Genomic DNA, 56321 nt, shown 5'->3' with positions numbered 1-56321 from the left:
AGCGAGTGCGACAACCAACCCAATAGCATTGCGTTTTCATTAATGGATTACCTTCAATTGGTGGATGATACCGGCCGAATTATTCGCAATGATAAACGTGGATACATCAGTGAAAGTAGTGCCAAGATACTGAACAGATTAAATATCCCCCATGACAATTGGCTCAAGTTGACAACCGAATTTGGCAAGTTATTTCATGGCCCTGTAGGCACATTGCAAAAGCTGACCGATTACTGCGAACACTTAGAAAAGCGACGACGGCACTTTGCCGCAAGCTGTCAGCACTTTCACTGCAATTGACAACGACTGACATCACTTCAAAAGCCTACATTCAGAACACATCCCAAGCACTAAGGGACGATATCCCTCGTCTGAAAAGCACCCATTTTTGAAAGAATTAGCGCAATTTATTGCCTCAGATGCTGCCCCTGCGTCTTTTGATGGCTCTTTTTTAAACAATGTTAACTTTTACAAGTTGTAGGCAAACTGAAAGTCCGTTATGTTGTTGATTTAAATTGGGTGGCCAAGTTTAGTCGCAAACATAGAGCCTTTATTCAACGAAGCTAAAGAAAAAATGGATGAATTAGAAAAAAGAGTCCATGAGGCTACTGACAGGAATAGCTTCTCTAGAGAGACGATCAATATAAGCAATCAAGTACAGCCTTTAAAAGAATCGTGGGCAGAAATTTCATCATCTCTAAAAGCTATCAAAGAAACTCTGGGTTCAGACCAAATACCTGAGTCACTTGGAACTTTCGAACGACGTTTTAAATTTTTTCTTGTCAGTCAGAACCTAAGATGGATTTTAATTGAATATACTGCTCCAATAATTTTAGCTTTAGTGTCACTGTATTTTGTTTGCGAAAGGTTGGTGTCAAATGGGTAAAGCTATAACAAGGCCAAGTACATCGTCCCCAGAAAATCAGAGGCTGGACTCTGCCTGTGTAGGCGTCCCTTCATAGAACTTTTGATGCGAAATTCACTTGTTATAGCTGATGATCTAACACGCTACTATCCCAAAGTGTGCTGCGTATTTATTTAAAACTTAAAGACTACGCTAATACTAAAAAGGTGAGTGATGGCGATTAGAGAGACGACCGTCCGCACAACATCCGTGTTTAACGGCCAGTTCGCCTTCCATGGCTCTCGTTCATAAGCTTAGAAACCCAAGGTTTCTATTTCTATTCACCGCGTCGTCGAGCAAATGCCATGATTCGCCTATAAGTCAGCGCTTTCAGAGCCAACTCGACTATCTCACTGACTCAAGATTACAAACCTCTGATTGCCAGTAAATTTATTTTTGTTACTGACCAATCAATCCTTACCCAATTGCCAATTTGGTTTCTGCATAGCGCAGCTTTTTTACCCTTGGGTTGGCAAGGAAGTAGGCCAGCATCAGTGGGCCTAGGCGCCCCATAAACATCATAAAGATGATAATGCCTTGGCCTGCACTGGATAAATTGCCTGTTAATCCACGGGATAGTCCGACGGTGCCGAGGGCGGATACGGCTTCGAAGGCGATATCCATAATCGGGGCGTTTTCGGTGATCACTAGGGCGAATATTGCCAGCCAAGTGACGCCGATGGAGATCATCGTCAGGGCGAGCGCCTTGCTAATGGTGTCTTTGGGGATTTCGCGCTTAAACACATACACGGCTTCATCGCGGCGTAAATAGCCGTAGGTGGCGAGGATTAACACCATAAAGGTCACCACCTTAATGCCGCTGGCGGTACTGAGGGAGCCGCCGCCGATAAACATCAGCACTAAAATCAATAGGGTGGAACCATCCTCGAGTTGGTCTATGGGCAAGGTGTTAAAGCCTGCGGTGCGCGGGGTTACGGCCTGAAACCAAGAGGCCAACCATTTGCCGAGCTCGCTTAAGGGCGCGAGGGTGTTGGGGTTGTTGTACTCAATTAGGTAAATGGCTATCACAGCCACGGCATTGATCAGTATGGTGCCAGTAATCATCATGCGGCTGTAGACGGTGAGTTTCGACCAACGTTTATTGCGCTTGAGGTCAATCCACACCGAAAACCCAAGGCCGCCCACAATAAATAAACCTGTAATAGTGAGGTTAACGACTGGGTCGGCCACATAGGGGATTAAGCTATCTGGGCTTAGGGCAAAACCCGCGTTATTAAAGGCGCTAATGGTATAAAAGAAGCCGTGAAACAGGCTAGTTTGCCAACCCAATTCGCCGCTCCAGTAGACAGATAAAATCAGCATACCCACGGCTTCAACCAATAGTGAAAACACCAGCACGGCCTTAGCGGTCGAGACTAAAGTTGAGGTATCGGTTTGATTAAACGCTTCTTTCGCCACCGTTTGCTGCAAGAAACCTATCTTACCGCCCAGCGCTATTAGCGTGACTATTGCAAAGGTCATCAAGCCTAGCCCGCCGCATTGAATGAGCAGCGCGATAATCACTTGGCCAAAGGGCGTGAACACACTGCCAGTATCGACGACCACAAGCCCTGTGACCGTTACCGCCGAAGTCACGGTAAAGAGGCTTTGCAGCCAAGTAATGGGCGACTCGGTGGCGATGGGTAGTTTTAGCAAGCAAGTGCCAACGAGGATCAGCAGAGCAAAGCTTGCACTTAAGATAAAGGGCGGCGCGCCAAAGAGTTTTTTACTGGTTTTCGGTGTGTGCTCTAGGGTGAGCGAAGGATGCCATTGAACCACCTTACACCAACCTTGGTGCGAGCTGTTTTAACTCGGCACGGCTACCGCAGAGGAATAGGGCATCGTCAGTGTGTAGGATAAAGTCACTATCAATCTTGCTAAATACGCTCTGCCCGCGCTTAATCATCAGCGGCGCGACTTTGCCCTTAGGGCTGCGTTGCACATTGGTTTGCTCATCGGTGTTTTTCTCTTGTAGGCTCCCTAGTAGTTGGCCAACTGTGACTTGATGTAAATGGGCTTTAATATGGATTTCAACAATATAGAGCCCATCGCCGATGGCGAGAAAGTTATTCACCATAGGGTAGTTTAGCGACTGGGCGACGCGGATCCCCATATCTTCCTCGGGGTGAATAATTCGCGCGACATCGAGTTTAGACAATATGGTGTGGTGCGCTTTATTGCTGGCTTTAACCCAAATATTTTGCACGCCGAGATTTTTCAGTGCCAGGGTACAAAGTAAGCTCGATTGCATATCAAAACCGATAGCGACAATCACGACTTCACTACTGGTAAGATCGAGTTCCCGCAGCGACGCCTCATCAGCGCAGTCGCAAATCACCGCTTCGGTAAGACTTTCTACATATTTTTCAACAGCTTTGTGGTCATTGTCGACACCCGTAACCGTATGACCTAAGTGGATCAGTTCTCTGCTTACAGCAACGCCGAAGCGGCCTAATCCGATGACAGTAAAATGTGCCATTTCATATCCTTGTGTGGTTGAACTAAAGAGAGAGGCCAGCTGGCCTAGGGCGGGCCGAGGTCGGTGAGTCGATACCCTAAACCGGGCTCGGTTTTGATCAGTTGTTGTTCGTCACTATCGTTAAGCTTTTTACGCAGTTGGCTGACTAAAATCCGCAGATAATGGCTATCTTCTTGGTGAGTTTCGCCCCAGATATTGCGCAGCAGTTCGCTCTGTTTCAGCAATTGCCCAGGGTGGGACATTAACTGAACCAGTAGGGCAAACTCTTTTTTGGTGAGGGCGATTTCCTGCTGGTTAAGCCAGCATTGATGGCTGCTCTTTTGCAGGGTGAGCGGGCCAAATTGCAGCATATCGATAGTGCTTGAGGTATCCACAAGGTCACGGACTAATACCTTGATACGCACGATTAATTCCCTGATACCAAAGGGTTTACTTAGATAATCGTTAGCACCGGCCTCGAGCAGGCGGATTTTTTCTTCCTCCTGATCGCGGGCGGTTAAAACCAACACTGGGGTCTTATCTTGCTGGCGCAGTGCATGGAGTAGTTCGATGCCATCGCCATCGGGCAGGCCAGGTCGAGCACGATAAGGTGCGGCTGGTGGCTTTGGTATTGTTTGAGCGCCGTGGCTATGCTGGTGGCGCTTATGTATTCAAAGCCTTCCGCCTCAAGTGAGATCCGCATAAAGGTATGGATTTGTGGCTCATCATCCACCACTAACACCTTGTAAGCCATTTATGCACTTTCCTTCGTTATCGGTAACGCGATGCGGATCAGGCTGCCTTGAGCAACACTTTCGGCGCTGATACGCCCGTTATGGGCAGTAATAATCCCTTTGGCGACAGGTAGACCCAATCCTGCGCCGCCATCGGTAGAGGGATGTTGGCGGTAAAACAGTTCGAAAATCGCCTCCTTTTGAGATGGGGCTATGCCTTGTCCTAAGTCTTGAATATCGATACGCAGCATATCTTGGTGGCGATAGAGGCTTACGCTCACAGGCTGGTTGGTGGGGGAATAATGCAGGGCATTATCGAGCACATTAAAAATCGCCTGTTCAATCAAAGAGCTGCAAATCATTAATGGTGGTAGCTCTGGCTCAGTGTGAATTTTGATCCGCGGTTGCTCGGTTTGAAAGCGGGCGATAGTGCGCTGTAGTACTTCGCGTAGATTGGCTTCGTCTAGGCTAAATTTGAGCGCGCCATGTTGTAACTTAGTGGCCTGCAAAAGATTTTCGATATATTGGTGCAGGCGATGACTCTCGGCGGCGGCCGAGTCGATAAGCTCCTCGGTTTGCTCTGGGTTGAGCTTGGCTTGGTATTCCTTCAGCGTGGTTAAGGTGCCGATAATGGTCGCAAGGGGCGTGCGTAAATCGTGGGAGACCGAGAGCAAAATGCTGTTTCTGAGCTGCGCCTGTTCGAGTGCATGCTGCTGGCGGCGGTAATGTTCGGCCAATTTGCTGCTAGTCAGGGCGACCAGCAAAAATACGCTTAGATTGACTATGTCTTCGACGTTGAACATCTGTAACGAATAGCGCGGTGTGGTGAATAAAAAATTGAAACTGACGGCGCCAAACACGGCCACAAAGTAGGCATAGTTGGCGCTGCATTGCAGGGCCACGGCGACCACGGCTAATTGCAGGATAAGCAGCACAGCAATGGCTGATCCTGAAAATACATCAATAAAATAGCTAGTTATTAACGTTACCACTAACAACATGGCGGTAAATATCGCGGGATGCGTGCGCCAGTATTGGTTGATGGATACAGTATTTGCAAAAGTCATAACGGCTAAGGCGTTGCGGAAATTAAGGCTACTCTAGCAAAGGCCTGTGGGGATAGCGCGTAAAAAATCCGTAAAATTTACTAGGGCTTGGCGTGTGGGTGTTATCTGGCATTTGTATCAGGCAGGCGGTTTTGCTCGCCAACTTACATTAGATAGTGGCTGCAAACGCCGCCTTAAGCGAGATAGTCTAGCTCGATTACCTCGCGATAACGTATTACTGCTCTGATTACCAAGGGATGGGCGGCGGCATTAAGCGTTTGCCACTATAACCCGGCACAGTGGCAAAACGTGGGGACTTGGCCTCCCAATCGGCTTGGGCACTGGCGATATCTTCCTTACTGTGGCCGACAAAATTCCACCAAATACTGACAGAGTCGGCGAGGGGCGCGCCGCCAATCAGCAGTAAACGTGCGCCTTGGTGAAGGTCGAGCGTTATACCCTCGCGCAGCATGCCAAGGTAAGCGAGGTTATTGTTATCAAAGGATTCGTCGTCGATATCGAATCGGCCCTCAAGTGGCATTAGGCCATATTCAAATCGCGGATCGAGCCTGAGTGTTAGTTGAGTGGCCTCTGTGGCGAAGATATCGAGCGCGACGATCGGTGAAAAGTGCAGTGTGGGCGCTTGTTTATCCTTCCACGAGCCAATCAATAGGGTAAATTCGACGCCCGCCTCCTGCCAAGTGGGCAGCTGGGGATAATGGTCGAACCTCGGGGCTGTGTCTTTATGTTCCAGTGGCAGCGCAATCCATAGTTGCACCGCATGCATAGTGCGATGACCTTCGACGGACTCTTCGGTGTGGGCGATACCATGGCCTGCGGTCATCAAATTGACTTGCTTAGGGCGGATCACTTGGGTGCTGCCTAGGCTGTCCCTGTGCATGATTTCCCCCTCCAGCATCCAAGTGAAGGTTTGAAGGCCAATATGGGGATGCTCGCCCACATTCATTAAGGGGCCGTCGGTGACTGGGCCAATATGATCCAGAAAGCACCAAGGGCCTATGAGTCGACGCGGTTTTTGCGGAATCTCCCGTGCTACGGGTATCCCGCCTACATCACCGATTTTGGAGGCTATATGTTGGATTTGGATCCGCCCATCTTCGACGGGGCATTCCCTTGGGCCGCCGTAAAACGGCGACGTTTGCATTTGACTCATATCGACTCCTTATCTTCATTTAGACACGGATAGATTTAACATTTATGCTGGTGCAGCGAGGCGATATTATCGCCCTCAAGGTCTGTTACTCGATGCTCGACCTTAATGACTTTAACGCAATATTGGGAATAAGGGATGTTAACAGACCCTGTTTTTTGGCTGGTGGCGATTCCTGCGGTGTTGATCACTGGGATCTCTAAATCGGGTTTTGCCGGCGGCGTCGGTGGCTTGACCGTGCCCCTGTTAGCGCTAGCCATAAGCCCAGCAACTGCGGCGGCAATCATGTTACCACTGCTGATTTATATGGATTTTTTAAGTGTTCGTTCGTGGTGGGGTCAACATAATCCACGCCAATTATGGATCCTCTTACCCGCGGCGATTGTGGGCATAGGTATAGCCTATTGGTTGTTCGACCGATTAAACGAAGATTACTTACGGGCGATTTTAGGCTGTGTGTCCTTAGGGTTTGGTCTTTATGGCTTGGTTTTAGGGGATAAAACCCAAGCGACCCCTTCACCTTTGGTGGGACGACTCTGCGGCTTAACCGCAGGTTTTACCAGCTTTGTGGCCCATGCAGGCGGGCCGCCACTCAATGCCTATTTGCTGCCGTTACGCTTGGCCAAACCAGAGTTTTTAGCCACGGCAGTGGTATTTTTTGCGGTGGTGAATCTGGTTAAGTTAGTGCCCTACAGTCTGCTCGGGCAAATTAACCAAGGTAACATTCTGATTTCTCTGTTACTTGCGCCTTTGGCTTGGTTAGGGGTAAAACTGGGGTTGTCGATCCAAGATAAGATCAGCGATAGGTTGTTTAAACGCATCATCTTGATTTTAATGGTGCTGGTGGGTATTCGCTTATTGTGGACGGCGTTATAGTTTTAAGCTTGAGATTAGCTTAGGCTGTTACCATCGATTTTTTCACGGTATGTTAGTTATCGCTTTGATAGCACCCGATATTACGCAAGAATTGCCCGCGATGAGTTTTACGCTAATGAAACGATTACTGATAGTTATCTTAGCCTTAGGTCTTGGTGCCTGTGCGAGCGCGCCAGAACCTAAGCCTGTGGTCAAGCAAGTTGAACCCGTCTCGGTATGGAACGATAGCAATATCGCCGAATTGCATTCCGAATGGCGCGGCGTACCTTATCGTTTGGGGGGCGCGACCAAGAAAGGCATCGATTGCTCGGCCTTTGTGTCGGTCGCTTATCAAAAGATGTTGGGCATGACTCTGCCGCGCACAGTGGAGGAGCAGCAAGCACTTGGTAAACCCGTGGCGCGGGATCAACTGCGTAAGGGGGACTTAGTGTTCTTTAAAACTGGCTGGAGCACGCACCATGTGGGTATTTATGTGGGCGGGAATAATTTCCTCCATGTCTCGACGAGCCAAGGGGTAAAAATTTCGAGTCTACTTAATAGCTATTGGGCATCAAAATATTGGAATGCAAGGCGAATTTAAGCCTTGATTACAGGTGGAGACTCTATGACTACAGCGTCTGCTTCGTCCCAACATGAGCCTCTACCCACTTCGGTTTTTCTGGCGATTTTCTCCGCCGTGTTCTTACCCATGTTTTTGGCGGCGGTCGATCAAACCCTACTCGCCACCGCAACTCCTGCCATCGTTGAAGATTTGGGTGGCCTCAGGCAAGCCTCGTGGATCACTATCGGCTATATGTTGGCAATGGCGGCCAGTGTGCCTATTTATGGCTGGCTGGGGGATAACTTTGGCCGCGCCAAAATCTTGATGATTGCCTTAGCGGTGTTCGCGTTAGGCTCGATTGTCTCCGCCAGTGCAGGGACGATGGACCATATGATTGCCGGAAGGATTCTCCAAGGCCTCGGTGGTGGCGGGCTGATGAGTCTGTCCCAATCCCTTGTGGGGGAATTGGTGCCGATACGGCAACGGGCGCGTTTTCAGGGCTATTTTGCCGCTATGTTTACCCTCGCCAGTGTTGGCGGTCCCGTGATTGGTGGTTTTGTGGTGCATGCCTATTCTTGGCACTGGTTATTTTGGGCGAATATTCCCTTGGCTATGCTGGCGGTTTGGCGGCTTAATCGCTTGCATAAACAGAGTGTTAAACCTGTACGACTGGGTCGGTTTGACTTGCTTGGCGTGCTGTTATTTCCTTCTATCATTACGGCGCTGCTGTATTGGTTGTCTGTGGCAGGGCAAGACTTTGCTTGGCTATCGGCCACAAGCTTAGGCTTTATGGGATTTATCTTTGTGGGCGCCGCCCTGCTGTTGTGGTGGGAGCGTCAGCGTGAGAGTCCTTTCTTACCGCTGGATTTACTCGCCAACAAAGCCATTTATATGCCGCTATTAACCGCAGCGCTGTTTGCCGCCTGTCTGTTTGCGATGATCTTCTTTTTACCCATTTACTTGCAGGTCGGTCTGCAAACCAATCCGGCCAAAACTGGCTTGCTGCTGATACCAATGACCTTTGGTATAGTGACAGGTTCTACTATTGCGGGCCGGTTGTTGAGCCGAGATGTGGCACCTAAATGGTTGCCGACCTTCGGGATGGGGCTGGCTTCTATCGGTTTACTCTCTATCGGTTTAGTCCCGCCCAATGCGGATCTTATTGGCGGATTAGGTGTGCTGGTGGGCATAGGGTTAGGAACCGTGATGCCCAGCGTGCAGTTAGTTGTGCAGAGTGTGTCGGGCAAGGCGCGTTTAAGCCAAATTACCGCTATGGTGTCCTTGTGTCGCTCCATGGGCGCGGCAATTGGTACGGCCTTATTCAGCCTGTTGCTATATAGCTTGTTACCGCTCGAAGGGGCGCAGGTGGGGATTGCGGCGATAAAAAAGCTACCCATTGAGGTTGTGCATCACGCCTTCCAATGGGGTTTTATCGCGGCGGCCTTGGTGGCGCTCAGCTCTGCGATTGTAGGGTATCTCTCGCCCGCCACAGCGCTTAGGGATCATGAGTAGATTTGTTGGTGCATGACGGATTTAAGCTGTGTAGTATTTGCGATAGGTTAGCTTCCGCTGTGACCCCATTCTTTGCCAGGAATTCTGCATGACAACTAAAAACTGGACCTTAAAGAGCATAGCTAACGAGCTAGGTGTCTCTAACGCCACTGTTTCTAATGCTTTTAATCGTCCCGATCAACTATCGGAAAAACGCCGCAACGAAATTTTGGCCGCTTGCTCTAAATTGGGTTACTTTGGCCCAAACAAGGCGGCGCAATCCTTACGTAGAGGCAAATTTGATACCGTCGCGCTGGTATTGTCCGATAGTGTTGAATATATGGTGTCCGATCCTGTCGCCAGTAAGTTTATGAAGGGTGTGGCTTCGGTATTGGAGCGGGAAAAACTCAACTTATTGCTGTTTTCGGGCAGCTCTGACAGTGTGAATGCGGTGGCAGATTTTGTGGATGGGTTTATTTGTTATGGTTGCCCCCGTAATGCCTTGCTTGCTGAGCAATTGAAACAGGTTAAGAAGAAGGTGGTTACAGTGGATTTTGATATCCACCGCAACGCCGCTGTCAGCATTGACAATAAGTTAGCCGCCTATGAGGTGGCAAAATTGGCATTAAAATCACCTACCGATCAGGTTGCAATATTAGGCCTAAGACTGCTCGATACCCATTTAACCTGCCGAGTTTACGATTTGAATTTGCTCGAAATCGATATGTCGATTGCACACCAGAGGTTGCAGGGATATTTACAGGCAATTGAGGAAACCGGTATTACCCTTGGCAATGATCGGATTTGGAATATTCCTGAAAGTAATGCGGAATATGCGCGGATTGCAGCCAAGGAGGCGCTAAATTCAACGCCAAGACCCAATGTATTTTTATGCATGAGTGACTTAATTGCTCTTAGTGTGCTGGGTGAGGCGCAGGCGATGGGATTAGCGATCCCTGAGGATATTCGTGTAGTGGGGTTTGATGGTATTGATGAGGCGACTCGCTCGAATCCTCCGCTGACTACGGTTTATCAATACTCTGAACAAAAAGGCCAAATGGCGGCGCAGATGTTTATCGACGATGCTGTACATGCTCAGGTATTAGGGTATGAATTACGTTTAGGTAAAAGCTGTTAATATATTGATTTTTAACTGCAAAAGGCGCTGTTAAAGCGCCTTTTGTTTTATGTTTGGTATTTATCCCTGCGCTGGGGTGAGCAGGTCGGCTAAGTTGATTTGGGTTTCGATGCTTTGCTCATCAAGCAGGGTGATCAGCCCTTGTTTATTGGCAAAGTCGAGATTAAGACTCGCCTGCGCATTTACCGCAGACCATGTGAGTGTTAGTGATTTTCCACTGGCTGCCATCGTAAAACGGCCATTAAATGCGGCGCTGCTATTACGCAGTTTAATCAATTGAATAAGAGCGTTAACCACTGGTTTCTGCAGGGCTTGTTGCACTTTTTCTCGGTTTAAATAGGGGCGATTAATATCTCGGCCAACATGGGTTTGATTTAGCAATACCATGTCGTTGGGTATGGTAAGTAGGCCTGCGTAGTACACCTGCGGAATACCCGGTGCGAAAAACTGAATCGCCCGAGCCATCAAGTAATCTAGGTCATTTTGCCCGAGGGCATCGTAATAGGTGCAGTTGATTTGATACAAATCGACATTGCTGGCGGCTGCCCCTGTGGCTTGTAAACTCTCGCCTTGACTGTTGCTGTGTATGGTTTCAACTAGATTATCGATTTGTTTTTCGTCCAATAATCCTTGTAAGCCATCCATTGGGCCCACATCGATAATGCCGATACCATCGTGGGTATCGAGTACGGTAATGCAGTTGCGAGGCGCCATTTCAAGCCAGTGGCTCAGGGCACGACAATCTTGGCTGAAGAGCGTGTGTAAAATCAGCGGTGGTAATGCAAAGTCGTAAACCATATCGACCCGTTTAGCGATATCGATTTGCGTCATGTGATGGGAGTGAATTTCGGCTAGGGTTGTCATGCCTAACTGATTGGCTTGCTTCGCTAATTTATCTACAAACTCGAAGGATTCCTCAATCATAAAGCAGCTAGTGCCGGGCTTTTTGATCGCATAACCTGCGGCATCTAAGCGGATTAAATTGACTTTGCTGTGGTTAAATCGCGCCAATACACGGTTTAAGTAATCTTTACCTGCTGCGGAGTGTACGTCGATATCGATTTGGTTACGGGTAAAGGTGGTCCAAAACTCTTCCGTTGAACCATCCGCTAAGGTGTAAGTGCTAAAGCAGCTCCCTGGGCGAGGGCGGTAGATAGCTTCTTGATCTTGCTTGCTTAATCCCTCAGGGAATACCTTGTCCTTGGTTAGGAATAAATCCCAGTAAGCCGATTGTTTGCCATGCTTGAGCACATCTTTAAACTCGGGAGACTCCGCGGACATATGGTTAACGATCAAGTCGGCCATGATGTCGAACTCTTCACCTATGCTTTTGACATCGTCCCAATCACCTAAGCGTGAATCCACTTGCACATGGTCTATGGGATCAAAACCCGCATCGCTGCCATCGATAGGATAGTAAAAGGGCAGTAGGTGAACGCCCCCAAATAACCCCTGTAACTCGTTATTGAGTAAGGCTTTGAGTTCTTTGAGTCCGGCACCGGTTATCCGATCGACATAGGTGATCAATTGCACTTGATTTTTCATACTTTGCCCACGTTTGAGTAGCCTTCCCAGAGTAAAGTTTGCCCGCGTTTATTTATAAATTGCGCAAACAAACTTAATCGATTAAGTTGTATATTTAACCAATGTGAAACATTATTCAAGTGGTTTGTTTTATTTTTGAGTTAGTCTTGGGTTTTGGGGGGATTAGCTCACTGCTGTACATAAATAATGCCTAAAGCTGTTTGGGGCTTAGCCAGCTTCAGAGGGAGTTAGGCGCGATAACGATAAGGTGAAACAGTATGGTAAGTGATTCAAATTCTGTAGAAAATCGCCATCACACTCGTATTCGAGTGCTGACGTATTTAATGTTTTTTATGTTTGCTATGACCTCCGATGCCGTGGGCGTGATCATCCCGCAGCTGATTGCTGAATTTGGCCTCTCTTTGTCTCAGGCGAGCGCCTTCCATTATATGCCGATGATTTTTATCGCAATAAGTGGCCTGTTTCTGGGTTTTTTGGCGGATAAAATAGGGCGTAAACTAACCATTTTATTAGGGTTGTTGTTGTTCGCTATTGCCTGTTTTTTATTTGCGCTTGGGGAGTCGTTTTATTATTTCCTGATGCTATTGGCCTTGGTGGGCTTGGCAATTGGGGTATTTAAAACTGGGGCTTTAGCCCTGATCGGTGATATCTCTCGGTCACCAAAACAACATTCCAGCACCATGAACACGGTCGAAGGATTCTTTGGGGTTGGCGCGATGGTGGGGCCAGCCATCGTCAGCTATCTGCTTATCAGTGGTGTGTCATGGAAGTATTTGTATTTTGGGGCGGGTGTATTTTGTCTGCTGCTCTGTTGGTTAGCGTTTAGGGCCGATTATCCGCAGGTTAAGCAATCCTCGACGGAAACAATTAATCTGGCGAACACCTTCAGTATGATGAAAAACCCTTATGCATTAGGGTTTTCCCTTGCGATTGGTTTGTATGTGGCCACCGAAGTGGCGATTTATGTATGGATGCCTAGCCTGCTGCAAGAGTATCAGGGCGATTACACTGTACTGGCGGCTTATGCCTTGACCCTCTTTTTTACCCTGCGAGCAGGTGGGCGGTTTTTGGGCGGATGGATACTAAATCACTTTTCGTGGCAACAGGTTATGTTTTGGTTTAGCTTAGCGATTAGCCTTTGCTATCTCGGTTCTATGCTCTATGGGGTTGAGGCCGCTGTGATTCTCTTGCCTCTCTCTGGGCTGTTTATGTCAATGATATATCCCACCTTAAACTCCAAGGGGATCAGTTGTTTCCCCGTGGCGCAGCACGGTTCTGTGGCAGGGGTAATCCTGTTTTTTACCGCGGTTTCTGCGGCGCTGGCTCCCCTTTGTATGGGGTTAGTTGGAGATATTTTCGGCCATGTGAAGTATGGCTTTTACCTCGCTACTGGGTTTGCGGTTTTACTGTGCCTGTTAGCGGGCGTTAACCTGATTAAAGATCCTACTCAATCATTGTTGGGCCGTGAAACCGCTTAAATTGGAATGTGAAAGAAAAATTTTTTCTGTCACATTTCTCCGATTAATCAATTAACTATCTATTTTTCTCACTTTAAGTTTGTGGGTCTGTACAAAAAACACACTTGATTTTTGTTATTTAGTTGCTAACTTGTTAACTTAATCGATTAAGATGTTTTTTAGTAAAGTGAAATAACAGGCTAATCGATTAACAACAATTTCAGTAGAAGTCGCCGTGGGGAGAGGGGCGGCTTCTCAAATATGGGTGGGGACATAAAAATGATAAATCGCACATCACAACAATTCTTGTTAAGCACAATCGCCGTCTTGGTGAGTTCTCAGCTTTGGGCTGCCGATGCACCTGCACAGGAAGAAACCAAGAAAGATGCGTTAGGCCTTGAGCGCATTACTGTTACGGGCGTGGCCCGTGGCACCCGCGTCATGGACTCGAGCGTGTCAGTCAGCAGCGTATCACTCGCCGAGTTGGAGGTTAGTACTCCACGTTCATCCGCCGAAGCATTTCGGATCATTCCAGGGATGAAGGTGGAATCAACGGGCGGCGAAGGTAATGCTAACATTGCTGTACGTGGCTTACCTGTGGCATCGGGTGGTGCTAAGTTTCTTCAAATTCAAGAAGATGGTTTACCAATTCTACAGTTTGGCGATATTGCCTTTGGTAATGCGGATATCTTTTTACGTTTAGACTCTACAGTACAAACCATTGAATCTATTCGTGGTGGTTCGGCATCCACTGCGGCGAGTAATGCTCCCGGTGGCATTATTAACGTGATCAGTAAAACCGGAAGTTCAGATGCTGGCAGCGTGTCGACCACCTTTGGCTTGGACTACGATACCTTCCGTACCGACTTTGAATATGGCACCAGCATCAATGACAGCCTGCGTTTCCATGTGGGTGGTTTTGTGCGTACTGGTGAAGGCCCTCGCCAAGCAGGTTATGACGCCAACAAGGGCGGTCAGGTAAAAGCTAACATAACCAAAGAGTTCGATAGTGGCTATGTTCGTCTTTATTTCAAACACTTAGATGATAAAAGTATTGGCTACTTACCCATGCCAATGTATTCGGACGGTAGCTCTGTCCCAGGTTTTAATGCGAAATCCGATGCCATTCAGTCAGCATATTTCCTCTCGACCCTGAGTTTGGGCGCCGATGGTGAGCGTCGTCGTGGTGATATGCGCGATGGTATGAACCCTGAGGTTAACTCTGTGGGTTTAGAGGCGTCTTTTGATTTAGGCAACGATTGGCAGGTCGAAAACCGCTTCCGTTTCTCGGATGTGAGTGGCAATTTTATGGCGCCATTCCCAGCCGAAGTGGCTAATGGCGCCGACATTGCGGCCAGTATCGCCGGCACTGGCGCTAAGTTAATTTATGCCAATGGCCCTGATGCGGGCAATCCTATGGATGGACTCGCCATGCGGATCCATACCTTCGACGTTAAGATGAATGACTTTGGCTCAATCGTAAACGACTTAAAATTAACGAAAACCTTTGACGATACCAGCGTTACTCTGGGTTATTACAATGCCACCCAAAATATCAATATGACCTGGATGTGGAACTCCTATTTGATGGAAGTCAAAGGGGATAACGCCGCATTGCTTGATGTTGTGGCCGCCGATGGTACCGCCTATTCCGATGCTGGGCTCTACGGCTATGGTGTGCCTTATTGGGGTAATTGTTGCCAACGTAATTACGATACCGAATACAACATTAAGGCGCCTTATCTTGCGGTCGCGTCAAGCTTTGGGGATTTATCGCTGGATGCCAGTGTGCGTTACGACAGCGGCGATGCCAGTGGTTACTACGCCGGCAATGTGCAATCGCAAGTCGATATGAACTTGGATGGCGTAATCTCTATTCCTGAGCAAAGTGTCTCTTCTATTGATAATGCTAATCCGCAACCCGTGAATTATGACTGGAGCTACACTTCCTATTCACTCGGCGCAAACTATCAGTTTGACAGCGATTTAGCTGCTTTTGGTCGCTTGAGTCATGGCGGCCGTGCCAACGCGGATCGCCTGTTATTTGGTAAGGTTCGTGCCGATGGTTCAGTGGCAAAAGAAGATGCAGTCGATAATGTGGATCAATATGAGTTAGGCGTTAAGTACCGCTACGATGACTTATCGGTGTTCGCGACCGCTTTCTACTCCGAGACCGAAGAGCAAAACTTTGAGGCGACGAGTCAGCGTTTCTTCGACCGTAAGTACAAAGCCAAAGGGATTGAAATTGAATCGGCCTATTTTATCGGTGACTTCGATTTTAGGGGTAATGTCACTTGGACCGACGCTGAAATTGCTAAGGACGCTCTAACACCAGACGTTGTCGGGAATACTCCAAGAAGACAGGCCGACTTTATCTACTCGCTGATGGGACGTTATAACTTTGACCAAGGTTCAGTGGGCATCAACCTGATTGGCACTACTGACTCCTATGCACAAGATAATAATGATCTGAAGTTTGATGGTTACAATCAGGTCAATGCCTTTGCAACCTACAACTTAACTCAGGCCTTAAGTGTCTCCTTAAACGTCAACAACCTGTTTGACGCCACGGGTATCACAGAGGCTGAGGAAGGTTCGATTCCTGATAACAATATTATCCGCGCTCGCACCATTAATGGCAGAACCACGAGTGCAACCTTGAAATACGAGTTTTAACTCCGGCGGGTTTGAGGTTTAAAACCGACAATTTAAAAGGCCCATCCAGCATGGGCTTTTTGCTTAACTAATAGAAATATAAAGGGATCCATATGACGGTATTACTCAGTTTTGGAGAGGTGTTAGTGGATTTATTACCCACAGAGGCTAACGACAAATCCCATCAAGCCATTGCGGGCGGCGCGCCTGCAAACGTGGCTGTAGGTTATGCCAAACTGGGCGGTAAGAGTTATTTTGCTGGCGGCATTAGCAGCGATGATTATGGCGTAATGTTAAAACAAGCCCTCGAGAACGAAGGCGTTGCTACAGATTATTTGGCCGAAGTGCCAGGTGCGCCAACGGCGACAGTGGTGGTAAATTTGGATGAAAATGGTGAACGAACCTTCGAGTTTAACCGCCAAGGGACTGCCGACCTTTGCTATAGTCAGCGCCATTTCGATGCCATTCCATGGCCACAGATGGATGTTTTTCATCTCTGTTCCAACACCTTTACCGAAGCGAGCATTTTTAACGCGAGCATCTATGGTGCCCGTTGCGCTAATTCATTCAATAAGATAGTGAGTTTTGATGTTAACTTGCGCTTATCACTCTGGCCCGATACCGCGTTGCTTGCAGAGCGAGTAGAGCAGTGTTTTCGTTACACACAAGTGCTGAAAATGAGCCGTGAAGAAGCCGACTATTTAGCCTTAACGCGGAATAAGAGTTTCGAAGATTATTTGCAGTTTTGTTTGGCGCAAGGTGTTGAAGTGATTTTGATTACTGACGGCGCCAATCCAGTGCAGTGCATCACAGTAGATGAGCGATTTAGCGTGCCAGTCCCCCAAATTAAAGCCGTAGATACCACGGCGGCGGGCGACAGCTTTATGGCGGGATTTTTGTTTGCACTGGGTTCTGAGTTGGAGTTTGATCTCGAGCATTTAACCTTAAAACATCGACTTGCATGTCAGGCACAGTTGCGCAAGGCGGTTGAGTTTGCGGTGCGTTGCGGCGCCGTAACCTGTTGTCAGAAGGGCGCTTTCCCTGCTTTACCCACATTGTCGCAGGTGAGTTAACACTTCACTCCAAACTATTAAGCTAAGGTGAGCTATGGCTTGTCTTAGCTTTTTTCGAGCATATTGCGCGAACTTCATCACGTTTTACTTGCCCCATTGGTCGAGCATTTGTGCTATTTTAGCTGCGGCTTATAGTCGAAGGAGCATAGGTTTCTCCTCTGCTTTCGGTCGATATGGTTTTATTTCAACATGATTGGGGATTTCCTATGAGCAAAGCAAAAATCGGGATTGTAACGGTGAGCGATCGTGCCAGCGCGGGGATTTATGAGGATATCTCGGGCAAGGCGATTATCGACACCCTCAATGATTACCTCACCAGCGAGTGGGAGCCGATTTATCAAGTGATCCCCGATGAGCAGGATGTGATTGAAGCGACCCTGATCAAGATGGCCGATGAGCTGGATTGCTGCTTGATTGTGACCACGGGCGGTACTGGCCCAGCAAAACGCGATGTGACGCCCGAGGCGACTGAGGCCGTGTGCGATCGTATGATGCCGGGCTTTGGCGAGTTGATGCGCGCTGAGTCATTAAAGTTTGTGCCTACGGCGATTCTCTCGCGCCAAACTGCGGGCTTACGGGGGGATTCATTAATTGTGAACCTGCCGGGCAAGCCTAAATCAATCCGTGAATGTTTAGATGCGGTATTCCCAGCGATTCCTTACTGTATCGACCTGATGGAAGGGCCGTACCTCGAGTGTAACGAGGCCGTGATGAAACCTTTTAGACCTAAGGCAAAATAATCCGCGCTGCAAGATTGCATAAACCCAAGCCTAGCTTGGGTTTTTTATTGGCATTTGTTGTGGACTGTTGTGGTCGCGCTAAGTCGCAAGTACGCAGCTTGACTTAGCGCCTATAGACACAGCTTTAATACTCTGTAATACGAGTTTAACTGCGGTGCATTAATGACTATTTTAATGCCTCAATTTGCTGTGCCAGTGTGGTCTTAGCGGCGTTGTCCTCTGCATCTGTCACTATGCGCTCCAGCACTTGCACACGCTCGATAAGCACCTGATTCTGTAAGCTCAACTGGGTGAGTTTATCCTCAAGCTGCCGATCGTTTCCGCCACCCAATTGGCGCATTTTTAGGTAATGCTTGAACATCTCTGTGGCGCTTACACCGATAATAAAGGTCACCATAATGACCATGATAATAAATTCTTTTTCCATGATTGGCTCCTTAACTCAATGTTAGGGCGCGGCGCGCCCTCTGCGGGTTGATAGTGTTATAAACCGAAGATCACTTTTTCGCTCTTTAACGATTTTTCCATGCCGAATGCCAGTATTACCGCAATGGCGAGTGTGCCCAAGGTCGATACCAGCAATTGCAGCATGTTCATATCTTTACCTTTAATAAAGTCCATCAGTGCCTGTTGCTGACCCGAAACGGGCAACCATTGCAGGACGTCGGGCGCGATGTTGTAGCTGGCGGCCATCGACAGTGCCAAGGGCACAAACAGCACCATGGTTAGATAGGACTGGGCTTCTTTAAAGGTTTTGGCCATAAAGGACACAAACAATTGCAAACAGGCAGCCATCAGGGCAACTGGGATACCGACCAGCAGCATCAACGCCATAAATTCGCTGGTAATGCTGACGCTAAAGCCGAGCTCCTGCCAAGGCACGAAGGTATAGGCGACCTTAGATACTAACAAAATCAACACTAAGCCGAGCAGGGCAAACAGACCGACAGCAATGATTTTAGAGAGCACTAATTGGCGCGTGGTCAGCGGATGGCTGAGTAACAATGCCAAGGAGTTACGCTCACGCTCACCGGCGCTGGTGTCGATGGCCAAGTTCATCCCCGAGATAAACACTGAGTAAATCATAGTGAAAATGGCGATGCCTAAGATCATCCCGCCCTTAGAGTCGGTGGTGGCTTGGTCGTGCACATTCACTTTCAGGGGCTGCACCACGCGAGGGTCGATACCGCGGGCGATTAAGCGCAGGCTGCCCATTTCGGCGCTGTAGGCCTGCAACTGTTTCTCTAAGCGGCGAATCGAGTTTTGCAGTTTTTCCTCTGAGTTATCGGCAACGATAGTGATTTCTGCGCCTTTGCCTTGGTTCATCTGCTTGGCATAGTCGGGGCTGATAATCAGCTCGATGGCTTTCAAATCCTTCGCGCCAGCTTCGCCTTGGGTAATGCCCTTGTTAGACAAAAATCGCACTAAATCCGGCGCTTTGTCGGGATTAGTGATGCTGATTTTAAGATCGTCCGGGCTGGTCAGCTGGCCGATAAGCACCATAAACAGGCCGCACATGATCAGCGGCGTACCGATGGCGTAGTAGAGTCCCGCCATCACAGAGCGTTTATCGCGGGCGGCGTCTATCAGTTCCTTGCGAACCATTGCGATGATTTTGTTCATGATTATTCCTTATCCCAAGTTTATCTGTTCGCTATTAAGTCGAAGCAGGTGTTATCGCAATTTGTGTGAGCGTTAATGCTGTGAGTCATCATGCGGCAATGCCCTCATCGGTACCGATCAGCTGGATAAAGGCATCTTCGAGTGAGGCCTTACCCGTTTGCGCGCAGAGTTGCTCTGGGCTGCCGATGGCGACCACTCGACCCTGCGCCATCACGATCACTTGGTCGCACAAGGCCGCGACTTCTTGCATCACATGGCTGGAAAACAGCACGCAATGCCCTTGATTCTTAAGGTCGATAAGAATATCCCGCAGCAAGCGAGTGCTCATTACATCCAGCCCACGGGTCGGCTCGTCGAGGATAATATTGCTCGGGCTGTGGACTATGGCTTGGGCGAGGGCGGTTTTCATTCGTTGCCCTTGGGAGAAGCCTTTACAGCGGCGATCGCTGATATCTTCGAGGCGCAGTTTAGCGATGACATTGTCGGTGGCCGCCTTGGCATCGCTTGCGGATAAACCGCTGAGTTCGGCAAAGTAACGGATATATTCCCGCGGCGTTAAGCGCTCATACAGACCGAACGGGTCGGGGAATAAGCCTAACTGCTGCTTAGCACCAATCGGGTCGATGGCAACGTCGATACCTTCAATTTCAGCCGTGCCAGTATCGGGTTTTAACAGACCGAAAATCGTGCGTAAACAGGTGGTTTTACCCGCGCCATTAGGGCCGAGCAGGCCGGTGATCTGGCCATTTTCGGCAACAAAACTCAAATCGTTTAGGGCCTGCACTTCGCCGATGCGCTTAGAAAGATGGGATACTTTGATCATGACTTACTCCTTGGCTCCAGTGCTGGGCTTATCTTTGGAAGAGTGGGTTGCATCTTCGGTCGCGAGTGGCTCAACCGAGCTGGCATTTAAATAGAAGCTACGGCGCACATCCTTCTTCAAACATTCACCATCGAGATCTTTGACCGAACCAGTACGCACTAACTCGGCGACTAGGTTATTGGCGCAGGACTGATAGGCCACACCATGGGTAGCATAAGGTGCGACAAAGTGTTTGGCGTTGGTGAGTTTTTCCATCGCCAGTTCTCCCCAGCTCGGTGGGGTTGCAGGGTCAATTTCGCCCGATAGCAACAGCGTGGGGATTGCACTCTTAATAGGCTCGCTAAAGCTGGCATCGACGGGCGGCACCTTCCACACAGAACACGATGCTTCGAGGCTTTCGAGCATGGTTTTGCCTACATAGGAGGTTTTGGCCTGTTCGCGCATCGCTGGGGTGATGCGATGTATGTCTTCACCGCAGACGACTGAGGCGTGCATGCCCATCGCCATGCCTGCACCATCGGTAGTTAAGGCATACAATCCGAGTAACGGTTGATAGTTTTCTTTGGCGGCCTGATGAATCGCATGGGGCACTAAGGCGCGCACATTGGTTTGATATAACGCCATTCTGATCGCGCCGTAAAACTTCGCGCGAGTGAGCGTGAGTAAGGACTTTTCACCCGTGACTGGGTCGTGCACTTGCTCTGTGATTGGCCCTTCGGTCAGTCTTGCAACCACTTGGTCAAACTCGGCCCTGAGCCCAGGAAACTCGGCATGGCAGGCCGCGGTTTCTTGGCAATCTTTAAACAGCAAGTCAAAGCCGCGCTCAATTGCCGAGCCGATTTCTAATACGCTTTGCTGCATCGGCACTACGCCGTCTAAGGTGACTGTGGCTAGATGCTCGGGATACAAACGCATATAGAGCTGCGCCATGCGTGTGCCGTAAGAAATGCCGTATAAGTGCAGCTTTTTGTAGCCTAAATGGGCGCGCACGGCTTCGAAGTCTGCCACTGCATTGAGACTGCCGTATTGGGTTACATCGCTACCCGTTAATTGATCTCGGCATTTTTGCGCCTCGGCTAAGCTATCAATATTGTCATCGTTGAGGGCGAGTAAGGATTGTTCACCTGCATCGCAATTCAATAGATTTGAGCGACCTGTACCGCGTTGATCAATCAGCAAAATATCCCGCTGCTGTCGCACTTTATTCAGCATGCTATCAAAGCTTGCCGCATTATCTATGGCCGATTGACCTGGGCCGCCTGCTATCGCCAGCAGTGCTTCTTCATGATTGACGTTTTTCACCGCAGGCAAGACCACATAATGCACTTGGATCTGTTTGCCATCGGGCTTGTTGGGATTCTCAGGCACAGTCACAAAGCCGCAGTTTAAACGGTCCGAAACACCGTCCACATAACAGGTATTTGTGGGGGTTGTTGAAGGAGCTGATTTTTCACTTGCCCAAACCGTTGCGCTAGCCATAGCGAGCATAAGCGTACTAAACCCTATGATTTTGCGAGTTGAAATATGTTTATGCCAGCCTGTGTTTGAACGCTTAATCGCAACGCAAGCGCCGGCATTATGGGACTTCCTGTGGATCATGCTATCTATCATGAGCGCTTTCCTTTTTGCATTTCAGGATGAGTGTGATACTTTAAATACAGTGTATCGGTGTATCAATGTATTAATACAGTGTGTAAAGCCTAATGTTAGAACTTTTAAATGTCAACCCCAGCAGTGGTGAGCCAATTTACAAGCAATTACACGAGCAAATCGTGCGCTTGATTGTGGGCGGCCAACTGCAAGAGGAAGACGTATTACCCTCAGTGCGCCAGATTGCGGAATACCTTGCGGTGAACCCGATGACAGTATCTCGCGCGATTCAGCAATTGGTGGATCAGGGCTGGTTAGAACGCCGCCGTGGGCAGGCGACTCGAGTTGCTGCCCGTACCGAGGCGATGGAGTCGGGCGTGAGTCTGCTTGAGCCGCAATTAGATGGCTTATTGGCACAAGCCAAGCAGCTGGGCGTGAGCCTGCCCGAGTTGCTGCAATTGATTAACGAGCGCTGGCAAGCCTAGTCGGCCCAAGCGAAAACGAGAATAAAAAGGACGCAATTCGATGGATCAAGAGTTTCCCCCAATACTTGAGTTTTCTAAGGTAAACAAAGTTTTTCGTGGAAAAAATGGCGTTGAAAAACAGGCGTTAAAGGATCTGTCCTTGTGCTTGTCTGCCGGGATGGTGGTTGGCTTATTGGGACAAAATGGTGCGGGTAAATCGACTTTAATGCGCTGCGCTTTGGGGATTCTTTCGCCCGATTCGGGTGACATCCGCACCTTAGGTGAGACGCCGGAACAACTCTCGTCTGCCGCAAAGGAGCGCCTTGGCTATGTGCCACAACAGCCCTTTGGTTATGAAGGTTTTACCGTTGAGCGCGCTCTTGATTTACACCGCAGCTTTTATCCCCATTGGGACATGCAATTAGAGCAAGATTGGCTTGCCCGCTTCGAATTAGATGTGACTCAACAGGTACAACGCTTGTCCGTTGGGCAGCGTCAATCCTTGGCCTTGATCATGGCGATGGCCTATCGTCCCGAGTTGCTGATCCTCGACGAACCCGTGGCCAGTCTCGACCCGATAGTCAGACGCAAGTTTATGGTCGATTTGTTCGACTTGGCCCTCGAATCCGGCTCGGCGGTGCTGTTTTCATCCCATATCACCTCAGATTTAGAGCGGGTCGCGAGTCATGTGGCACTGATTAAACAGGGCGAATTAGTGCTGTTTAAGGAAATCGATGCTCTACGGGAAGAGGTGCGTCTACTCAAACTGGCTGTGGGTACGGAGTTGCCTGAGCAGGTGCGTATTTTGAGCCGTGATGGTAATTCTGTGCTGGTGGATAGTGGCGCAATCGATCTCAATCTTCCCGGCGTGCAGCGAAGTGAAGCGCTTAATTTGGAGCAACTCTTTGTGGAGTTACACAAATGAGTTCAGCTAAACCGCTTGTGCAACCTACTGATAAGCCTGCAACACAGCATTCAATCAATCCCTTTAACGGCATGCTGCGCCTGTGGTTATTTGACGTGGGCAGTGTGAGTTTTTTGGGTACCGGATTATTTGGCTTAGCCCTGAGCGTTTTGGCGGGATGGGCTGGGCAGAAGGAGAGTTTTGATATTTTTGTCGGCATGGGGATTGTCTCTACCTCAGCTGCGGTCGCATGGCAGTTGATTCGCTTGATGGCGAGTGAATGCTCAATCTTAATCCCCCGTTATCGGCAGAATATTTTTATCCAGTGCGAGGTGATGCTCATTGGCGTGTTTAGCCTTGCGGTGCTCTTATGCGTATTGTTTGATTTTACCTCTAGCCTGTCGCTACTGGTGTTTGCCCAAGGGATAAGCTTAGGTTTTATTTTGCTGTGTCTGCGGCACACCCAATGGTTTTACTCCTCATTTTTACTGTTTATCTTAGTGCCGTTTTCTAGCGCTTTGGCTGAGCAAGTACCATTGTGGCTGAGCATCATAGTGTTGTTTGTGTTTGTCGTTCTGATTTGGCGCCTCTGCCTAGTGTTACCTTGGCGGGTGGAAGCACGCAGTGTGTACCTCAACGGGTTAGAAATGGGCTGGTTTTGGTTGCCTAATCTGCAATCCATGCGGTTTTTGAGCCGTTTCGAGCGTTATTTGCATCCGGTTAACTTTTTTATCGGGCCGATGTTAACCGTATTGCTGTTGTTGCTGCCCGTGCTGACATTGGTGCTGGGGGTATTATCCCATCAGTTTAATTGGGATTTTCCGGTGTTACTGCTACTGGCGCAGTTTTGTGTGATCAGCTGTTCGCTGGTGCATTGGAGTCGGGTGCAACGAGCGCGTGCAACAGAGTTACTGTTGTTGATGCCGGGTTTTGATGGCAGAACCGGTTTGGTTAATGCTTTTGCCCGAGGGCAGCAACGATTGCTGTATCTCATCAGTGTCGGCATGTTGCTCTGTAGTGTGTTTATTACTTGGCTCAATGGCGGGATAAGTGCGCCATTGCTGGCGCATTTAGTGATGAGCACCTATTGGGCTTGTGCCTTGGTGTTAGGGCTAGGTTGCCTGTGCCGCCGAGTGTTACAGGTTAGCTTGACTATGCTGGTGGTGCTGGGGCATTCACTATGGGTGTCTATCAGTTTAGCGGCATTGCAGCATGATGGTCATCTATATTATTGGTTAATAGGCGATCTTTTACTGGTTGTGTTGGGGCAAATTGCCCTGTTTGGCGGCCGTAAAAAGTTATGGCGGGGCGATATCGTTGGGCTGTAATCGGCCTTAAATGACGTGATTTGGGCGACATTTGCACAAGATTAGAGCAAAAACTCTTAGTTTTTAGCTTGCCTTCAGGTAGAATGCTGCAAAAGCGGAACACTTGTAAGCTAAAAGGTGAGTCACTCATGTCGCTCGAACAATATCACGTAATTCGACTATTACAGCAGCAAAGCCAGTCGTTAAAGGAGGCTATTGCGCTGGAAGGTTTTGAAATGGCAGCCCCTTGGCATCAAGTCAGTTGGCAGGCATTTGATGAGATCAGCCATAAAATTGCACAAGTGTTGATTCAACTCGGCGTACAAGTGCAAGACCGCTGTGTGATCCTGTCACAAAACTGCCCACAATGGACCTGTGCCGATATCGGCATTCTGAAAAGCCGTGCCATTGTCGTGCCCATTTACCCAACCAGTACCTTAGAGCAAGCCAGCTTTATCATTAATGATGCGGCGGCTAAGGTGATTTTTGTCGACGACGCTAAGCAATATGCGCTGGCCTGCGAGCTACAAAAACAGTGTCCGACTCTAGAGCATGTGATTGTGTTCGATGCCGCAGTTCAGTTGGCTCAGGATAAACCTCAGCATAGACATTTAGATAACGTGCTAGCGCAGGCATACGACCAAAGTGCCGAGCTGGAGCAACGCTTAAAAGACGCGAATCTTGATGATCTGTTAACCCTGATTTATACCTCCGGCACGACGGGTGATCCTAAAGGCGTCATGCTGGATTACCGCAATATGGCTTCGACTGTGCGTCAGCACGATCAGATTTTGCCTTTTAATGCTGGCGATGTGTCTTTAGCTTTCCTACCGCTCAGCCATGTGTTTGAGCGTAGCTGGAGTTTCTACGTTTTATGCCGTGGTGGCCATAATGTGTATCTGCAAAATACCCAAAGAGTAAAAGAAGCGATAAGTGCTGTGCGTCCGCATACCTTGTGTGTGGTGCCGCGTTTCCTCGAGAAGGTTTACAGCGCAGTACAGGATAAGGTAGCGAAATCCGCAGAGGGTCGTAAAAAATTATTTGCTTGGGCGATGGGGGTTGGCGAGCGTCAGTTTGAAGTGAGCCAAGGCCGCGCTAAGGGCGGTTTGTGGTTATCCTTGCAATGGCGTTTGGCGAATAAATTGGTTTACAGCAAGTTGCAGGCAGTGCTCGGTGGACGGTTAAAGTTTATGCCCTGTGGCGGTGCTGCACTTGATTTAAATGTGGCGTCTTTTTTCCATGCTATTGGTATTCCTGTGCTTTGTGGCTATGGCATGACCGAAACAAACGCTACTGTGACCTGTAACACTTTGGATAACCGTGTCGCGGGGTCAAACGGTAAAGTCTTGCCCGAAATCGAAATTAAACTGGGTAAAGACGATGAAATCTTAGTCCGTGGCGATACCGTAATGCGCGGTTATTACAATCGCCCTGAAGATACTGCCGCCGCCTTTGAAGACGGCTGGTTAAAAACCGGTGATGCGGGACGACTCGATGCCCACGGCAATTTGTTTATTACCGATCGTATTAAAGAATTGATGAAGACCTCTAACGGTAAATATATTGCACCGCAAAGGGTTGAGGGTGCTGTTGGGTGTTGTCCTTTTATCGAACAAGTGGCGGTGATTGCCGATGCGCGTAACTATGTGACGGCGCTAATTGTGCCAGCCTTTGAATCCCTCGAAGCATGGGCAAAGGAAAAAGGCTTAAAGTATGAGTCGCCTATTGAGCTGCTGCGCCATAGCCATGTGGTTGAGCATTTCGAGCAGCGTCTCAAACAGCTCCAGCAGGAGTTGGCTAGTTTTGAGCAAATCAAAAAGTTTACCCTGCTGCCGGAAGCTTTTTCGATGGAGGCAGGATTAATCACGCCGACGCTTAAGTTGCGTCGCAAAATGATTTATCACAAGTACGCCCATGAAATTAATGCTATGTATAATAATTGATTGTTAAATATTTGATCTTAAAAGGCCGCTTAGCGGCCTTTTTTGTCTCAACTACTTCCTGACGCATAGTTCTTAGCTTAAAATTCGCCCCGTTTACTGGTGCGCACGAGGCGCAAGGTGTCGGTGTAAAGGATAGTTAAATGGAACTTTCGATTCGTCGTTTATGCGCCGCTGTCGGTGCGGTGTGGTTATCTTCTTTTGTGGTCATTCCTGCTGCGGTTGCGGCGGAATATGACAAAATGGTTCACGGTCCCGTGGATCTTCCCAATGGCCAATGGCTTAATTTTTATCAAAAAGATCAACAGGTATGGGGCGAAATGCTCTATGGCGATGCGCCCGGTGTGCGTATTGACGATTACGGCCGCGCTGAAATCGTGGCGGTGTTTTACCATGACTTTGACAAGGGCGGTACTAAAGAAGTTATCGTCATGCTCAAGGATGCCGATGGTCAGCATCTACGGGGTTATGGCTTTGAGGGTGAAGAGCTAACTAAATTGCCACGCTTGCAAGCCGTGCTCGATGAAGTTGTACCAACCATTAGCACCTTTACCGTGGGTGGGGTTCGCAAGGTGTTAAGCCAGCTGCCGCCGCAGCAGTATCGTATGACCTATGAGGCGGAAGGGGTAAAAGATCCTGATATTAAAGCGATTTTGGATGGGACCTCTAAGCTCAAACCAACATTAATTGGTTATCGCAATTCTGAAGGCACAGCGGCGGATGTAAAAACCGCAGTGGAATACAAGCTGCGCTATCCCGTGACTCGCACCGATAAGGATGCCGAGGGGCGTGAACGAAAATACAGTCTAGTCGCCACGTTTGATCGCAGTGCCTACGTCGAAGAAGATGGCAGTTTTATGTTAGTCGCCATTGGTTATGAGGCCGACGATGTCGATTGGCTTAAAAATGGCAGCGAAAAAATCCCGCGAACAGGGCCTTTTTACGAATTCATGAGCATGGGCAGTACTTGGGCTGGTGTTGCCAGTGAAGCCAATTATGTTCAAGGCGAACTTGATGGTCACTTTGCCGCCTACGATGCCCGCAATGGCAGTGTGATGTATGCCGGTGACTATAAGCTGGGTAAGCAAGTGGGTAAATGGATAGAAGCCGACAGCCGTGAAACCTATTGGGAGGGCGAGTACCTCGACGGCCAAAAGCAGGGTAAATGGGTATTGCAGTCCATGATGGATGACGCCGATAACTACGGCTTTATTCACTACAACAAGGGCGTGCCCGATGGCCCGAGTGAAATCTATACCCCAGATTACGATTCCGGCACCGAAGGCGCGAAGAAATTATCCGAAAAGGGCATTTATCTCAATGGCGTAAAAGACGGTGAGTGGCTTGAGTCCGATGGTAGCAAAGGCCAATACCAAAAGGGTGTGAAGCAAGGCGCTTGGGTAGAAAAGGTCACCCAAGGGGATTATCGCTTTCAAAGCGGTGAAGGCAGCTACCTCGATGGTAAACGTTCAGGCCTCTGGGTATATATTCGAATCCCAGATGCTAACGATGCATTTACCACTAGGCAATCGGTGACTTACCTCTACAAGACCGAAGTCAACTATGAGAACGGCCTACGCCAAGGTGAGGCTAAGTTATTCAATAAAGATAATTTTATGTTTGCCCTTAAACATTATGATAAGGGCAGACTCCACGGTGAGAGTCTATGGTATTCAGCCCCGAATACTGTCAGCAATGTAGCTAACTATCGTCAAGGCGAGTTAGATGGCCCACAAATGTGGCTCGAACCTAACGGCGATCTGAATGAGTTGAGTCAGTATAAGTTCAATGACGCCGTAAAACTTAAACCCTCGCAGGATGAATGCATGATGCGAAAAGAGCCTTATGCAGGCGATTGTGAGGGTGTAATAAACACAAACAATGCCGAGACTAGCTCGATTAAAGATGGTGATCAGCGAGTGTATCGCGGCGGCCGACTATCCGAATTAAGCTATTACACTAATGGGTCAGTCGATAAAGAATATCGATTCGATTCTAACGGCCGCTTAATGTCTTTGCAGACTTATAAAGCGGGTAAGGAATATGGCCCAAGCATTCGCTATTCCACCGACGGCGGCTATTCGCTCGTGCAATATGGTCATCTTATCAATAACCGTCTCTCTGGCCCCCATTACACTTTCTATCCTAACGGCCAGTTAAAGAGTTTGTGGAACTATTGCCAGCAAGAAGGCGAAACCTGGAACGGTGAACCTTATTTCTGGGATAACGCCATTGCACGTTGCGGTATCCAGCGGGAGTATTTTGATAATGGTGCCGTGAGTTGTATCGAGGATCTCGACAGCAATTATGCCGTGGATAAAGTCTGTTATGACCAGAATGGTAAGTTAGCCAGCGAAATGCTGCGGATTGATGAGCAACATGTGGTGCATAAGCGCTATATCAACGGAGTGATCTATCAGGAGGAACCCGGGTTCTCGGATTTTTCCCATGTGACCAAGGGACGCAAAATCTATCACCTAGAAAACCCAAAAAGCCATGGTGTGTTTAAGTCCTACGACAGCAGTGGCAAGCTCAAATACGAAAAAATTTATGATATGGGTAAGGCTGGCTGTATGAAAAAGTACGATGCTAACGGCAAGCAAACCCCAGATACCGCGAGCTGCCAGTTCTAGCATCGCGCTTCTTATTTCTGTTAGGCTTGGTAGGGATAAACGGGGTAAGCGCCTCGTTTATCCCATTTACAGCATAAAAGTATAAGAACAACAAAAGGGAAGTTTGCATGTCAGTCACCGAATACAGCCTAGACATCCAGCCAAGATTTACCGAAACCGATGGCCTAGGCCATATCAATAACACAGTGATCCCCGTGTGGTGCGAGGCGGCGCGCACGCCAATCTTCGAGATTTTTAATCCCGAGTTGGATTTACATCAATGGAATCTGATTGTGGCAGGCTTTTCCGTGGCCTTTATCGCGCCGACTTATTATGGCAAGAGCGTGACGGTGAAAACCTATGTCAGCCGTATCGGTAATAGCAGTTTCGAGCTGACCCAAAGCTGTTGGCAAGCTGGCAGTAAAACTGCGGAAGTGAAAACCACCTTAGTCCATTACGACTACAGCTGCGAAAAGAGTCGCCCTATCCCCGAAGATATTCGTGAAATGCTAGCCAGCCTCAATGGTGAAGCGGCTTAAATTCGCGTTCACTTTCACCACGTAATTGCAATTACGTGGTGAAAACGCTACCTTGTCGGCCGCAAACGTGATGCGGATCACTTATCTGCACCTTTATTCCTCTTGGCCGGATTTAGCATGAGATTTTACTTCACCCGAATGCGTTCTAAGGACATCTGTCCGCCACGACAACCCCTGAAAAAGATCGTTTGGTCATGGGTCGGGGCCTTTTGTGGCATTTACTTAGTCGCCAGTCTTGCCACTTATATGGGAGAACATCTACTTGGCACTATGTTTGTGATTGGCTCATTTGGGGCGTCGGCGGTATTAGTGTATGGCGCGCCACTGGCTGAGTTTTCTCAGCCACGTAACTTGATTGGCGGCAGTGTATTATCGGCACTGATTGGTGTGGCTGTGTACCAAGTGTTTGCCGATTATATGGTGCTTGCGAGCGCGTTAGCGGTATCACTCGCCATCGCATTGATGTACCTAACTCGCACACTGCACCCACCGGGCGGTGCAACGGCATTAATTGCTGTGATAGGCGGTGAGAACGTGCATCAACTCGGGTTTCTCTATGCGTTGATGCCAGTATTCCTCGGCTCACTGCTGCTATTGCTGGTGGCGCTGGTCGTGAATAATCTCTCCACCGATCCCAAGCGCCATTACCCTGTGTATTGGATTTAGCTATTAGTATTTCAGGAGCTAGATACTACTTGTTACGGCTATATTTCTAAATGCAATATTTCTTTTCCCTTCTGAATATTCTAGGTTAAAGCTTAACTTTTTTATTAATGTAGGGTTAGATTCGGATGGGTACTTAAAAAATAGCTTTAAGTTTGTTGATGACTTTTTGGTCAAAGAAATCTTTTGATTAGACCTTATAAAGTCATTTGCGATGTGTACACGTTCCAGCTCAGCTTTCGTATTCTCTTGATCGAAAATTTCTGTCCACCCTATACCACGAATTTCTAAATCTTCATTTGATACGTTACGGATAACAAGATTACAGATCACTTGAGAACCAGATTTCGAACAGAACTCTAGTTCTATTTCTACTCCCGACTCTACTTGAACGAGAGCGTAGTTTATACGCTGTTCTTTCTCTAAAAAGTAATTACTAAATGAGGATGAAGGCGCGTAAAACTCCCTTAAACTCAGGGATAATGTGCCAAGCATTATGAAGACAAAAGTATAATATCCATATCTACTCCAAGCACTCCTAGTCTTAACGTTGCTAACTAATCGATTAACTATAAACAAAATAGAAAATGCTGAGAGTAGTGCAAAAAATGCAAAAATAGCTTGATAAAGTAGCAACCCGTCAATATTTAGCTGAATTACTTGTTTAAGGAATTCAGAGCCTCTAAATGTTGGTACTAGTATTGCGAATAGTGTTAGTAAAAAACTTAAGAGAGTATTCGAGTCAGACATATACTCCCTGAGATTTTTTTTCTCAGTTTTTTGGTTGTCTATATCGTTGCCCATCGATGAATAGCCTGTAAAGACAGTTTTAATTGTCGTTATTTTAATGTTGGGTCATTAAATGTAAAAATATTTATGTAACAGTTGATTAGTGTGTCAAAAACTTCTGCACATACCAGCAGCTGGCTTCTATCTCGTAATCTTGGGCTTTGGCCCATTTTAGGCCATGGCGAACTAAACGTTCGGCAAGACCTTTGCCACGCAGCTCGTCGGGCACAAAGGTACGGTTAAAGTCGATGTGCTGACCATTGAGTCGGTATTCCAGCACGGCTTCATGTCCGTCAACGGGGATCACAAAGCGTTGTTTATCCTGTTGATGCTCAACGGTGATTTCAATTGGTGCTTTTTCTGACATACAGCCTCCCTCTGATATGGCCTAAAGTGTTATGGCAATGTAGCCATCGACTCGGTAGCTTAAGCTTGCTCGTGTTGTTTAAGAATGGCGAGTAATTCCGCGGGAAGCTCGGCTTTTTGGCCGGTTTTAAAGTTAAACATCACTGCGACCGAAGTGCCTAGGGTCGTTACCGCCTGCTGCTGTTTACTAAACGCCTGATAATGCATGGTGAATCTGTCGCTTTGAATATCGCTGATACTCACGCTGACCAATAGCGTATCGGGGAAGGTCACTGGACGTTTATAGCGGGCCTGATTTTCGCTAATCACTGGGCCAACACCGGATTTATACAGGGCATCGAGTGGAAAAAGGCGGTTGAAAAAGTCGATACGTGCGGTTTCAAAATAGCGGAAATAGACCACGTTGTTGACGTGTTGTAGTGCATCCATTTCGCCCCAAGCCACGGGGATTTCGGTCACTATAGGGTGCAGCGCGAGAAACTTTTCCATTGGACTTAGTGTTGGACTTTCCATTGCATTACTCATAGTCAAAAGCTCTAGTTAAAACGCTCGTTTAAGGCTGCCAGACTAGCAGTATAAAGTGCGAGCGACAAGCCTTAGACAATAGTGACAACATTAAGTGAAGCAAGGAGTTGGCGATGATAAAACAGATTGGGGATACGGTTATTCAGGCAACACATTTTGCGTCTTGCCATTGTGGTGCCGTGGTGTTGGAGTTGTCATTGCCCAATGGCATTGAAAAGCCAAGGCGTTGTGATTGCTCAATCTGTCGGCGCAAGGGCGCTATCGTCTGTTCAGTGCCGCTGGCGGGATTGAAGATTATCAAAGGCGAGGCCGTATTAAAGTGCTACGAATTTAATACCAAAACGGCCAAACATTACTTCTGCTCTGTGTGCGGCATTTATACCCATCATCAAAGGCGCTCCAACCCCAATGAATATGGCTATAACCTTGGTTGCCTCGAAGGCGTTAATCCCTATGAATTAGGCGATGTGCCCGTTTGCGATGGCGTGAATCACCCTGCGGATAGGTAGATGTGATTGCCAGAAAAACAAAAAGCGACCCTAGGGTCGCTTTTGATGTGCAGTGCCGATGTTACTCGATCACTAGCTCATCGAAACTGCTGATAGTGCGAAAATCGCCCGTGCGCTGCTTGCTGTCGCGAACCATTTGGCAGGTCATCATGCCCGCTGCATCGGCGGCTTTTAATTCTTCAATCACATCAGACACAAACAGCACTTGCTTAGGGCTTAAGCTGATGGTGTTGAGAATATTGCAGTAAGCTTGTTTATCTAATTTGTTACCTGTACGGGTATCAAAATGACCGTTAAACATCTCGGTTAAATCACCGCCATCGCTGTGGCTGAATAACAGTTTTTGGGCATCGACAGAGCCCGATGAGAAACTGTAAATACGCAGATTTTGTGCGCTAAAACGTTTAACAGCTTCGATAAAGTCAGGGAAGATATGGCCCTTAAACTCATCATGGGCATAACCTTGCTTCCAAATTAACCCCTGTAGGGTTTTGAGCGGGGTCGCTTTGCGGTCTTCACGAACCCACTGCTGTAAAATTTCAGTCACGCGCGCTAAGTCAGCATCTGGCTCTAGTGCGATATCTCGGGTGTCGCAGATACAGTTTTCCACCAAAACATTGTGTTGGTTCTGCGCTAAAAAGTCTGGCAAGGCTTTGACAGAATAGGGGAATAGCACATCTTGGATAAAGGTTAGGTCTGTCGTGGTGCCTGCTGTGTCTACGACTATGGCTCTGATACCCATAATGTTTTGATACTCCACAATATGTTGGCTAAAAAATGCAACCCCGATCCTAAGCGTTATTGGGGTAATTGGCTAGTGGATTTCACCTTTAAGCCAAGGGAGAATGTGCGCCATATCACTAACTCATTTGGCTGAAAATCAATTAAATGAGTAATTTTAGAGGCTTATCTAGTGGATATAGGTGAAATACTGGATCTAGTGTGGGGAATTATGCTGTTTATAATCCAGCAGTTTGTTGTCGACATAAGACTATGGTCTTAATAGCTAAGGGAAATTTTGGCTGTTATTGTTGCTTTACTCTCTTTCGACTGAATTTGTTCGCCTTTACGATTTAAAGATTGGATTGAGCGCGTAGCAATGATGAGGCTGTTTATGAAATATTTACCCGCATTAGGCTTAGGTATTCTGTTGGCGGTATTGAGCTTTACGAGTTTTGCACTGGTTGCCAGTGCTGGCTATATGCATGCCTTGCTCGGGAGCGTCGATAATCTTAGCCCCACTAGTCCGGTTTATCTGGGGTTAGCTGCCCATGATGCGGGCTTATTATTGCTGCTCTCTGGGCTGATGCTATTTAGCTATCAGCGGCTTTTCCCTCAATTACCATTCGATTGGTACACTGCGGTGGCGATGCAAATGCCACTGGGTTTATTGGTGCTGTGGGCGGATGGGGTTTCCTTTAATCTCACGGACTTTTACGGTGTAGCTAGAGCTTTAACTCTCTTTAGCGCCGCCTTTGGGGTGCTGATTATTTTTGGCTTACTGCAACGCCGTGGCCGCAGGCTTGCTCAGGCTTAATCGGTCATTTGTAGGCCTTAAACTGGCCTTGCAGGAATAAAATTCGTAAAATCATTGGCCTAAATGGATTTGAGTCGTCAAGAGTAGGAGCCAATGAGTTCGATTGAATTTGATATTCCCGAAGAGCACCGCATTCCCTTTCTGAAGTATTACAAACAAAAAATCGCCACTAAATGTGCACCGTTTGAAGCAAAACGTGAAGGCGTAAACCAAAGGCGGCGTGAAAATGCCAAATTCACCATCCCAATCTACTACCTATGCATCACGGTGATTTTAGGGGCATTCGCTGGGCTGCTCGGGGTCCAGTTTATGCTGGTGCCTATGGATTATTTTGTGCCTTTGATGATTGGCGTGTTTCTGCCCGTTCCCGTGATAGCGTTAGTAGTCATTGCCTCGGGTAAGGAAAGCGATGAACTCTATAATGCTGCCTTTGAAAAACTCTATCCCATTAGCCTTAAGTATTTTGGCGATGACTTTGCGCTAACGAGGGCGCCTAAGGTCGATTTCTCTCTCTTCCTTGAGCTGGGGCTGCTGCCTAAAACCGATAAGCAGTATGCGCAAAATTGCCTTAAGGGAACCTATAACAAGGTGCCGTTCCAGTTTTACGAGGTCGATGCTTACAACACTAAATCGAACAATAATGGTTCGGTTGAGCGAGAGACCATCTTCAATGGTGTGCTGCTGGTGTGCAATATTCCTAAGCGATTCAACGGCACTACGCTTTTAGTCACGGATAAGGGCAGTTTAAAAAATCGAATTGAGGGGTTTAAGACTCAGCTGTCGCGGTTCAAGCTTGAGGATGTGCGGTTTGAGCGTTGCTTTGAGGTGTATAGCAGCGACCAAGTCGAGGCGCGCTACTTACTCAATCCCTTGATGATGGAGAATCTGTTGGCTTTGAGCCGCGAGTTAAATGCCGAGGTTGAAGCCTGTTTTTATCAAAAACAGTTGCTGATTAAGATCCCGACAAAACACCACTTCTTTATCAATCAACTCGATTTAGATCGCCCCATCGATTTTAAGCGTAATATCGAGCAAATGTTTACCGAGCTAGGTTATACCTTCTCGATCATCGATACTTTAAAACTTGATACACATACCGGACTATAAGCGCCCCAATTGCAGCCACACCCAGTGGCTGCTTTCTGCTAATCCCTAAAACATGACTTTTGGCACTTATGGGTAACTCCCACGCTCGTTAATATCAAGCTTCAAACTTTGATGGAGCAAGATGATGAACACGATTTTCACCCTGTCGCAATTTTTACATATCACCGCGGGCGCACTGGCATTAGTGTTATTTTGGATGCCTGCCATGCTGAAAAAGGGCAGCGCGAATCACAGTCGTTTTGGCCGTTATTATGTCTATGCCATGTACACAGTGGCGGCGACGGGCGTGGCGATGGCAGCGACGGGCCTCATTGATCCGCTCGCGGTGATTAAACAGCCTGCGGCCAACGCCGATGCTTTAGCAGCGCAGATAGCGGAACGTAAAAATGCTTGGATATTTCTTATCTATATCAGCTTGTTAACTCTCGTAACCGTTAGGCATGGCGTGTTGGTCCTGCGTTATAAGGCGCAGCGTCAGCAATTAAAATCGCCGCTGCATTTGTCGTTAATGCTGAGCTTGACGTTACTTGGCCCTGTGATGGCGCTATGGGGATACCAAGAAAAGCTAATCCTCGCGATGATTTTCGGCCTATTAGGTACTACGGTTGGGGCGGGATTCCTGCGTTATAGCGTTAAGGCGACTTTGACCAAATTAGAATGGTGGATAGAGCATTTAGGCGCGATGATTGGCTCGGGTATCGCCTGCTACACCGCCTTTTTCGCCTTTGGTGGCAGCCGTTTGTTTATCGACCATGGTAATTTGCGTCTGTTGTCGTGGACACTGCCAGGTGTTGTGGGTTTTGTGGTGATCCGCTATTTAAGCGGCAAGTATCAGCGTCGTTTTGCGGATTAACCTGAAACGTAAAAGCATAGGGAGCCGTAAAAATAAAGGGAGCCCTAAAAGCAGAGGGGCCGCCTAAGCTGCCCCTATATTGAGATGATTTAAGCGGTTTTACCCGAACTAAACCTTGGTCTCTGCGGCGGCATTGGCCGCCTTAGCAGACTCGAGCCACTGATCCATCTTTTGCTCTAATAAATCTAAGGGCAAGGCGCCATTTTCGAGCAGTTTGTCGTGGAAGACTTTGATATCCATCTTATTGCCCAAGGCTTGTTTGGCCTTAGCTCGCAGTTCGATAATTTTCAGCTCGCCCAACTTGTAACCTAAGGCTTGTCCCGGCCAAACCACATAGCGCTCGATTTCGGACGTGGCCTCTGAGCGGTGTATTCCCTCTGTCGCCACTGCATAATCAATGGCTTGCTCACGACTCCATCCCTTAGCATGCATACCTGTGTCGACCACTAAGCGCACCGCGCGGTGTAACTCGGACTGCAAGCGGCCAAGATCGTTAATTGGATTATCCTGATACATGCCCATCTCGGCGGCTAACCGCTCGGCATAGAGGGCCCAACCTTCTCCCGCGGCATTGGAGTAAAAAATAGTACTCAGCAGCGGCAAGGTATCCGACAGACCGATAAGGGTCTGCAGATGATGGCCGGGATTGGTCTCGTGATAGGTTAAGGTTTGCAGCGAATAGGAGGGCAGCGCCGCCATATCGTACAGGCTTATCCAAAAAGTACCCTTACGCGAACCATCCTGTGATGGCGCATCGTAAAATGCACCGCTGGTTGCGGCGGCACGACTATCGGGCACGGCTTCAACCGCAACCTCTTGATTTGGTAACTGCCCAAACCACAGCGGTAATTTGGCATTCACTTTCGCCAGATAGCCGTGAATGTCCGTCATTAATTGTTGTTTGCCTTCGGCGGTATTGGGGTAGATATATTTAGGATCCTTGAGTAATCGCTGCATGCGCTCGCCAACTGTGCCTTTGCGGTAACCCACTTGTTTGAGTAATACATCCATCTCGGCGGTAATGCGGGCGACTTCATCTAATCCCATTTGGTGGATCTCATCTGGGGTCTTATCTGAATTGGCGAGGTGTTTAATCATCGCCTTATAGAGTTTCGCGCCCTGAGGTTGGTGCCCAAGTCCCGCCACATGGGTGGCCTTGAGACGCACAGCTTGTAGTGCGGAAATCAACTGGCGCGTAGCGGGGTAATATTTAGTCTCCACCAGTTCGGCGGCAGAGTTCGCCAACGCCTCACTTTCAGGTACTTGGGCGGCGGTTAATTTGGCTTTAAAACTGCTGACCAAGGGATGCTTGTTGGCATGGTGGACTAACTGTTGCTGCAACACAGCTATGGTCTTATCGATAATAAAATCGGGTGGGATTACCCCCATTTGTACATCTTGATCCAGCTTATCGATAACCGTACCCATGGCGGCAGGGTACATGCTTAAGCGGTTAAGATAAGCCTTTGCTTGCTCGGAGGTGGTGACTGCAAACTTATCTTCCATATAGCTAGGAAATTCAACATGCAATCCAGATAAGTGGTTGACGACATAAGGTAAAAACCAAACACCATATTCACCGAGCATAGTGCCATAGGCCACGGTTTCGGCAGGCAACAGGGCGCCGGCGATTTCAGATTTTATCGAGCCTAAACTCACTTGCTCCGAGACGCTAAGCTGGCTGGCATCGATAGCATTGAGTTCGGTTAATATGGCCTTAAGCGCTTTACGGCGATGATTTTCCCCCGACGGGCTGTAATCGGTCAGCTTAGAGAGCACATCCTTGCCCGCCTCATCCTCGGCCACGCCATAATAGGTGGCGATTTCGGGTCTAAGGGCAAAATAACGCTGGGTGATTGGCGCAAGTTGCTGCTTAAGGCTCAATACTTGGACGGCCTTTTCGGCCTTGACCTGCTCAGTGGTTTGATTGGTCTGTGTTGGGTTTGGATCGCTACAACCCGTTGCTAACATGGCCAGAATTAAAGCATTTACTATTCTTTTCATCAGGTTACTCATACAAAAACATTGTGGCAAATCCGTTGTTGGACTTGTGCCGCAAGCGTTAAACCGTGATTAGTGTGATCAAGCTCAAATTTGAACGGTTATCCTAACAGTTTATTGCACTCAAACTGCATAAATTTTGTTACTAGTTTTATTGATAATCTGGAGTGAAAAGGGAAGTGGGGGACTAAGGAAATCCTTATCGATCATTATAATGGGCAGCCATTTTCAAATAGGTAGCTTTCAAATGGATTCCCATCGACATAAAACAATAAAGCACCTAATTCATATCTAATAGAGAAAGCATTATTCATCATGGCCTCTGGGGCAGATAGGCAATACCATTGGGGTTCATCTCGCTGAGGCTGCTGCCATTCAGTGGTTAATTTTTGCGATTGAGCGATTAATTGCTGTCTTTGCGTTGTATTTGGGAAAAGTTGTCCTAGGTAATATTAAAAATGAGCGCTTGCTCAAAGGTTTTTACATCCAGAGTGATTTTACTGAACTTAGCGGATAAGGGATTATCAGAGGATTAAGTAAGTCGTTGATGTTTATATTGACTAAGGAGTTGTTGATGAGAAAAACCGCACTTTCGAGCCTTGTTTTTGCCCTACTTTTAGGTACTCCACTGGCGAATGCCACAAATATCACGACTGAATTTAAATCGGTTGAAAATATAAAAGATGTGAGGGCATTACAGCAGCAAGCGCCACAGTTATTAAGTTCAGGCTTGCCGAGTGAGCAACAGTTTGCGCAGCTAAAACAGGCGGGTGTGGATGTAGTGATCAACCTTATGCCGGACAGTAGCAAAGATGCCCATCCCGATGAAAGAAAACTCGTGACTCAGGCCGGAATGGACTATGTGTATATTCCCGTGGATTGGCAAAACCCTAAAGTAGAAGATGTTGAAGCCTTCTTTACAGTAATGGATCAGCATAAGGGGAAAAATGTGTTAGTTCATTGCCTTGCTAATTATCGCGCCTCAGCGTTTGCCTATTTATATCAGTTAAAGCAAGGCCAAAAGCCTGAGATAGAAAAGACCATGGCGCCATGGAATGGGGAGTTATCAAGCTATCCCAAGTGGCAGGCATTGTTAGCTGATGTAAGTCAAAAATACGGTTTCTAATTTCAAATGGTTGACATTGTCAATTAATCTCGATATTGTTGATATTATCAACTATATCGAGATGCCATTATGTCTGCTATTTCCCTCGGTGAAACCTTGCACAGATTAGTGCATGCCTACAAAAAACAGCTGCGTGCGGATATTGCCGCGCAGCAGATTGAATTACCCGTCACCCATATTCGGGCGCTCAAGGGGATTTGCCGTCATCCCGAGGCTACGGCGCAATCTATTGCCTTACGCATGCAACGGGATAAAGCCCAAATTACGCGGGTGCTCAATGAGCTACAGCAGGGTGGTTATATCCTCAAGGTCGATAATCCTAAGGATGGCCGTAGCCAGTTATTGAGGCCGACGGTGCAGGGCGAGCAGTTGATGACGCAAATTATTGCCGCCGAAAAAGCCACCGTTGCCCATATGACCCAAGCGCTCGATCAGGACGAAATTGCGGTGTTTATCCGTATTGCCAACCAGATCAGTGATAGCGTGGCGGAAAGCTAACAATTGAGTGCTATTTATCCTTTTGGAGTTTAAGTATGAACAGACCCGCTCCGCGCGAATTGACCGTGATAGGTAAAAGCCAAGTCACGCCACATATGCTGCGTATCACCTTAGGCGGCGATGGCTTTGTAGGTTTCCCCGCCGAACAAGAAAGTGCCTATATCAAATTACTGTTTCCGCAGCCGGGGGATGAGCGGCCATTAATGCGCACTTATACCATTCGTCAGCAGCGGGTTAATGAAATCGATGTGGACTTTGTGCTGCATGATACCGATGGCCCCGCATCCCTTTGGGCAAAGTCGACCGAGATTGGGGATGCCATCCAAATCGGTGGCCCCGGACTGAAAAAACTGATCAATGTGGATGCCGAATGGTTTTTACTGGCAGGGGATATGACGGCCTTGCCCGCCATCAGCGTGAACTTGGCGCAATTGCCAAGCAATGCAGTGGGTTACGCTGTTATTGAGGTGCTAAGTGAAGCCGATATTCAGCCCTTAGTGCATCCTAGCAATGTGCAACTGCATTGGGTGATTAATCCAGAGGCCGACCCAGAAGGTAAGCCCTTGGCCGAACGCATTGCCCAGTTGCCCAAATTGGAGGGACAAGGCGCCGTATGGCTCGCCTGCGAATTTAGCAGTATGCGCGCCCTAAGAAAGCTGCTTAAGCAGACATACGATTTACCGAAAAACCATTTTTATACATCAAGTTACTGGAAAATCGGATGTAATGAAGGTGAGCATAAGCTGGTAAAACAGCAAGATGAGCAGTTAGAAAATGGTTAAGTCTTGGATTTATGAAGCGAGTCGTCACGTAGGAACTGGCGACCCTATCAGTATCTTTATTTGGATTGTCTGACTTTTTATTATTTAGTCTCAGGTGCATCCCAATCGAGTGCCGCAGCAAGTTCTACCAAATCTTTATAAAAGTGGTTTGAACGTTGGTGTTTCTTATTTTCACTACCCACGTAGATAGTGACCCATTGCGGAGCATACCTTTGTGTTGTTTTATCCCATTCTTGTTTAGTTGCGCCGGATACTCGCCTGCTTTTCTCATTGGATTTAAGGACGTCCACCGCCTTTATGTAAATGATTTCATTGAAATAATTTAGGTCTGTGTAGTGTGGGTGGATTGCTGAGATAAAACTTTGCAAATTAATTTGGTAATTAGCAGAGGGGTAATTGTTGACCTCAGATATTGTATTTCCGGGTATTTCTAAAGATGGGAGAATTTCTTGAGGATTTAATTGAATCAAAAGCGATGCTTTACACCAGAGAGTTAAGCGCGATAGCTCATGAGAAATGTGCAGATTTGAATCATTCGGCGAGGTATCTAAATTTTTTGAAAGCACAAGATCATACAAATGAGGGTACTTTTCTTGTAGGCATAATAGAAACGCGAGATAGAGTAAATTGATATCACTGCCTTTTCCTAGGTTCTCTACCGTACCAATAAGGCGCTCGGTTATTTGAATCACTTGTCTTGCTGACAATCCAAAAGCGTCGTAGACAGTGGTTAAATTTTTAAGCTGCATTCCCGACTCGTCATCTGGATAGCTTAAATCTGGCCAGTTATTAATACCTCGGTCAATTAAGTAACTTGCCGATAGTTTATCTACTTCGCAGTGAACTGGGAGTAAGTCAGCGTAGGATGGGGCTTTTAGTGTATAACGGCTATTGAAGAAACGTCCTAGATAGACTCTGGCATCAAAGCCTTCGCCATAAATAGCTTTAACTGTGTGCTGCAACTGTTCGGTATCGGTGGCGACAACAAACACTACGCCAGGAATATCAAAAATATGCTTGATGGTTTCGAGCATCTCGACGGCGTAGCTTGGTCGGCAACGGTCGAGTTCATCGATAAAGATAAAAGCTGGGTATTGTGCTTGCTTGATACCTACAACAGCTTGAATCCATTGTTCTACGTTGTGTTTCAAGCTATCAATGGCATCAGATTTTGCATCGTGTGTACTGATCAACTGTTCTACTATTTTTGAAGCAGCCAATCCCATATCAATGTCTTTGCCATCAGTATCTTTTACGTTCTCGCCAACAGCAGCATCTTCATCCGCCAATTGGATAATTTTGACGGGATCGACGCCGAGATATTTAGTTGCAAATCCTCTAGCAACCGCTGGCGCTGCCGCTTTTAATAAGCCAATAAGTTTGCGTGGTACTTTGAATTTATGGTCATCTGCGTCTTTCCCAGCCTGTGTTCGCAACTGCTTGATCATTGATGAAATGACCGTCATTAGGGGGTCATCCGAGTAATCTTGTTTCCACGCATCGACATAAACTACGGGATAGTGAGCTTTTAAATCTTCCGCCCAGCGGCGTAAAAAGTATGACTTACCTGACCCCCATTCGGCATTTAGGTTAAGCACATAATTTTGTTTTTCTTCACCCTCACTTCGTGACGCATCAAAACCTTTAGAGGCTAAAAAGTGTGTCAGAAACTGCGCATATTTTTCTCTGCCTAATTGATCCGCAGGGAAATGCTCACTCTCAATGTCTAACTGAGATGACCAATCGATAGTAATGGTAGGGGACATTTAGAGTATTCCATATCTTAAGTACGCCTTTATCATGCGGCTTGGATCTTACTAATTCAATTAAATATTTCTCTGATTAGACCTAAGTTTATGATTACATTTAATCGAAGATACAAATAATCCCGTGCTTGTATATCGTAGGTATAGATATATTAACGAGCAGCGGGTTATTCACTGTCAGAAGCGCTATAGATTATGCCAATGTAGGGCTTCGAGCTAAGCGCGAGATAAGTATTACTGATGCACTAACTTACCGTTTTTCACCACATCCTTGCAGGGATTCACGCCGTAGCTATAGGCGAGTTGCGCTGGGGTGGCGATATCCCACAGACAGAAATCCGCCTGTTTGCCGACCACTAAGCTGCCGACCTTATCTTCAATCCCTAGCGCCTTGGCTGCATTGAGTGTTAGGCCAGCTAAGGCTTCCTCTGGAGTTAAGCGGAATAGGGTACAACCCATGTTTAGCATCAACAGGGTCGAGCAGATGGGCGATGAGCCAGGGTTAAAGTCGCTGGCGAGCACCATAGGTACGCCGTATTGACGCAGTAAGTCGATAGGCGGTTTTTGGGTTTCCCGCAAAAAGTAAAACGCGCCCGGTAACAGCACGGCGCAGGTGCCACTTTCACTTAGGGCCTTAACGCCAGCCTCATCTAAATATTCAATATGATCAACCGACTTAGCCCCTAAACGTGCGGCTAATTCAGAACCGCCCATATTGGATAATTGCTCGGCATGCAGTTTAACTTGCAGGCCAGCTGCTTTGGCGGCGCTCAGTACGCGCTCGGTTTGCTCTAGGTTAAAGGCGATGTTTTCACAGAATACATCCACCGCATCGGCGAGGTTTTCGGCAATCACCGCAGGCAGCATCTTATTGATGATTAAGTCGACATAGCCGTCGCTATTGTCTTTAAACTCGGGTGGCACCGCATGGGCTCCGAGGAAGGTGGTTTTGACATCCACATGATGATGTTGGCCGAGTTCGCGGGCCACACGCAGGATTTTGAGTTCGGTTTCGGTATCTAGCCCATAGCCAGATTTAATCTCTACCGTAGTAACGCCTTCCTTCGCCAAGGCATTTAAACGCTGGCGCCCGAGGTCAAATAGCTCGGCTTCGTCGGCCTCACGGCAGGCGTTAACTGTGGAAATAATTCCGCCGCCAGCACGGGCAATTTCCTGGTAGGTGGCGCCCTTTAGGCGTAGCTCGAATTCGTTGGCGCGATTACCGGCAAACACTAAATGGGTGTGGGCATCAATCAGCCCTGGAGTGATCCAACCGCCCTTGCCCCTGTAAACAGGAATGGACAACACATCGAAGGCGGGCAGCTCGCTGCGTGGGCCTAACCAGGCAATTTTACCGTCTTTTACTGCGATAGCCGCATGGGTAATTGCGCCGTAAGGTGCTGATATGGAAGGGTCCATTGTTGCTACGTTAACGTCTATCCAAACCTGATCCCAAGACATTGTTATCCCTCGCTGCGTTGGCTTTTTGGCCCCGCAAACTCTTTATTATCGAAAGTTATGTGAGCTAGCTTGTATTTACTTGTATATACAAGCTAGGATTGTAGCCGCAATTTTGAACGTTTGAAAGTGGCTCAGTGTGTTGGTGTGTGAGTACCTACCATGCCAAACCCAGGTAGATTTGATCTTGAGGAAGTGTTTTGGCTACGCCTAAGTTTGCAGAAATTAAGCAATATATCATTGGCTGTATCGAGTCTGGTGAGTGGGAAGAAAATGCCCGCGTACCCTCGGAAAATCAGCTGGCCGAACTGTTTGTCTGTAGCCGTATGACGGCGCGTCGCGCCTTGACCGAGCTGACAGACAACGGTGTGCTTGAGCGTTCGCAGGGACTGGGCACCTTTGTGGCCGGGCGAAAATCGCAATCCTCCATGTTGGCGATCCGCAACATTGCCGACGAAATCAAAGACCGTGGTCATGGTTACAGTGTGCAGCAATTAGCGCTTAGACAAGTGAATGCCACCGCGCCTATCGCCATCGCACTGGCGCTGGAGCTCGGAAGTCTGGTGTTTCATTCGGTGTTAGTGCATTGCGAGCAGGGCGTGCCGCTGCAAGTCGAGGAGCGTTATGTGAATCCCGCCTTTGCGCCTGATTACTTAGAGCAGGACTTTAGCGAGCAGACACCCCATGAATACCTGTCGCAGGTGGCACCGCTGACCGAGGCGCACCACACCATCGAAGCCATTATTGCCAGTAGCGAATTGCAGCAGAGGTTAGCCATTCCGGCGACTGAGCCCTGTTTACAGATTTCACGCCGCACTTGGTCGCGCCAAGGGGTGGTGAGTTTTGCCAAATTAGTACACCCGGGTAGCCGCTTTAAGCTCGGCGGACACCTGACATTCAATAAATAACGTACGCAAACAGTGGTGAAGGCTTATGGTATTCATCCGATGTTTAGCGACAAAAACACAATAAAAACAATAGCACTTAGCCGAATGGCGAGTGAGTTCAACAGGTTGAAAGAGGACATCTCAATGGACAAGCGACACGACCCAAGCCGCCGCATTATTGCGCCCCATGGTAGCCAATTAAGCTGCAAAAGCTGGTTAACCGAAGCGCCAATGCGCATGTTAATGAACAACTTACATCCCGATGTGGCCGAGCGCCCAGAGGATTTAGTGGTTTACGGCGGTATCGGCCGCGCGGCCCGTGACTGGGACTGCTACGACAAGATCATCGAAGTGCTAAAACGCCTCGAAGACGACGAAACCTTAATGGTGCAATCGGGTAAACCTGTGGGCGTATTTCGCACCCACGCCGATGCACCGCGCGTGCTGATTGCTAACTCAAACCTAGTGCCACATTGGGCAAATTGGGAGCACTTCAACGAGTTAGATAAACAAGGTCTAGCCATGTATGGCCAGATGACCGCGGGTTCGTGGATTTATATTGGTACCCAAGGCATTGTCCAAGGTACCTACGAAACTTTTGTGTCGGTCGCAAAACAACACTTTGGCGGTGTGGCTGCCGGTAAGTGGATCCTCACCGGTGGTTTAGGGGGTATGGGCGGCGCGCAAACGCTGGCCGGTACTATGGCTGGCTTCTCTGTGCTTGCCTGTGAAGTGGATGAAACCCGTATCGATTTTCGTCTGCGTACCCGTTATGTGGATAAAAAGGCCACTTCATTAGACGAAGCCTTGTCTATGATCAACGATGCCAATGCCTCGGGCAAACCCGTTTCCGTCGGCCTGCTGGCTAACGCCGCCGATGTATTTGCCGAATTAGTGAAGCGTGGTATTACTCCTGACGTTGTCACCGACCAAACCTCTGCCCACGATCCGCTGAACGGCTATTTGCCACAGGGCTGGACCATGGCGCAAGCGGCCGACATGCGTAAAACCGATGAGGCTGCCGTCGTTAAAGCGGCTAAAGCCTCGATGGCGGTGCAGGTGCAAGCCATGCTGGATCTGCAAGCGGCAGGCGCGGCGACCTTAGACTATGGTAACAACATTCGCCAAATGGCCTTCGAAACTGGCGTTAAAAACGCCTTCGATTTCCCAGGATTTGTGCCTGCTTATATTCGCCCACTTTTCTGCGAAGGTATCGGCCCGTTCCGTTGGGTTGCCCTGTCTGGCGATCCTGAGGATATCTACAAGACCGACGCTAAAGTCAAAGAACTGATCCCAGATAATCCTCACCTGCACAACTGGTTAGATATGGCTCGTGAGCGTATCGCCTTCCAAGGTCTGCCAGCGCGTATCTGCTGGGTGGGTTTAAAGGACCGTGCACGTTTAGCTCAAGCCTTTAATGAGATGGTGAAAAACGGCGAGCTGTCGGCGCCCATCGTCATTGGTCGCGACCACTTAGACTCAGGCTCAGTCGCCAGTCCTAACCGTGAAACCGAATCTATGCTGGACGGTTCAGATGCCGTATCTGACTGGCCATTGCTAAACGCGCTGCTAAACACTGCCAGCGGTGCGACTTGGGTGTCGCTGCACCACGGAGGTGGTGTGGGCATGGGCTTTAGCCAACACTCGGGTGTGGTGATCGTGTGTGACGGTACTGAGGCCGCCGCTAAACGTGTTGGCCGCGTGCTGTGGAACGACCCAGCGACAGGCGTGATGCGCCATGCGGATGCGGGTTATGAGATCGCCAAAAACTGTGCAAAAGAGCAGGGCTTAGATCTGCCCATGCTTCAAGACTAACAACTCAACACAAACCGTGAAAAACAACGACAAGAATACGGATGTAAAAATGAAATCAGTCAATCATTTAGTATTAACGCCCGGCAGTTTAAGTCTGGCGCAACTGCGTGAAATCAGCCGCCATAAGCTGACACTCGAATTGGCGCCAGAGGCGATAAACGACATCAACACCAGCGCGCAAATCGTGCAAAAGGTGCTGGATGAAGGTCGCACCGTTTACGGCATCAACACGGGTTTTGGTCTGCTGGCCAACACTAAGATTGCCCCAGAAGATCTGCAATTACTGCAACGCTCTATCGTGTTATCCCACGCAGCGGGCACGGGCCAATACATGCAGGACGCCACTGTGCGCCTGATGATGGTGTTAAAGATCAACTCCTTAAGCCGTGGCTTCTCGGGTATCCGTTTAGAAGTGATTAACTTCCTTATCAGCTTAGTGAATGCCGAGGTTTATCCTTGCGTGCCTGAAAAAGGTTCTGTGGGTGCCTCTGGCGACTTAGCGCCGTTAGCCCATATGTGTCTGCCGCTGTTGGGTGAAGGCGAGATGAGCTATCAAGGGCAGATTATTTCGGCCGCCGAAGGCTTAGAAATCGCTGGCCTCAAGCCAATCGATTTAGCCGCGAAGGAAGGCTTAGCCCTGCTCAACGGTACTCAGGCTTCTACCGCGCTGGCGCTGGAAGGCTTGTTCCACGCTGAAGACTTGTTTGCTGCCAGCTCAGTGATTGGCGCGATGAGCGTTGAGGCGGCCATGGGGAGCCGCAGCCCGTTTGACCCACGTATCCATGCGGCCCGTGGTCAAAAAGGTCAAATCGATTCGGCGATGGTGTTCCGTCATCTGTTGGGTGAAGAGTCTGAAATCAGCTTAAGCCATGCAAACTGTGAAAAGGTACAAGACCCTTACTCACTACGCTGCCAACCACAGGTGCTAGGCGCTTGCTTAACGCAAATTCGCCAAGCGGCGGAAGTGTTAGGCACTGAGGCCAATGGCGTGACCGATAACCCGCTGGTATTCCAAGATACTGGCGATATTATCTCTGGCGGTAACTTCCACGCCGAACCAGTCGCTATGGCTGCGGATAATTTGGCGATTGCGATTGCCGAATTAGGCGCGATTGCAGAGCGTCGTATCGCGCTGCTCATCGACTCTAGCCTGTCTAAATTGCCACCATTCCTAGTGAAAAATGGCGGTGTAAACTCGGGCTTTATGATCGCTCAAGTGACTGCGGCGGCATTAGCCTCTGAAAACAAAACCTACGCCCATCCTGCATCGGTCGACAGTTTACCAACCTCGGCCAACCAAGAAGACCATGTGTCTATGGCGACCTTTGCGGCGCGCCGTTTGCGGGATATGAGTGAAAATACCCGTGGTGTGTTAGCGATTGAATTGTTAGCTGCCGCCCAAGGGTTGGATTTCCGCGTGCCATTAACGCCAAGCGCGGCGGTTGCCAAAGCCAAAGCCGAGCTACGCGAAGTGGTTGCCTACTACGATAAAGACAGATATTTCGCGCCGGATATCGAAGCGGCAACGGATCTGCTTTATACCGCCAGCTTTAATACTTACTTGCCCCAAGGCGTATTGCCGAGTCTGTAATGCACAGTTTTTGGCGTCGATAACCCCTCTGCGGGTGAAAAGTGCTGAAGCAAGCGACCAATAAAGTGAAAGGCATAGCGATTTGCTATGCCTTTTTCTCATTTAGGGAGGGGATTTAGCACTTTAGCGCTTTTTGATCTTAGCCTTGGCAATCGACGGGTAAATACTCGTCGGGAATACCATTACTACTACATACCCAAGTCACATTATCCTGCTCGTCGACTTGTGGCGATAGGTACACCTCATAGTCTTGATAATCCCCTAGGGGTTCGCCGCCCACAAACCCGACTATGCCATCGGTGTAGAGATTAAAGGTGGCCAGTTGTGCATCCGTGAGTCCAAGGACTTCCAATTCTGTCGGCCAAGCTTTGTGGGCTTGGTAGTAGGCCGTTAAAGTATCTGTAATGGGCGTTAATGACTGATGTAATTGATCTATATGTTTAACCGCAGCATCGGTATCGGGAACGGTCAAAGTTAAAGCCGGAGTTTGATCAGTTGGCGCCTCATAACTTATCTCTGCGCCCATTTTTTCTTGGTATTCCTTATAGGCGGGAATCGCGACCGCTGCTGCCACACCGATAATCGCCGCAAGGATGATAATCCCGCCGCCTGCTGTGCCCATACGTGGCATAAACAAACTAAAGAGATAGGCAAATACACTGCGTGAAGGCGCCGTATACACTTTGCCTTGTGCGGTTGCTTGTACTCTTGCCATGCGTTTAGTCAGCCAAGGATAGCTGCTATTGATCTCATGGAAAGACATCCAAAAGCCGCTCGACTCTTGGGTTTGGCGAATATATTGATCGACATTCATCCGTTTCCACTGCTCAACCCCGGCGGCGAGTACGGCGACCGCATTGGTGGCTGAACGTAAGCTATTGCAGCAGCGCAAGCCGTGTAAATCACAGGTATATTCACAGGCACGGGCATAGGCGGCGCCGATCAATGGCAGCCAAGTGGCAAACACTAACAGCGGTTCTTTGCCAATATGGTTACGGCGAATATGGCCAAGCTCATGACCGATATAAAAGTTAATCGCGTCTTTATCCGACTCAAGTGCATCCACAATTGATGAAAACAGCACTATGTAGTTGCGGCGCAAAAAGCGGGTCGCGAGGGCATTTAACATACCATCGGCGGCTAACAGGTAGGCGCGCGGTGGTTCTTTAATCTCTAAACGCTCACAGCAGGCGAGGTATTGCTTGTGTAAATCGGGGAACTGCTCAGGGCTTATCTCAACCGCGGTACCTTTGAGGTAGCTGATAAACGCCGAGTGGGTGAAGAGGTAGATAATAAAAAACATCAGCACACAAATCAGGGCGATACCTTTAGTTGCTAAAATAAGTACAAGCCAAATAAGTCCTGAAATAATCGCTAAAATTGTAAAGAGTGACTTTTCCTTCGAATAGACGGTATCGGTCATTTGAATAGGGTTGTCGTTCCCTGCGCTAACCACTTGTTCCATGTTGATCCTTTTCCTAGTGAAATAACAAAGCGGCGTGAAAATAGTCAATTTCACTAGGAAATTCAATCTCTATAACTGGAATAACCGATAATTTACCTTTTCGTGCTAAAAATGGCTTAAGGTGCCAATACGGCGGTGCCATTTTTAATCGCGTTTTGCGCCAGTTCGTAAACCTGCTTTTCGGCTATATTAACTAGCTTTTGGTGTTCATCGCCGAGTTGCTCCATCTCTTTGCCCATCACTTCCATCGATGCGCCTAGGCTTTCAATTTGCGCGTTACTCTCAGCATCTTTTTCACCTGAGGCGAGATTGACTAACAGGTTGTTGGTTTCGGCACTGATAGCATCACCCTTTACTTGCATTTGTTCGCCTAGACGCTGCATTTTTTCGCCTTGGATCTGCATTGGGCGCACGGCCTCTTTCACTTGATTTACAAGGGCTGGATCGGTAATCACATAGCGGTTTCCGCCAGTCTTAACCCAGAGGTAATCCGTTTGGTAAGTATTGCCTTGTTGTTTGAGTGTGTTCCAATCTTGACTCTCACCCGCGCCTATCGTGAGCTCACCATCTTGGCGTACATAAATCCACGAAAAGTCAGGATAATTGCTGCTATTGATTGAAATATTGGTTTCGGTCGATGACTGAGTGCTTGTCTGCTGTGTAGCCCAAATTCCACAGGGGATAAGTGCGAGGATCAATAAGCCGCCGAATACTTTAGTGCGTGTGTTCATAATGCTTCCTTGTATGAATAAGTGTTTGTGATTAACTCACCTGTATAAGCAGAGTCCATGCCAATAAAATATTCTTTATTTATCAATCACATGTAGAAAGTGTCCGCCTGGCGAGCCTAAATGTGTCCGCGCGTTCAGTCTCAATGTGTCCGTTCAGTGGACACTTTTGGGATAACCCATCAGGCTGCACTACACTTAGTCGAGTTTGTTAAACACTGCTTGATTGCGGAACAGGCATTGAGTGGTTATTTGTGGAGTAGTGCTGTTTTTTGCCAGTTTGATAAGCGTATTTTGCTTAAGTCAGCTTAGGTTAAGCTGAGATGGCGTTAGCTATGGCAATGAATAGTGATTGGTCGTTGATATAAGGGACTCAAGAGTATGAGGTTAACTAAGATAATCAATATGCAAATCGCAGGAATAGCGGGGTTTTTAGCCATCGCTTTGAGTATGCCTGCTATTGCGGCTGAAAAGCCTTCCTTTGACTGTAGTAAAGTACAGCCGGACAGTATCGAAGATATGGTGTGTAAGGATGCGGGCTTAACTAAGTTAGATAAACAATTGGCCGAGGTCTATGCTAAGGCCACCGCAAAAGCTAAAAATGAACAGCCTCCGACGTTAAAAGCGCTGCAACGTGGTTGGGTAAAAGGTCGCAACGAATGTTGGAAAAGCGATGATAAACATGCGTGTATTGAATCGAGTTACCAAACACGGATTGCAGAGTTACAGGCGCAATATCGCCTCGTTGAGATGACTGGCCCAGTATTTTATGCCTGCGATGGCAACCCCGCCAATGAAGTCGTGGTCAGTTACTTTAATACTGAGCCGGCCACCTTAATTGCAGAGTATGGCGATCAAACTTCCTTGATGTTTGTTCAGCCAAGTGGCAGTGGCGCTAAGTATCAGGGGCGCAACGAAAGCCTATGGGAACACCATGGCGAAGCCAAAATTGTCTGGGGATATGAAGCGCCAGAAATGACCTGTACGGTCAAAACAGCTAAATGATTAAAAATTAACACCAAGCCCTAGGTTATAACTGACATCCCGAACATGGCGTATCGAGGTTTTAGTCTCATTGATATCATATTTGAATGAGAGGTAAATTTGCTGAGTCAGTAGATACTTAAGCCCAAATGTTGAGTCCGAAATATAATCAATGGTTGGTGTGTCAGGAAAGGCGATTTGGAGATCGGCATAGGTCTCCAATACGCCATCAAACCAATATTGTTTATAGTTGAGCGTGGATGCCCAAGCGTTGAGTTGATAGGTAAATATTTGGGTATCCAACCAAAAATGGTTGTATGTAACAACAAAGTCCAGTTTATCTCGTCCTATTCCCCAAAACCGATAACCCGGACCGATCGCGGCGTAATAGTTGCTAATTGGGAAGTCGAGTCTATCTTCTTGAAAATAATCTTCTTGCCGCAATAACCAATGTTCACTGATGAGGTAGTCAAGGCTGTAGTGGCCTTCAATCGTATTACGTTTGGTGGCGTTACCTTCGGTTTCATAGCGCACTTCACTTTTCAGGTTATGGCGCCATTGCAAGGTTTCGGCTGTGATATCGCTTTTTGCATGGAGTTTTTGGGTATTTTTGCTGTGGCTGGTGACATCGAGTGCGGCCTCAACACTGCCACTATAGCGCCATTCTGAGTCACTTTTTCGGTCTGAATACACCAGCTCACTAATGGGAATTTGTTTATTGTTAACCTGAACAAACCCATCGAGTTCGGAGGATTTTATGCTCACATCTTGTAGCGTACGGTTGATGCTCCAATGCTGATTTTGGGTGGTTTCAAAGCTTTTAATCGCGCTACGCTCTATGGATATTTTGGGGGAATAACTGGGTTTGATAACTAAGTGTGCTTCGTCAAAGCTTTTAATTTCGCCAGTGATTTTATCGCCATTTCTCAGTAACACAGTATCTGCCAGACTTTGCCCACTTAAGCCTGCCAGTAATATGGCTACAGATAACCTAGAAAAGTGATTTGGCATTAGTGGCTGGCTCTAAAAAATAAACAGTGTCGAAGATTTGGGCATTCTAGCCTATATGGCGCAGAGTAAGGCAATAACAATAGGCGAAGATTTCAGGAATTGGATGTTAGCACCCAATTCCCGATCTTGCTTAAGGATCAACGAGAATTGATTTCGGTGATTTTGAGATTGAGCAATTGTTTCTGCCAACGGTTTTTGTCAACGCCTTCAACCCAAATCACAGGGCTCTTACGTTGCTCGCCCTTACGTAGGTAGGTTTCTGGCATGCGGAAAATCGCTTCCCAGACTTCCAGTTTTTCGGTTTTGAGCAAGGTGCCATCGTCGGCAAAGAAGCTCGCTTCGACCTCAACTAAAGTCACGTGCTCGCCGCTGGTGCTGGCAAGCTCAAAGGTCAAGCCGAGTTTATCCTGCTTCCATTGGCTCTCGCTGAAGGTGACTTTAATGCCGTCTTTGGCAGTAGAGCCTAAGATCTCGGGTCTGGCGATGGCATTGGCGGTCAGGGTTGTGACAGGTTGGGTTGCTTCAACGGCGGATGTGCTGCTGGCTACTGCCGCTGCGGCTGTTGTTACAGTAGAACTTGGGGCCGCAACTGTAGCAACAGCTGGCGCTTTAGCGGCTTTGGTCTCTGTGATGATATATTCCCAGGTAAAGTCGTCTTTTAGTCTGACCTGAGCGCCATTCTCAAGGGTAATGGTGGCCACATCGGCTGCCATCACTGAGGATGAGAGCAATAAGAGTGAACTAAGTGCGCTAAGGCGAAATAAGGTTTGCATTGATTTTCTGGCTCCGGTATCCATCTGAGTCAACATTCTGCCCTAACATAAACAATTTGCAGCATATTCGTCACTGTCTAAGTCGCGTTTTGATGAATAAAGCGGATTTAGCCGTAAGAGAGGGCAGGCTGAGTTTAAGGTATGCGCTTAGGGATAAAAAGTATCAGGGCGTTGTCATAGAGTCGGATTGTCTATAAACGTCTGTAGAGGAGAGTAAAATGCAAGGTAAACATCGTACTTATGGACTCGTTATCGGCTTGATTTTCAGTGCTGTAACCTGGGCAGATGAGCCTCTTAAAACGGGCTGTGCTGCAAAATTAGCGGCTATAAGTGCTGAACTCACTGAGGCTAAGGCTGCTGGTCATCAGCACAAAGTGGCAGGGCTAGAAAAGGCCTATAGTGAGGTCGCAAACCATTGTGACGATGACAGCTTAACTGCCGAGCGTTTAGCTAAAATTGAGGTCTTAGAGGCTAAATTAGCCGAGCGCCAGCATGAGCTTACCGAAGCGATTGCCGATGGTAAGCCTATGGATAAAATCAATAAAAAACGCCAAAAGATTGCAGAAGTTGAATCTGAGCTTGCTAAGGCGAGAGCAGAGCTCGCACAATAACTTCGGGCTCTTTCGGTTTAACCCGCATACCCTATGCTCAAAATGGTCGATTCAGTGCTGGAGTTATAACCTGCACTCAGCATGACATGCTCTGTTAGGCGATATCTTAGGCCTGCTTCGGCACCCCAATGTTTGGATTTATCTTCTTCCCACGAGGGTTTGCCATCGACAATGCGGGGTGAAATATTGTTGGTATAAGCTGTGGTGCTGATATAGAGGCTGCCGCCCGCATAAATGCTAAAGTCATTGGTTAAACTGTAGCTTAAACCTAAGCGCCAGAGGCTTTCTTGTCGATGTGATAGTGCGGGTTCTGGCACCTCAATATCGGTTTCACGACTGCGGGCATAACCAAGGTAATAACCCCATCGCTGATAATCATCATCGAAATGATAGGGCGCAAGGGTGATTCCGTAGAGATTATCTTCTGCGGGAACGTAATCGAGCATGAGCGCTACATAGGGAATGGTGGTTCTCTCAACTGATTTATCTGGCATCATCAGATGATTTGAAGTGTTATATTCCGTTGCCTGTAGCGGTTGGCATAGGCTCAGTAGCCCAATGCTAAGATAGGCGAATTTAGGTAAATGACGATACATGGGATGGCTTCCTTGGTAGCAGGTGGATTATTGTTCATTTCCTTTTGTGTGTGGTCAATTCAAAATGCTAAAATCTCTTTTAAAATAATTGGTTGTAAAATTTTTGTATCTTATGGTGAGTGTTTTTAAAGGGATATTTAACTGAGGGTAACTCAGTTGTTTCCTTTGTATGACTTTGTTGCGCTAGCGCCTAAATTGGAGTGAATTGTGGATCAGGAAATAAGGCTCGAAATTTCGGCATGGTTAACGGGTTTGGGAATTGACAGTCAACCATCCGACGGAATATCAACCAGCATTATGCTGCTTGCTTGCGTGTTAGTCGCGGCCATTGCCTATTTTATTATGCGCCGTGGGGTGATCCGCGCGGTTAACATGGTGATCCTGCGATCTAGAGTGACGTGGGACGATGTGTTTATGCGCTATAAAGTGCTCGAAAAGCTGGCGATGTTAGTGCCCGCTATCGTGCTCAATCTGCTGGTGCCTATAACCTTAACAGAGCATCCGGTACTTAGCGGCTTAGTTGATCGCCTACTGAGTATCTGGCTGGTGGTATTGATGATCCGCGCTATCTACGCGGGGCTGGATGCGGTTAATGAAATCTCTGACATCAATCTGGTCAGCCGCCGACTACCGGTTAAAAGCTTTGTGCAGTTGTTTAAGTTGTTCCTATTCTTTGTCGGCCTTATCGTGTCCCTTTCTGTGCTCGCCGATCAGTCTCCTGTGTACTTCCTTAGCGGCTTAGGTGTAGCGACGGGTTTTGTAATGTTAGTGTTCCGCGACACGATTTTAGGCTTTGTCGCAGGGATTCAGCTCGCAGCCAACCGCATGGTAAGCAAGGGCGACTGGATCCAAATGGATAAGTACGGCGCCGATGGCGCGGTGGAGGAGGTGTCCTTAACTACAGTTAAAGTACGTAACTGGGATAAGACCATCACCATGATCCCCGCCTATGCGTTAGTCTCGGATGCGTTCCGTAACTGGCGTGGTATGTCGGAATCCGGTGGTCGTCGGATCAAACGCGCGGTTAATATCGATATCAACAGTATTAAGTTTTTAACTGAGGAAGATCGAAATCGCCTGAGTAAAATCAATTGTTTGAAAGAGTATTTCCCCGCCAAGATCAGCGAGATCCAAGCGTCGAATGCTAAAGTGTCGGATCTGGATATGATGGTCAATGGTCGCCATTTGACCAACGTGGGGACTTTCCGCGCTTATTTGCAGGAATACCTGCAACGCCACGATAAAGTGCATAAGGATATGACCCTGATGGTGCGCCAATTGGCACCGACCACCGAAGGCTTACCGATTGAGGTTTATATCTTTACCAATGATACCCGCTGGGCTTTTTATGAGGCGATACAAGCGGATATCTTCGACCATATCTTTGCCGTGTTGCCTGAGTTTGGTTTGCAGGCCTTCCAAGCGCCGACGGGTAACGATATCCGCAGTCTGAAATCGGTGAAGGTCGAGGGTTAGTCTCGACTGACGAGAATCACGGCGAGGGTAAGAAATACGCCGCCGCTGGTTCGGTCAAACCAATGCAATTTGTTGCTGGCCTTAAGGCTAGGTGCCAGCACATTGGCCATTGAGGCGTAGATCATTACAAAGCTAAAGTCGACCAGCGCCCAAGTGAGGGCAAGAATCGCCAATTGCGGTAATTGTGGTGCGGTTAAATCGATAAATTGTGGAAATAACGCCGCAAAAAACAGTAGGTCTTTAGGATTGCTGATCCCTACTAAAAATGCCTGTTTAAAGAGTTGTTTAGGCTGACCATTTCCTTCTTTTTTTGCCACTTCCAATGGCTGAACGTGCTGTTTTGTGAGCAATAATTTGATACCCAAAAACACCAGATAGGCGCCACCAAACCACTTGAGTATGGTAAAGCCGTATTCCGAGGCGCTGATCAGTGCCCCTAAACCTGCCGCCGAGGCCACCATTAATACCAGTGCGGCGCTGACACTGCCAAGCCCTGTGGCTATGCTGCGTTTTTTACCAAAATGAATACCGTGGGACATAGACAACATTGCAATAGGCCCAGGAGAAATACCAATCAAAACAATCGCAAAAAGGTAGAGTAACCAAGTTTCGGTCTGCATGTTTTGCTCCGTGTTAGATGAAAGAATTAGCGTTTGTTATCGGGTGAATAATCAGGGATGACCTTGGGATGACGTCCCTTAATGCTGCGGTAAAAGCATAAAATCTCAGCCATATCTTGCTCTATATCCGTGGGTTGCAGTGGTGCACTGATC

Annotated in this window: 51 protein-coding genes and 3 pseudogenes; 30 read left to right on the top strand and 24 right to left on the bottom strand. The window is 48.0% G+C overall.

Annotated elements, in window-relative coordinates; genetic code table 11:
• Window positions 1-300: pseudogene (locus SHEWPOL2_RS09910) on the top strand (transposase); the annotation flags it as partial.
• A gap of 274 nt (window positions 301-574) precedes the next feature.
• On the top strand, window positions 575-886 hold the full coding sequence (locus SHEWPOL2_RS09905) for a hypothetical protein (protein WP_037427991.1): 312 nt from the start codon (window positions 575-577) through the stop codon (window positions 884-886).
• 435 nt (window positions 887-1321) lie between these two features.
• Here the strand turns inward: SHEWPOL2_RS09905 and SHEWPOL2_RS09900 are convergent, their stop codons facing one another.
• From SHEWPOL2_RS09900 to SHEWPOL2_RS09880, 5 genes and pseudogenes are all read right to left on the bottom strand, one after another.
• Entirely contained in the window at window positions 1322-2683 is a 1362-nt protein-coding gene (locus SHEWPOL2_RS09900; protein ID WP_037427990.1) for a TrkH family potassium uptake protein, read from the bottom strand.
• Between the two features lies 1 nt (window position 2684).
• A complete protein-coding gene (locus SHEWPOL2_RS09895; protein WP_037427988.1) occupies window positions 2685-3383 on the bottom strand; it encodes a TrkA family potassium uptake protein in 699 nt (232 codons plus the stop codon).
• Between the two features lie 44 nt (window positions 3384-3427).
• A pseudogene (locus tag SHEWPOL2_RS09890) lies at window positions 3428-4116 on the bottom strand (response regulator transcription factor).
• On the bottom strand, window positions 4117-5163 hold the full coding sequence (locus tag SHEWPOL2_RS09885; protein ID WP_037427986.1) for an ATP-binding protein: 1047 nt from the start codon (window positions 5161-5163) through the stop codon (window positions 4117-4119).
• 226 nt (window positions 5164-5389) lie between these two features.
• Window positions 5390-6316: a pirin family protein gene (locus tag SHEWPOL2_RS09880; RefSeq protein ID WP_037427984.1), complete on the bottom strand. Its 927-nt coding sequence runs from the start codon at window positions 6314-6316 to the stop codon at window positions 5390-5392.
• A gap of 135 nt (window positions 6317-6451) precedes the next feature.
• Between SHEWPOL2_RS09880 and SHEWPOL2_RS09875 the strand changes: the two genes are divergently transcribed.
• The 4 genes from SHEWPOL2_RS09875 to SHEWPOL2_RS09860 all read left to right on the top strand — a co-directional run bounded on the left by SHEWPOL2_RS09875 (window position 6452) and on the right by SHEWPOL2_RS09860 (window position 10359).
• Window positions 6452-7189, top strand: coding sequence for a sulfite exporter TauE/SafE family protein (locus SHEWPOL2_RS09875; RefSeq protein WP_037416172.1), 738 nt, complete (start codon window positions 6452-6454; stop codon window positions 7187-7189).
• A gap of 115 nt (window positions 7190-7304) precedes the next feature.
• A complete protein-coding gene (locus SHEWPOL2_RS09870) occupies window positions 7305-7769 on the top strand; it encodes an NlpC/P60 family protein (protein ID WP_037427995.1) in 465 nt (154 codons plus the stop codon).
• A 24-nt stretch (window positions 7770-7793) separates the two neighbouring features.
• Complete coding sequence (locus tag SHEWPOL2_RS09865; RefSeq protein ID WP_037427983.1) at window positions 7794-9242, top strand: MFS transporter; 1449 nt, start codon at window positions 7794-7796, stop codon at window positions 9240-9242.
• A gap of 88 nt (window positions 9243-9330) precedes the next feature.
• Complete coding sequence (locus tag SHEWPOL2_RS09860; protein ID WP_037427981.1) at window positions 9331-10359, top strand: LacI family DNA-binding transcriptional regulator; 1029 nt, start codon at window positions 9331-9333, stop codon at window positions 10357-10359.
• A gap of 60 nt (window positions 10360-10419) precedes the next feature.
• Here SHEWPOL2_RS09860 and gtfA read toward each other — a convergent pair whose 3' ends face one another.
• Window positions 10420-11904 (bottom strand): sucrose phosphorylase, encoded by a 1485-nt coding sequence (gtfA, locus tag SHEWPOL2_RS09855; RefSeq protein WP_037427979.1) that lies wholly within the window; start codon window positions 11902-11904, stop codon window positions 10420-10422.
• 257 nt (window positions 11905-12161) lie between these two features.
• Here gtfA and SHEWPOL2_RS09850 point away from each other — a divergent pair, with 257 nt between their 5' ends.
• The 4 genes from SHEWPOL2_RS09850 to mog all read left to right on the top strand — a co-directional run bounded on the left by SHEWPOL2_RS09850 (window position 12162) and on the right by mog (window position 17829).
• The gene (locus tag SHEWPOL2_RS09850; protein ID WP_037427977.1) at window positions 12162-13382 is read left to right on the top strand and encodes an MFS transporter; all 1221 of its coding nucleotides are present in this window, start codon (window positions 12162-12164) and stop codon (window positions 13380-13382) included.
• 258 nt (window positions 13383-13640) lie between these two features.
• Entirely contained in the window at window positions 13641-16037 is a 2397-nt protein-coding gene (locus tag SHEWPOL2_RS09845) for a TonB-dependent receptor (RefSeq protein WP_037427975.1), read from the top strand.
• Between the two features lie 92 nt (window positions 16038-16129).
• Window positions 16130-17089 (top strand): carbohydrate kinase, encoded by a 960-nt coding sequence (locus SHEWPOL2_RS09840; protein ID WP_037427973.1) that lies wholly within the window; start codon window positions 16130-16132, stop codon window positions 17087-17089.
• Window positions 17090-17295: 206 nt separating this feature from the next.
• Window positions 17296-17829, top strand: a complete 534-nt coding sequence (gene mog, locus SHEWPOL2_RS09835; RefSeq protein ID WP_037416491.1) for a molybdopterin adenylyltransferase — start codon at window positions 17296-17298, stop codon at window positions 17827-17829.
• 166 nt (window positions 17830-17995) lie between these two features.
• Here the strand turns inward: mog and SHEWPOL2_RS09830 are convergent, their stop codons facing one another.
• From SHEWPOL2_RS09830 to SHEWPOL2_RS09815, 4 genes are all read right to left on the bottom strand, one after another.
• Window positions 17996-18256, bottom strand: a complete 261-nt coding sequence (locus tag SHEWPOL2_RS09830) for a phage-shock protein (RefSeq protein ID WP_037416192.1) — start codon at window positions 18254-18256, stop codon at window positions 17996-17998.
• 56 nt (window positions 18257-18312) lie between these two features.
• Window positions 18313-19452: an ABC transporter permease gene (locus SHEWPOL2_RS09825; protein ID WP_037427971.1), complete on the bottom strand. Its 1140-nt coding sequence runs from the start codon at window positions 19450-19452 to the stop codon at window positions 18313-18315.
• Between the two features lie 88 nt (window positions 19453-19540).
• Window positions 19541-20275 (bottom strand): ATP-binding cassette domain-containing protein, encoded by a 735-nt coding sequence (locus SHEWPOL2_RS09820; RefSeq protein WP_023265913.1) that lies wholly within the window; start codon window positions 20273-20275, stop codon window positions 19541-19543.
• 3 nt (window positions 20276-20278) lie between these two features.
• Window positions 20279-21886 (bottom strand): alpha/beta hydrolase, encoded by a 1608-nt coding sequence (locus SHEWPOL2_RS09815; RefSeq protein WP_037427969.1) that lies wholly within the window; start codon window positions 21884-21886, stop codon window positions 20279-20281.
• Window positions 21887-21978: 92 nt separating this feature from the next.
• Here SHEWPOL2_RS09815 and SHEWPOL2_RS09810 point away from each other — a divergent pair, with 92 nt between their 5' ends.
• The 7 genes from SHEWPOL2_RS09810 (at window position 21979) to SHEWPOL2_RS09780 (ending at window position 30297) form a co-directional block, all read left to right on the top strand.
• Window positions 21979-22350: a GntR family transcriptional regulator gene (locus SHEWPOL2_RS09810; RefSeq protein ID WP_037427968.1), complete on the top strand. Its 372-nt coding sequence runs from the start codon at window positions 21979-21981 to the stop codon at window positions 22348-22350.
• A gap of 40 nt (window positions 22351-22390) precedes the next feature.
• Window positions 22391-23254 (top strand): ABC transporter ATP-binding protein, encoded by an 864-nt coding sequence (locus tag SHEWPOL2_RS09805; protein WP_037427966.1) that lies wholly within the window; start codon window positions 22391-22393, stop codon window positions 23252-23254.
• On the top strand, window positions 23251-24561 hold the full coding sequence (locus tag SHEWPOL2_RS09800; protein ID WP_037416208.1) for a hypothetical protein: 1311 nt from the start codon (window positions 23251-23253) through the stop codon (window positions 24559-24561). Before SHEWPOL2_RS09805 ends, SHEWPOL2_RS09800 begins: the two co-directional genes overlap by 4 nt.
• Window positions 24562-24689: 128 nt before the next feature.
• The gene (locus SHEWPOL2_RS09795; RefSeq protein WP_037427964.1) at window positions 24690-26483 is read left to right on the top strand and encodes a long-chain fatty acid--CoA ligase; all 1794 of its coding nucleotides are present in this window, start codon (window positions 24690-24692) and stop codon (window positions 26481-26483) included.
• Between the two features lie 140 nt (window positions 26484-26623).
• Window positions 26624-29113, top strand: coding sequence for a hypothetical protein (locus SHEWPOL2_RS09790; RefSeq protein ID WP_037427962.1), 2490 nt, complete (start codon window positions 26624-26626; stop codon window positions 29111-29113).
• Window positions 29114-29220: 107 nt separating this feature from the next.
• Window positions 29221-29631 (top strand): thioesterase family protein, encoded by a 411-nt coding sequence (locus tag SHEWPOL2_RS09785; protein WP_037427961.1) that lies wholly within the window; start codon window positions 29221-29223, stop codon window positions 29629-29631.
• Window positions 29632-29748: 117 nt separating this feature from the next.
• On the top strand, window positions 29749-30297 hold the full coding sequence (locus tag SHEWPOL2_RS09780) for an HPP family protein (RefSeq protein WP_037427960.1): 549 nt from the start codon (window positions 29749-29751) through the stop codon (window positions 30295-30297).
• A gap of 18 nt (window positions 30298-30315) precedes the next feature.
• Here the strand turns inward: SHEWPOL2_RS09780 and SHEWPOL2_RS09775 are convergent, their stop codons facing one another.
• The 3 genes from SHEWPOL2_RS09775 to SHEWPOL2_RS09765 all read right to left on the bottom strand — a co-directional run bounded on the left by SHEWPOL2_RS09775 (window position 30316) and on the right by SHEWPOL2_RS09765 (window position 31938).
• Entirely contained in the window at window positions 30316-31098 is a 783-nt protein-coding gene (locus tag SHEWPOL2_RS09775; protein WP_037427958.1) for a hypothetical protein, read from the bottom strand.
• 85 nt (window positions 31099-31183) lie between these two features.
• Window positions 31184-31450, bottom strand: coding sequence for a GNAT family N-acetyltransferase (locus SHEWPOL2_RS09770; RefSeq protein WP_037427956.1), 267 nt, complete (start codon window positions 31448-31450; stop codon window positions 31184-31186).
• A 59-nt stretch (window positions 31451-31509) separates the two neighbouring features.
• Window positions 31510-31938: a thioesterase family protein gene (locus tag SHEWPOL2_RS09765; RefSeq protein WP_037427954.1), complete on the bottom strand. Its 429-nt coding sequence runs from the start codon at window positions 31936-31938 to the stop codon at window positions 31510-31512.
• A gap of 149 nt (window positions 31939-32087) precedes the next feature.
• On the opposite strand from SHEWPOL2_RS09765, the gene SHEWPOL2_RS09760 reads away from it, so the two are divergent.
• The gene (locus SHEWPOL2_RS09760) at window positions 32088-32483 is read left to right on the top strand and encodes a GFA family protein (protein WP_037416229.1); all 396 of its coding nucleotides are present in this window, start codon (window positions 32088-32090) and stop codon (window positions 32481-32483) included.
• Between the two features lie 61 nt (window positions 32484-32544).
• On the opposite strand, the gene mtnC is transcribed toward SHEWPOL2_RS09760, so the two are convergent.
• Window positions 32545-33225 carry an acireductone synthase gene (gene mtnC, locus SHEWPOL2_RS09755; protein ID WP_037427953.1) on the bottom strand — a complete coding sequence of 227 codons (681 nt, stop codon included), beginning with the start codon at window positions 33223-33225 and terminating at the stop codon, window positions 32545-32547.
• A 372-nt stretch (window positions 33226-33597) separates the two neighbouring features.
• On the opposite strand from mtnC, the gene SHEWPOL2_RS09750 reads away from it, so the two are divergent.
• From SHEWPOL2_RS09750 to SHEWPOL2_RS09740, 3 genes are all read left to right on the top strand, one after another.
• A complete protein-coding gene (locus tag SHEWPOL2_RS09750; RefSeq protein WP_037427993.1) occupies window positions 33598-34020 on the top strand; it encodes a hypothetical protein in 423 nt (140 codons plus the stop codon).
• Between the two features lie 93 nt (window positions 34021-34113).
• Window positions 34114-35127, top strand: a complete 1014-nt coding sequence (locus SHEWPOL2_RS09745) for a DUF3137 domain-containing protein (protein ID WP_037427951.1) — start codon at window positions 34114-34116, stop codon at window positions 35125-35127.
• Window positions 35128-35251: 124 nt separating this feature from the next.
• Window positions 35252-35980, top strand: a complete 729-nt coding sequence (locus SHEWPOL2_RS09740; protein ID WP_086024019.1) for a hypothetical protein — start codon at window positions 35252-35254, stop codon at window positions 35978-35980.
• A 108-nt stretch (window positions 35981-36088) separates the two neighbouring features.
• Here SHEWPOL2_RS09740 and SHEWPOL2_RS09735 read toward each other — a convergent pair whose 3' ends face one another.
• Window positions 36089-37984 (bottom strand): DUF885 domain-containing protein, encoded by a 1896-nt coding sequence (locus SHEWPOL2_RS09735; RefSeq protein WP_239642753.1) that lies wholly within the window; start codon window positions 37982-37984, stop codon window positions 36089-36091.
• Between the two features lie 571 nt (window positions 37985-38555).
• Between SHEWPOL2_RS09735 and SHEWPOL2_RS09730 the strand changes: the two genes are divergently transcribed.
• The 3 genes from SHEWPOL2_RS09730 to SHEWPOL2_RS09720 all read left to right on the top strand — a co-directional run bounded on the left by SHEWPOL2_RS09730 (window position 38556) and on the right by SHEWPOL2_RS09720 (window position 40387).
• Window positions 38556-39107 carry a protein tyrosine phosphatase family protein gene (locus tag SHEWPOL2_RS09730; protein ID WP_037427948.1) on the top strand — a complete coding sequence of 184 codons (552 nt, stop codon included), beginning with the start codon at window positions 38556-38558 and terminating at the stop codon, window positions 39105-39107.
• 69 nt (window positions 39108-39176) lie between these two features.
• Window positions 39177-39605, top strand: coding sequence for a MarR family winged helix-turn-helix transcriptional regulator (locus tag SHEWPOL2_RS09725; protein WP_037416251.1), 429 nt, complete (start codon window positions 39177-39179; stop codon window positions 39603-39605).
• A gap of 35 nt (window positions 39606-39640) precedes the next feature.
• Window positions 39641-40387, top strand: a complete 747-nt coding sequence (locus tag SHEWPOL2_RS09720) for a siderophore-interacting protein (protein ID WP_037427947.1) — start codon at window positions 39641-39643, stop codon at window positions 40385-40387.
• A gap of 80 nt (window positions 40388-40467) precedes the next feature.
• On the opposite strand, the gene SHEWPOL2_RS09715 is transcribed toward SHEWPOL2_RS09720, so the two are convergent.
• A complete protein-coding gene (locus tag SHEWPOL2_RS09715) occupies window positions 40468-42153 on the bottom strand; it encodes a P-loop NTPase fold protein (RefSeq protein ID WP_037427945.1) in 1686 nt (561 codons plus the stop codon).
• A gap of 234 nt (window positions 42154-42387) precedes the next feature.
• Window positions 42388-43614, bottom strand: coding sequence for an imidazolonepropionase (gene hutI / locus SHEWPOL2_RS09710; protein ID WP_037427944.1), 1227 nt, complete (start codon window positions 43612-43614; stop codon window positions 42388-42390).
• Between the two features lie 197 nt (window positions 43615-43811).
• On the opposite strand from hutI, the gene hutC reads away from it, so the two are divergent.
• The 3 genes from hutC (at window position 43812) to hutH (ending at window position 47904) form a co-directional block, all read left to right on the top strand.
• Window positions 43812-44519 (top strand): histidine utilization repressor, encoded by a 708-nt coding sequence (gene hutC / locus SHEWPOL2_RS09705; RefSeq protein WP_037427942.1) that lies wholly within the window; start codon window positions 43812-43814, stop codon window positions 44517-44519.
• 123 nt (window positions 44520-44642) lie between these two features.
• On the top strand, window positions 44643-46313 hold the full coding sequence (gene hutU, locus SHEWPOL2_RS09700) for a urocanate hydratase (protein WP_037427941.1): 1671 nt from the start codon (window positions 44643-44645) through the stop codon (window positions 46311-46313).
• A gap of 49 nt (window positions 46314-46362) precedes the next feature.
• The gene (gene hutH, locus SHEWPOL2_RS09695) at window positions 46363-47904 is read left to right on the top strand and encodes a histidine ammonia-lyase (protein WP_037427940.1); all 1542 of its coding nucleotides are present in this window, start codon (window positions 46363-46365) and stop codon (window positions 47902-47904) included.
• Window positions 47905-48043: 139 nt separating this feature from the next.
• On the opposite strand, the gene SHEWPOL2_RS09690 is transcribed toward hutH, so the two are convergent.
• Together SHEWPOL2_RS09690 and SHEWPOL2_RS09685 are read right to left on the bottom strand one after the other, a co-directional pair.
• A complete protein-coding gene (locus tag SHEWPOL2_RS09690) occupies window positions 48044-49369 on the bottom strand; it encodes a M48 family metallopeptidase (RefSeq protein ID WP_037427939.1) in 1326 nt (441 codons plus the stop codon).
• 116 nt (window positions 49370-49485) lie between these two features.
• Entirely contained in the window at window positions 49486-50100 is a 615-nt protein-coding gene (locus SHEWPOL2_RS09685) for a hypothetical protein (RefSeq protein ID WP_037427937.1), read from the bottom strand.
• 378 nt (window positions 50101-50478) lie between these two features.
• Here SHEWPOL2_RS09685 and SHEWPOL2_RS09680 point away from each other — a divergent pair, with 378 nt between their 5' ends.
• Window positions 50479-51102 carry an MliC family protein gene (locus SHEWPOL2_RS09680; protein ID WP_037427935.1) on the top strand — a complete coding sequence of 208 codons (624 nt, stop codon included), beginning with the start codon at window positions 50479-50481 and terminating at the stop codon, window positions 51100-51102.
• On the opposite strand, the gene SHEWPOL2_RS09675 is transcribed toward SHEWPOL2_RS09680, so the two are convergent.
• Both SHEWPOL2_RS09675 and SHEWPOL2_RS09670 read right to left on the bottom strand, forming a co-directional pair.
• Complete coding sequence (locus tag SHEWPOL2_RS09675; RefSeq protein WP_037416307.1) at window positions 51103-52092, bottom strand: DUF481 domain-containing protein; 990 nt, start codon at window positions 52090-52092, stop codon at window positions 51103-51105.
• Window positions 52093-52229: 137 nt separating this feature from the next.
• Window positions 52230-52865, bottom strand: coding sequence for a DUF3157 family protein (locus tag SHEWPOL2_RS09670; protein ID WP_037416310.1), 636 nt, complete (start codon window positions 52863-52865; stop codon window positions 52230-52232).
• Window positions 52866-53083: 218 nt separating this feature from the next.
• On the opposite strand from SHEWPOL2_RS09670, the gene SHEWPOL2_RS09665 reads away from it, so the two are divergent.
• On the top strand, window positions 53084-53476 hold the full coding sequence (locus SHEWPOL2_RS09665) for a DUF1090 domain-containing protein (RefSeq protein WP_037427934.1): 393 nt from the start codon (window positions 53084-53086) through the stop codon (window positions 53474-53476).
• Between the two features lie 17 nt (window positions 53477-53493).
• Here the strand turns inward: SHEWPOL2_RS09665 and SHEWPOL2_RS09660 are convergent, their stop codons facing one another.
• Window positions 53494-54072: an outer membrane beta-barrel protein gene (locus SHEWPOL2_RS09660; protein ID WP_037416317.1), complete on the bottom strand. Its 579-nt coding sequence runs from the start codon at window positions 54070-54072 to the stop codon at window positions 53494-53496.
• 207 nt (window positions 54073-54279) lie between these two features.
• Between SHEWPOL2_RS09660 and SHEWPOL2_RS09655 the strand changes: the two genes are divergently transcribed.
• Window positions 54280-55548, top strand: a complete 1269-nt coding sequence (locus SHEWPOL2_RS09655; protein ID WP_037416320.1) for a mechanosensitive ion channel domain-containing protein — start codon at window positions 54280-54282, stop codon at window positions 55546-55548.
• Here SHEWPOL2_RS09655 and SHEWPOL2_RS09650 read toward each other — a convergent pair.
• Both SHEWPOL2_RS09650 and SHEWPOL2_RS23180 read right to left on the bottom strand, forming a co-directional pair.
• On the bottom strand, window positions 55545-56168 hold the full coding sequence (locus SHEWPOL2_RS09650; RefSeq protein WP_037416321.1) for a LysE family translocator: 624 nt from the start codon (window positions 56166-56168) through the stop codon (window positions 55545-55547). The two genes, SHEWPOL2_RS09655 and SHEWPOL2_RS09650, sit on opposite strands and share 4 nt — an antisense overlap.
• Before the next feature lie 26 nt (window positions 56169-56194).
• Window positions 56195-56321 (bottom strand): annotated as a pseudogene (locus tag SHEWPOL2_RS23180) (acyltransferase); the annotation flags it as partial.

This window comes from Shewanella sp. POL2 (assembly GCF_000282755.1).
GTDB classification, from domain to species: Bacteria; Pseudomonadota; Gammaproteobacteria; order Enterobacterales; family Shewanellaceae; genus Shewanella; species Shewanella xiamenensis.
This window is presented reverse-complemented; position numbering and strand designations above follow the sequence as displayed.

Excerpts from the sequence above, each read along its gene's own strand:
- SHEWPOL2_RS09810 (WP_037427968.1), top strand. The coding sequence starts at position 21,979 with ATGTTAGAACTTTTAAATGTCAACCCCAGCAGTGGTGAGCCAATTTAC.
- SHEWPOL2_RS09830 (WP_037416192.1), bottom strand. The coding sequence starts at position 18,256 with ATGGAAAAAGAATTTATTATCATGGTCATTATGGTGACCTTTATTATC.
- SHEWPOL2_RS09675 (WP_037416307.1), bottom strand. The coding sequence starts at position 52,092 with ATGCCAAATCACTTTTCTAGGTTATCTGTAGCCATATTACTGGCAGGC.
- SHEWPOL2_RS09765 (WP_037427954.1), bottom strand. The coding sequence starts at position 31,938 with ATGGAAAAGTTTCTCGCGCTGCACCCTATAGTGACCGAAATCCCCGTG.
- SHEWPOL2_RS09715 (WP_037427945.1), bottom strand. The coding sequence starts at position 42,153 with ATGTCCCCTACCATTACTATCGATTGGTCATCTCAGTTAGACATTGAG.
- SHEWPOL2_RS09875 (WP_037416172.1), top strand. The coding sequence starts at position 6,452 with ATGTTAACAGACCCTGTTTTTTGGCTGGTGGCGATTCCTGCGGTGTTG.
- gtfA (WP_037427979.1), bottom strand. The coding sequence starts at position 11,904 with ATGAAAAATCAAGTGCAATTGATCACCTATGTCGATCGGATAACCGGT.
- SHEWPOL2_RS09735 (WP_239642753.1), bottom strand. The coding sequence starts at position 37,984 with ATGAAAAGAATAGTAAATGCTTTAATTCTGGCCATGTTAGCAACGGGT.
- SHEWPOL2_RS09790 (WP_037427962.1), top strand. The coding sequence starts at position 26,624 with ATGGAACTTTCGATTCGTCGTTTATGCGCCGCTGTCGGTGCGGTGTGG.
- SHEWPOL2_RS09780 (WP_037427960.1), top strand. The coding sequence starts at position 29,749 with ATGAGATTTTACTTCACCCGAATGCGTTCTAAGGACATCTGTCCGCCA.
- SHEWPOL2_RS09730 (WP_037427948.1), top strand. The coding sequence starts at position 38,556 with ATGAGAAAAACCGCACTTTCGAGCCTTGTTTTTGCCCTACTTTTAGGT.
- SHEWPOL2_RS09825 (WP_037427971.1), bottom strand. The coding sequence starts at position 19,452 with ATGAACAAAATCATCGCAATGGTTCGCAAGGAACTGATAGACGCCGCC.
- hutI (WP_037427944.1), bottom strand. The coding sequence starts at position 43,614 with ATGTCTTGGGATCAGGTTTGGATAGACGTTAACGTAGCAACAATGGAC.
- SHEWPOL2_RS09840 (WP_037427973.1), top strand. The coding sequence starts at position 16,130 with ATGACGGTATTACTCAGTTTTGGAGAGGTGTTAGTGGATTTATTACCC.
- SHEWPOL2_RS09660 (WP_037416317.1), bottom strand. The coding sequence starts at position 54,072 with ATGTATCGTCATTTACCTAAATTCGCCTATCTTAGCATTGGGCTACTG.
- mtnC (WP_037427953.1), bottom strand. The coding sequence starts at position 33,225 with ATGGGTATCAGAGCCATAGTCGTAGACACAGCAGGCACCACGACAGAC.
- SHEWPOL2_RS09725 (WP_037416251.1), top strand. The coding sequence starts at position 39,177 with ATGTCTGCTATTTCCCTCGGTGAAACCTTGCACAGATTAGTGCATGCC.
- SHEWPOL2_RS09850 (WP_037427977.1), top strand. The coding sequence starts at position 12,162 with ATGGTAAGTGATTCAAATTCTGTAGAAAATCGCCATCACACTCGTATT.
- SHEWPOL2_RS09870 (WP_037427995.1), top strand. The coding sequence starts at position 7,305 with ATGAAACGATTACTGATAGTTATCTTAGCCTTAGGTCTTGGTGCCTGT.
- hutU (WP_037427941.1), top strand. The coding sequence starts at position 44,643 with ATGGACAAGCGACACGACCCAAGCCGCCGCATTATTGCGCCCCATGGT.
- SHEWPOL2_RS09770 (WP_037427956.1), bottom strand. The coding sequence starts at position 31,450 with ATGTCAGAAAAAGCACCAATTGAAATCACCGTTGAGCATCAACAGGAT.
- SHEWPOL2_RS09685 (WP_037427937.1), bottom strand. The coding sequence starts at position 50,100 with ATGAACACACGCACTAAAGTATTCGGCGGCTTATTGATCCTCGCACTT.
- SHEWPOL2_RS09745 (WP_037427951.1), top strand. The coding sequence starts at position 34,114 with ATGAGTTCGATTGAATTTGATATTCCCGAAGAGCACCGCATTCCCTTT.
- SHEWPOL2_RS09805 (WP_037427966.1), top strand. The coding sequence starts at position 22,391 with ATGGATCAAGAGTTTCCCCCAATACTTGAGTTTTCTAAGGTAAACAAA.
- SHEWPOL2_RS09760 (WP_037416229.1), top strand. The coding sequence starts at position 32,088 with ATGATAAAACAGATTGGGGATACGGTTATTCAGGCAACACATTTTGCG.
- hutH (WP_037427940.1), top strand. The coding sequence starts at position 46,363 with ATGAAATCAGTCAATCATTTAGTATTAACGCCCGGCAGTTTAAGTCTG.
- SHEWPOL2_RS09680 (WP_037427935.1), top strand. The coding sequence starts at position 50,479 with ATGAGGTTAACTAAGATAATCAATATGCAAATCGCAGGAATAGCGGGG.
- SHEWPOL2_RS09885 (WP_037427986.1), bottom strand. The coding sequence starts at position 5,163 with ATGACTTTTGCAAATACTGTATCCATCAACCAATACTGGCGCACGCAT.
- SHEWPOL2_RS09895 (WP_037427988.1), bottom strand. The coding sequence starts at position 3,383 with ATGGCACATTTTACTGTCATCGGATTAGGCCGCTTCGGCGTTGCTGTA.
- SHEWPOL2_RS09880 (WP_037427984.1), bottom strand. The coding sequence starts at position 6,316 with ATGAGTCAAATGCAAACGTCGCCGTTTTACGGCGGCCCAAGGGAATGC.
- mog (WP_037416491.1), top strand. The coding sequence starts at position 17,296 with ATGAGCAAAGCAAAAATCGGGATTGTAACGGTGAGCGATCGTGCCAGC.
- SHEWPOL2_RS09690 (WP_037427939.1), bottom strand. The coding sequence starts at position 49,369 with ATGGAACAAGTGGTTAGCGCAGGGAACGACAACCCTATTCAAATGACC.
- SHEWPOL2_RS09860 (WP_037427981.1), top strand. The coding sequence starts at position 9,331 with ATGACAACTAAAAACTGGACCTTAAAGAGCATAGCTAACGAGCTAGGT.
- SHEWPOL2_RS09650 (WP_037416321.1), bottom strand. The coding sequence starts at position 56,168 with ATGCAGACCGAAACTTGGTTACTCTACCTTTTTGCGATTGTTTTGATT.
- SHEWPOL2_RS09720 (WP_037427947.1), top strand. The coding sequence starts at position 39,641 with ATGAACAGACCCGCTCCGCGCGAATTGACCGTGATAGGTAAAAGCCAA.
- SHEWPOL2_RS09785 (WP_037427961.1), top strand. The coding sequence starts at position 29,221 with ATGTCAGTCACCGAATACAGCCTAGACATCCAGCCAAGATTTACCGAA.
- SHEWPOL2_RS09665 (WP_037427934.1), top strand. The coding sequence starts at position 53,084 with ATGCAAGGTAAACATCGTACTTATGGACTCGTTATCGGCTTGATTTTC.
- SHEWPOL2_RS09815 (WP_037427969.1), bottom strand. The coding sequence starts at position 21,886 with ATGATAGATAGCATGATCCACAGGAAGTCCCATAATGCCGGCGCTTGC.
- SHEWPOL2_RS09750 (WP_037427993.1), top strand. The coding sequence starts at position 33,598 with ATGAAATATTTACCCGCATTAGGCTTAGGTATTCTGTTGGCGGTATTG.
- SHEWPOL2_RS09865 (WP_037427983.1), top strand. The coding sequence starts at position 7,794 with ATGACTACAGCGTCTGCTTCGTCCCAACATGAGCCTCTACCCACTTCG.
- SHEWPOL2_RS09905 (WP_037427991.1), top strand. The coding sequence starts at position 575 with ATGGATGAATTAGAAAAAAGAGTCCATGAGGCTACTGACAGGAATAGC.
- SHEWPOL2_RS09820 (WP_023265913.1), bottom strand. The coding sequence starts at position 20,275 with ATGATCAAAGTATCCCATCTTTCTAAGCGCATCGGCGAAGTGCAGGCC.
- SHEWPOL2_RS09795 (WP_037427964.1), top strand. The coding sequence starts at position 24,690 with ATGTCGCTCGAACAATATCACGTAATTCGACTATTACAGCAGCAAAGC.
- SHEWPOL2_RS09740 (WP_086024019.1), top strand. The coding sequence starts at position 35,252 with ATGAACACGATTTTCACCCTGTCGCAATTTTTACATATCACCGCGGGC.
- SHEWPOL2_RS09800 (WP_037416208.1), top strand. The coding sequence starts at position 23,251 with ATGAGTTCAGCTAAACCGCTTGTGCAACCTACTGATAAGCCTGCAACA.
- SHEWPOL2_RS09845 (WP_037427975.1), top strand. The coding sequence starts at position 13,641 with ATGATAAATCGCACATCACAACAATTCTTGTTAAGCACAATCGCCGTC.
- SHEWPOL2_RS09670 (WP_037416310.1), bottom strand. The coding sequence starts at position 52,865 with ATGCAAACCTTATTTCGCCTTAGCGCACTTAGTTCACTCTTATTGCTC.
- SHEWPOL2_RS09775 (WP_037427958.1), bottom strand. The coding sequence starts at position 31,098 with ATGGGCAACGATATAGACAACCAAAAAACTGAGAAAAAAAATCTCAGG.